This window comes from Alteripontixanthobacter maritimus (assembly GCF_003340475.1).
Taxonomy (GTDB): Bacteria; Pseudomonadota; Alphaproteobacteria; order Sphingomonadales; family Sphingomonadaceae; genus Alteripontixanthobacter; species Alteripontixanthobacter maritimus.
Genome location: NZ_QBKA01000002.1, coordinates 996,793 through 1,052,984, shown reverse-complemented (window position 1 = coordinate 1,052,984; position 56,192 = coordinate 996,793). Strand labels below are relative to the sequence as shown.

Sequence of the window (56,192 nt, the reverse complement as noted above, 5' to 3'; positions counted from 1 at the left end):
GGCCGGGCGATGGAAGATCCGGTCTATCGCGGCGTCCTGATGACCGCCTAATCGGGGAAGCTCGATGGCGTCCTCCCCTTCCAGTCATGCGGGCAGGCGCTCCGGCCATTCGCGCAGGGCGCAATTCGGCCAGTTCACGGGCTATGTGATTGCCGGTATCGGCGCGCTGATTGGCGCACTGCTGCTGGCCGTATCGCTGATCCGCCCGGCCACTTTCGGCCCGGTGCGCGGGGAAGCCATCGACATCGTCGAACCGGCAGCGGAAACCGTGGCGGTCGCTCGCTCCGAAAGCCAGGGCATGTTCGAGGCTATCGGCGCCTATTACCGGGCCGGCAGCAAGAACGCCGAATTGCGCCGTGAAGTCGAGCTTGCGCGTATCAAACTGGCCGAGGCCCAGGCTGTTGAGCGGCAGAACGAGCGGCTAAAGGGCCTCATGGGCCTTACCGAAAACGATGGCGAGGCAGTGGCCATCGCCCGTCTGATCGGATCGAGCGCGACAAGTTCGCGCCGGATTGCCTATCTGGGTGCCGGAACCGACGAAGGTGTGCGACCCGGTATGCCGGTGCGTTCCGAACGCGGTGTGCTTGGCCGCGTGCTCGAAGCCAGCAGCGACAGCGCGCGCGTGCTGCTTCTGACTGACAGCGACAGCTACCTGCCGGTACGCCGCGCTACGGACGACGTCGCTGCCATTGCACAAGGGCGCGGTGACGGCCTGCTACGGGTGCGGCTCATCAATCTGGGACTGAACCCGCTGAAGAAGGGCGACATCTTCGTAACCAGCGGTGCAGGCGGTTACTACCGGCCCGGAACTGCTGTCGCGATCGTCGTCGAAGTAACCGAAGACGGCGCGCTCGCCCGCATAATAAGCGATCCCGCCGCTACGGGGATCGTGCGTGTCGACCCTATCTACGAGCCTGAAGCGGCGGAGCTGATTGGCGAGGCGGCGGCACCATCGGTGCAATCCAACGAAACCGATAACTGATGGAGCGGTTGAACCCCCGCTCCCGCAGCGATGCCTACGGTCGGCGTATAAACCGCGATCATTCGCCGCTGCTCGGATACATCGTTCCGTGGCTGAGCATCCTTATCGCCATCGTCCTGCCGATCTTCGTCATGGCAACGCCCGGCCCGCTGATGCCACCTCTCGGTTTCCTGATGCTGGTCGCATGGCGGCTGCTGCGTCCCGGATTGTTTCCGGTTTGGGCAGGTTTCCCCCTCGGGTTGGTTGACGATCTGTTTAGCGGACAACCCTTCGGAAGCGGCATTCTTTTGTGGTCGCTGGCGATGCTGGCAATCGAGATCATTGAATCGCGGTTTCCGTGGCGATCCTTTTGGCAGGACTGGTTTGCTGCCGTGGTACTGGTGATCGCCTATCTGCTGGCAGCGTTCCTGCTTTCAGGCGCGCCGATCGGCCTTCCGGCCCTGATCGTGCTGGCACCGCAGCTCTTGCTGTCGGTCCTTGCATACCCCATTATTGCAAGGATGGTTGCCTTTCTCGACAGGTTGCGCCTGATGCGCGTGCGGACGATCGGGTGATGCTGGGCAGGCGCAAGAAACCTTCCGGCGGCCTGCGCAATTCGGCGAGCGACACTACCGCCGCGCTGAAGCATAGCTTCGACCGGCGCAGTTTCGTGGTTGGTGCGATCCAGGGCGGCGTCGGGCTGCTGCTGGCAGGGCGCATGGCGTATATCGCCATTGCCGAAAACGCGAAATACAAGACCGAGAGCGAGAGCAACCGCGTCAATCTGACGCTGATCCCGCCTCGTCGCGGCTGGTTGCTCGACCGGAATGGCGCACCGCTTGCCTCCAACCGGGCTGACTTCCGGGTCGACATCATTCCCGAACGGCTGGACGACCCTGCTGCCACCATCGACGTACTGGCGGGATTGCTCGATCTTAATGAAGGACGGGTGCGCGATATCAAGGCGGAGGTGGAGAAATCCAGCGGCTACCAGCCCGTCGAAGTCGCCACCGGCCTCAAATTCGATCAATATGCCGCCATCAGCGTGCGCCTGCCTGACCTGCCCGGGGTCGTTCCGCAGCGCGGTTTTTCGCGCTTTTATCCGACGGGGGCCGCAGTGGGCCACCTGATTGGTTACGTCGGCCCGGCCTCCGCCGAAGAATACGATCAGGACCGTAATCCGCTGCTGATCACGCCGGGTTACAAGATTGGCAAGGACGGGCTGGAAAAGCAGTTCGAAAGCAATTTGCGCGGGGTACCTGGTGCGCGGCGCGTAGAAGTCACCGCCGCCGGGCGGATCGTGCGCGATCTCGATACGCGGGACGATATTCAGGGCAAGCCGGTCAAGCTGACTATCGACGGGCCGCTGCAGGATTACGCAGCGCGCCGGATCGGGCTCGAATCCGGTTCCGTCGTGGTGATGGACTGCGATACCGGCGATCTGTTGTGCATGGCTTCCATGCCCAGCTACGATCCGAACAGCTTTTCAGATGGCATCGGCAGCGTCGAATATTCGATGCTGCGCGAGGACGAGCGCGTGCCGCTGCGCAACAAGGTGCTGAAGGGGCTTTACCCGCCCGGCTCCACGGTCAAGCCGATGCACTGCATGGCCTTCCTCGATGCCGGGGTAAAGCCGGAAGAAACGATTACTTGCGGCGGCGGACGCCGCATCGGCAACCGGTTCTTCAACTGCTGGAGCAATCACGGCCGGGTCGACATGGCAAAGGCCATTTACCAGAGCTGCGACAGCTATTTCTACCATTTCGCGCAGAAGGTCGGTTTCGATCAAGTCGCCAAATGGGCCCGCAAGATGGGACTGGGGCAGGAATTCGAACTGCCCGTCACCAGCCAGTTTTACGGCACCGTTCCCACCCCTGCATGGAAGCAGGAAAAATACGACAGTTCCTGGCAGCCATATGACACGGTAAACGCATCGATCGGTCAGGGGTACTACCTTACAAGCCCCCTGCAGCTGGCGGTGATGACTGCACGACTCGCCACGGGCGACCGGGTCATGCCGCGCATGGTTGCAAGCGATCGAAAGCCGAAATTCGAACATTTTGCATTCGAACCCGAAGAGATCGCCTACATCCGCAAGGCCATGAGCGATACGGTGAACGGTCCCGGCACCGCCGGCCGTGCCCGCCTGCCTATCGAAGATATCCTGATGGCCGGCAAGACCGGTACGGCGCAGGTCGTTTCGCTGTCGGTTTCGAACGGCAAGACCGGCCCTTGGAAGTACCGCGACCACGGCCTGTTCGTGTTCTTCGCTCCGTTCGACAAGCCGAAATACGCAGGCGCGGTGGTAATAGAGCATGGCGGCGGGTCGGGCTCGGCCTATCCCATCGCGCGCGACGTGATGACGTATCTGTTCGACCCGACGAAGGGGTTGGAAGCCCTGAGCGCGCTGGAAACGCAATGGGGCGGAACCGCGCAGCAACGGCTCGATCAGCGTTACGCCGCTTATGCCTCAGCCGCAGGGGAAACGGTGGCCGCGGCACCGCGGCGGGACGAGGAAGTGTTCGAGCGTGTGAATGCCGAGGCGCGGATCGCCGCGCAGCGCACCGAACGCCTTGCCCAGGGCGTTGTCGATCCACGCCGCGAAGCGACCCCGTCGGGCGAACCCGGCAGCGCGAATGCCGGCTCCCCGGTGCAGCAATGATCTGCGCCGAACGACCGCGCCGATGAATAGTATCGTCCCTACCCCCATCGCACGACAACCATGGCGGATGCTGTTTCCGCTGTTTATCCTGGTCGGCTTTGGGGCAGCCGTGCTGTTTTCGGCGGCTGGCGGCAGCATGAGCCCCTATGCGGATTCGCATTTGATACGGTTCGGCGTGTTCTTCGTGATGGCCACCATCATGACGCTCTTCAATCGCGATTTCGTGCGGCTAATGACCTACCCGGTGTACGCAATCGTGTTGATACTGTTGGTCGGTGTGGAAGCGATGGGAGCAATCGGCGGCGGGAGCCAGCGGTGGTTGGAAGTCGGCCCGATCCGCATTCAGCCTTCCGAATTGATGAAGCCCGTGCTGGTTCTTGCGCTGGCGAAATATTACGATCTGCTGCCGCCCGGCATGGTCCGCAACTGGCGGGCGCTGATACCGGCGGGGGTGCTGATTGGAATGCCGATGGCGCTCGTGCTGATGCAGCCCGACCTTGGAACTTCGCTGGCGCTGGCCTTCGGCGGGGTAGTCATCATGTTCCTCGCCGGTTTGCCGATGCTCTGGTTTGGCGGAGCCATAGCTGCAGCGGCGGTGGCCGTGCCGCTTGCCTACAATTTTGCCCTTCAACCGTACCAGCAACGGCGCATCGATACGCTGTTCGATCCCGAAAGCGATCCGCTGGGCGCGGGGTATCACATCACCCAATCCAAGATCGCCATCGGTTCCGGCGGGATCACCGGCAAGGGTTTTAACGACGGCACGCAAAGCCAACTCAACTACCTTCCCGAACCGCACACCGATTTCGTTTTCGCCACCATGGCCGAGGAATGGGGCCTGGTGGGTGGCATAGTCGTGATCGGAATATTCGCGATTATTATGCGGTGGGGCTGGAAAGTGGCGATGAAGGCGCAGGACCGGTTCTCACGACTGCTGGCGGCGGGCATGGTCGCCACGATCTTCTTCTACGTCGCGGTGAACCTGCTCATGGTGATGGGCTTCGCGCCGGTGGTGGGCATCCCACTCCCCTTCATGAGCCATGGGGGATCGTCGATGATGACCAATATGATCTGCATCGGCACGTTGATGATGGTGAACCGCTGGAACAGTCAAAAGCCCAGCAGCGGATTGTCTTGAGCAAGCAGGCCTAACGGGAAAAGCGCCGGCGCGAGGCACACAAGACTTTACACCGCGCCAATCATCGCTATTTGACCGCTTCCGATCGAACCCGCCCGGTTACGATCGGTGCCGCAATCCGGCAGTGGACGCATAGCTCAGTTGGTAGAGCAGCTGACTCTTAATCAGCGGGTCCTTGGTTCGAACCCAAGTGCGTCCACCATTTTCCCCTTTCCTCGGAGTACGTAGATGGCAAGTTTCCTGATCGTGGAAGCCCGCTTCTACGACGATCTGAATGACCAGCTGGTAGCCGGTGCGAAGGCTGCTCTGGAGCAGGCCGGGCACACTTTCGAAGTGCTGACCGTGCCGGGCGCGCTGGAAATTCCCGGTACTATCGCGCTAGCTTCCGAAAGCGGCCAGTACGACGGCTACGTCGCGATCGGCGTGGTCATTCGCGGCGAAACCTACCACTTCGAAATCGTCGCGGGTGAAAGCGCACGCGGGATCATGGCGCTGACGATAGATGGAATGGCCATCGGCAACGGCATACTTACGGTAGAGAACCACGATCAGGCCGAGGTTCGTGCAAACCCCGACAAAAAGAACAAGGGCGGCGAGGCTGCTGAGGCCGCTATCGCTCTTCACGATCTGCGGCAGCGTTTCATCGCTTAACATAAGGCGCGTTCCGGAACGTTGCGTGTGGCCGCTGCTTCAGGCCGCATGAATGGACCACTTGAATGGATCGCCGCCATCGGAACCGTGCTTGCCGCCACGTTGATCGCGTCCGATCTGGGGCGAAAGGTTAGTGGCTGGGGCTTCGTCCTTTTTTGCGCCGTGGCGTTCGCGTGGATTTATATCGGCTTCACGAGCGGCGCCATACCGATTGCCGCGATGAACGGGCTACTGCTTGCCATCAATGCCTATGGCGTTTGGCAATATCTGTTGAGCCCGAAAAACAGGCGCATCATGGAAAGAATGGACGAGGTCGCCGACGAGATCGAGACCGAGGTCGAAGAGGACATGGAAGACGAAGCTCGCATCTCCTCCTGACTCTCACCCAGTTGTTTCTAACCTACGCCTCAAGCGCCGATATGCCCGAAACATCCACGCCCGGCATAGCGGGCGCTGCTCCCCAGCTCTTCCTCGATACGGATAAGCTGGTTGTATTTCGCTAGCCGGTCCGACCGCGCAAGCGAGCCGGTCTTGATCTGTCCGCAATTGGTCGCGACCGCCAGATCCGCAATCGTGGCGTCCTCGGTTTCGCCCGAACGATGGCTCATGACGGCGGTGTAGCCCGCGCGGTGAGCCATATCGACTGCTTCCAAGGTTTCGGTCAGCGTTCCGATCTGGTTGACCTTCACCAGCAGCGAATTGGCAAGCCCATCCGCAATGCCTTGTTTCAGGCGCGCCGAATTGGTTACGAACAGATCGTCACCCACCAACTGAACCTTGTCGCCAACGCGGTCCGTCAGGGCCTTCCAGCCTTCGAAATCGTCTTCATCCATGCCGTCTTCGACCGACACGATCGGATAGGCATCGCATAACTCTGCCAGGTAATCCGCCATTTGCGCGGGGGTGAGCGATTTGCCCTCGCCTGAAATTTCGTACTTTCCGTCACGGAAAAATTCGGTTGCCGCGCAATCGAGCGCCAGCATTACGTCCTCGCCGGGCTTGAAGCCGGCGCGTTCGATGCTGCTCATGATGAAGTCCAGCGCGTCACGCGATCCGGCAAGTGCAGGCGCAAAACCGCCTTCATCTCCAACGGCGGTGGACATACCCTTTTCGGCCAGGCCCTTTTTCAGCGTATGGAATATCTCGGCACCCCAGCGCACCGCCTCGGTCAAGCTGTCGGCACCCACAGGCATGACCATGAATTCCTGGATGTCGATCGGGTTGTCGGCATGTTCGCCGCCATTTATGATGTTCATCATCGGGACCGGCAGGGTATGCGCACCTACCCCGCCGATATAACTGTATAGCGGCAGGCCGCGAGCGTTTGCCGCCGCCTTGGCTGCCGCCAGGCTGACCCCGAGGATGGCGTTGGCACCGATGCGCGCCTTGTTGTCGGTACCGTCCAGCTCGATCATAGCGAGGTCGAGGTCGCGCTGGTCCTCCGCATCGTGGCCAACGAGCAGATCCGCAATTTCACCATTCACTGCATCGACCGCCTTCAACACGCCCTTGCCCAGATACCGGTCCGCATCGCCGTCGCGTAATTCCACAGCCTCGTACGCGCCCGTCGATGCCCCCGAGGGAACCGCCGCGCGGCCGAAGCTGCCGTCCTCCAGCAACATATCAACCTCGACTGTGGGATTGCCCCGGCTATCAAGTATTTCGCGAGCGTGAATATCGAGAATGGCGGTCATGGGGATCGGGGCCTTTCGGGTCTTGTGCAACGCAACAAATACTAGTTCGGGAAACGCCCTATGCTCCGGAACAATGGGTGGCAAGCCGCGTTGAATTGGTGAAGCTGCGCGCATTCTGTCGCCAGCACCAGACCATACGAAATTATCGAGGGCAAAGGATACATCATGGCAAAAGCAACTACCGCAAAACCGAAAGCCAAGGTTCCAGCGAAAACCACTACCGCAGCCGAGGCGCAGGATACCGTGACGCACACGCATCGTGACGAAGCGAAATCGCGATTCACTGCCGCGTTGGACGAAGCAAAGGCCGGTGCGGCTGCACTGAAGGCCGAGGCGACCGATCGGACCAGCGAATATACTACCCGGGCACGCGGCAAGAGCGAAGACACGCTTACCGATGCCAAGACCAAGGCAGCCGACTTGGCAGTTGAAGGCAAGGCTAAGGCCAGCGACGTGCTGACCGGCCTTGGCAAAGTGGTTTCCGAAAATGCTGCGACATTGGATGAGAAGCTAGGCCCGAAATACGGTGACTACGCCCGCAGCGCATCGCGCAGCTTACAGGAAACCGCGACCAAGCTGGACACCAAGAGCGTGGATGAGCTGGGCGAAGATGCACGCGAGTTCGTGCGGAAGAGCCCGGGAATGGCCGTCGGCATTGCGGCTGTCGCCGGTTATATGATCTCGCGCCTGTTCCGCCGCTAATGTGCTGCAGCTGATCGAAGGGCTGAGATCTTGAATCAGGAGCTTCCCATCAGGGAACATGACGACGACATCGCAGGCGAGCCGGACACGTTCGGTTCGCCTGCGGAGCACTCTGTGGCGGATGAAACTGTCGGACACCCGGGCAGTTCGCTGACAGACGACGTCGTAGCCCTCATCGACGATGGAAAGACTTATGCCGAGGCGGAACTGGCATTCCAGAAAACCCGGCTGAAGTTTGCCGCATCGAAGGGTGGTAGCGGCGTTGGAATGGCGGTTGCAGCGCTGGCGTTCGTGCATCTGGCGCTAATCGCGCTGGTCGTCGGCCTTGTGATAGCGCTTTCGCCTATCCTGACCCCGTGGGGTGCGACGGCGCTTGTAGTCGTTATTCTGCTGGTGCTGGGAGTGGTTGCCGGTCTGGCTGCGAAGAAACGTTTCAGCCATCTTTCGGACGCATATAAGGACACGTCGCCATGACGGAGTCGATCGATCAGCAGCTGCGCGAGGACCGGGCACTGCGCAATTCCGCCCGCGCGTTGGTCAAGGCTGACATCGCCCATATCCGCAGCGATCTGACATCCAAGGGTTTCGGAAGCCGGATTGTCGATCGCGTGACGGAAGGCGCCACCGATGTGTTCGAGGAAGCGGTCGAAGTGGCCGACAACCACAAGGGCGTGCTCGGAGTGTTGCTTGCTGCGATACTGATCTGGTTCGCCCGCACACCACTAGCGTCGATCTTCAGCGACGAAGATGATGATACCGAGGATGACCGCGATACATTGCGTAACGACTGAGGAAACTCGTCTGCGCGAGAAACATTTTGCCAATTTTGAATTTTACGGAGAACACCCATGTCAGACCAGGAAACCATCGATCACGTCGACGACGCCACGGCCCAGACCCCGGAAGAAGTAAAACGCGAGAAGCGCGAAGTTCTCCGCAACAAGATCGAGAGCGGGGAACGTCGAAACGAAGAACGGACATTCGCCGACCGCGCTCGTGAAGCAGGCGATACCGCAACCGAGTTTGTGAAAGCCTATCCAATAGCGACAATCGCTGGTGTGGCCGTACTCGGTCTCGCTATTGGCGCCATGACGCGTCCAGGCCGCCGCGTCGGGGCGCAGGCTGGCCGCAAGGCAAGCGCTTTTGCCACTTACGCGACCGAAATGGGTCTCGCTTATGCTGGCGGTCTGTTCGACAGCGCGGGCGACGTGGCCCGTGCGGGCGGCGTGAAGGTCGAGAACCTCGGCGATACCGTGGCACACTCAGCGCGCAAGGCCAAACGCACGATCTCCACCGGGGCGGCCCAGCGCAATGACGACGCGAAGTTTGTCAGCCGTAAGGCCGCGCGCCGTGCAAGCCGCGCCTATCGCGACTTGCGCGCTCGTCTGCCCGGCTAAACGCGGCGGTTGATAACTTAAACGCCAGAAAAGCGGCGCAGCGGGGTTTGCCTGCTGCGTCGCTTTCTTTATGGGCGACCCAGGAAACCGACAACGCCGAAACAGGGAATTTTACCGTGGCCGAGAAAAAGACCGACCAGACCCTCTATCTTGTCATGGGTGGCCGAGTTGCGGACCCGCGGCGGATCAAGTTCCAGGACCCTGAAAGCATCCATGTCGCCGGCGTTTACAGTGATTATGACGGGGCCGAGAATGCTTGGCGTGCCAACGCCCAGCGCACCGTGGACGACGCAGAAATGAAGTATGTTATCGTGCCGCTGCACGAATTGCTCGATCCAGCAAACCCAACAGGTTAATCCCGCAAGCGACCGAGTGTCGGCGAAAAATGGAACTCAAGCCAGGTAACGCAAACCCAGCGCGTTAGCGTTCCGGGGCCGCGCCAAATCCTGCTCCATGATCAGATATAGTCGACCTGTTTCACCAGGTAGAACTTGTCGCCCGCCGGCACGGTCACTTCGACTTCATCACCCTTTGCCTTGCCGATCAATGCTCGGCCGAGCGGCGAGTTGTAGCTGATCCGACCCTTATTGGCATCCGCTTCGGTCTGGCCCACGATTTGGTACTTCACCGGCTTATCGTCGTCATCCAGCAGCGTCACGGTGGCGCCGAAAACGATCTTGTCGCCCGACAGGGTCGTCGGATCGATAATCTGTGCGCGGCTCACCTTGTCCTCGATATCGGCGATCGACATCTCGATATGGCCCTGGCGTTCCTTGGCCGCGTGATATTCCGCGTTTTCGGAAAGATCGCCATGCGCGCGCGCTTCCTCGATAGCGTCCACCACCTTTGGACGCTCGGCGCGGAAGGCCTTCAAATCGGCCGTCAGCTTTTCGTAGCCCTCGGCGAGCATCGGGACTTTTTCCATCGGTAAACCACTTTCTTCCCATCGCGCCCCCGGCCCCGTATCCGCGTCGAACGGCAACAATCCGGGAGCCGGTGCCGCATCTGTAGAAGCGGCATCAGAATTTCCGGAAAGAGAGGGGAAGCACTAGTTTCGGGAGCTATAATAGTCCTGAAGCGAGCGAACTTCAAGCTGTGCCAGTCCGGTATGCGCAATCGCGTTCGCCGCGGCGAGGCTGGCGGCGGCTGTCGTGTAGTATGGCACCTTCGCCTCCAGCGCCGAAGCGCGGATGGATTTGCTGTCCATCAGGCTCTGCCAGCCTTCGGTGGTGTTGAAGATAAGCGCGATTTCGCCGTCGATAATGGTATCGACGATGTGCGGGCGCCCCTCGGCAACCTTGTTCACCCGGCGCACCGGCAAGCCCTGTTCGGTGAGGTAGGTTTCGGTCCCTCCGGTGGCGCAAATGGTGAACCCCTTGTCGACCAGCATCTGGACCGCGGGCACAATCACCGGCTTGTCGCCATCCTTCACCGACACGAAAACCATGCCGTCTTCCGGCAACTTCACGCCTGCCCCAAGCTGCGACTTGAAGAACGCCGTGGCGAAATCGGCGTCGATGCCCATGACTTCGCCGGTAGATTTCATTTCCGGTGTCAGCACGGGGTCGCTGCCGGGGAAGCGGGCGAAGGGGAACACTGCTTCTTTCACTGCCATATAATCCAGTTCGCGGATAATCGGCGGAAATGCGTCGAGGCTCTCGCCCGCCATCAAACGTGCCGCGATCTTGGCGATGGGTTGGCCGATAGCTTTGGCGACGAACGGCACCGTGCGGCTGGCGCGCGGGTTGACCTCGATCAGGTAAACCTCGCCATCTTTAACAGCGAACTGCACGTTCATCAGGCCAACAACACCCAGCGCAAGCGCCAGCGCCTCTGCCTGCCGTTCCATCTCCGCGACGATTTCGGGCGGCAGGCTGTATGGCGGGATGGTGCAGGCGCTGTCACCCGAATGCACGCCCGCTTCCTCGATATGCTGCATGACGCCCGCGATCACGACGGTTTCGCCATCGCAAAGCGCGTCCACATCGCATTCCACCGCGTCGCGCAGATACTGGTCGACCAGCACCGGGCTCTGTCCCGAAACATTGACGGCAGTGGCGATGTAGTTGTCGAGCTGCGCTTCGCTGTCCACAATCTCCATCGCGCGGCCGCCAAGAACATAGGAAGGGCGCAGTAGGACGGGATAGCCAATGCGCGCGGCGGCGGCGGCGGCTTCATCCCGGCTTTTGGCGATACCGTTTTCCGGCTGCTTCAACTTGAGCTTGGCGACCAGTCTGGCGAAGCGTTCGCGGTCTTCGGCAAGGTCGATGGCGTCGGGCGAAGTACCGAGGATGGGAATGCCGGCATCTTCCAGCGCCTGCGCCAGCTTGAGCGGCGTCTGCCCGCCGAACTGGACGATAACGCCGACCAGCTCGCCGTTTTCCTGTTCGACGCGCAAGATTTCCAAGACGTCTTCGGCGGTCAGGGGTTCGAAATACAGCCGGTCGGACGTGTCGTAATCCGTGCTGACGGTTTCGGGGTTGCAGTTCACCATGATGGTTTCGAACCCGGCTTCTTCGAGGGCGAAGCAGGCATGGACGCAGCAATAGTCGAATTCGATACCCTGCCCGATGCGGTTGGGTCCACCACCCAGGATCACGATCTTGCGCCGGTCGGACGGCATGGCTTCGTTCTCGGACTCGCCGAAGGTCGGCGCATCGTAGGTCGAGTACATGTAGGGCGTGATCGCCTCGAACTCGGCGGCGCAGCTGTCGATGCGCTTGAATACGGGGTTCACGCCCAGCTTGCGGCGCAGATCGCGCACTTCCTCCTCGCTGGTGGCGCCCGCCATGGCGCGCATTGCGTCGTGCAGCAGGCCGGAACGGCGGGCCTGCGTTTCGCCCAGACCGCCCGCCACATGGACGGAGCGCGCGGCCAGCGTGGCGAGGCGCTTGTCGGAGAAGCCCATCGCTTTCAGCCGCCGCATGTTTACCGCATCGCGCGGCAGGCCGTCGCTGCCGATGCGCGCTTCCTCGGCGATGATCGCCTCGATCTGGCGCAGGAACCACTTGTCGTAGCCAGTGATCTGGTTGATTTCGTCCACCGTGAAGCCTTCGCGGAAGGCCTGCCCGACTTGCAGGATTCGGTCCGGCGTCCGCTTGGCGAGCGCGGCGGTGATGACCTCGCGGCTGACGCCTTCCAGTTCGGTCACGCGGTTGAATCCGTCGAGCCCGGTTTCCAGACCGCGCAACGCCTTTTGCATACTTTCGGCAAAGCTGCGGCCGATGGCCATCACCTCGCCAACGGATTTCATCGCGGTCGCAAGTTCGTTCTTCGCGCCCTTGAACTTCTCGAAGGCGAAGCGTGGGATCTTCGTGACGACATAGTCCAGCGTGGGTTCGAAACTGGCGGGCGTGGCGCCGGTGATCTCGTTCTCGATCTCGTCCAGCGTGTACCCCACCGCCAGCTTCGCCGCGACGCGCGCGATAGGGAAGCCGGTGGCCTTGGACGCCAGCGCGGAGCTGCGCGAAACGCGCGGGTTCATCTCGATCACGATCAGGCGCCCATCGGCGGGATTGACCGCAAACTGCACGTTCGATCCGCCGGTTTCCACGCCGATTTCGCGCAGCACCGCGATGCTGGCGTTCCGCATGATCTGGTATTCCTTGTCCGTCAGCGTCAACGCCGGGGCCACGGTGATGGAATCGCCGGTGTGCACGCCCATCGGATCGACGTTTTCGATGGCGCAGATGATGATGCAATTGTCGTTCCGGTCGCGGACGACTTCCATCTCGAATTCTTTCCAACCGAGCAGCGATTCCTCGATCAGCACCTCGTCGGTGGGGCTGGCGTCGATGCCTTCGCGCACGATGCGTTCGAATTCGGTGCGGTTGTAGGCGATGCCGCCGCCGGTGCCGCCAAGGGTAAAGCTGGGGCGGATGATGGCGGGCAGATGGGTGCGTTCCAGCACCTCATAAGCCTGCTCGACTGAATGCGCGATACCGCTGCGCGCGCTTTCGAGACCGATGGAATCCATCGCGTCGCGGAATTTCTCGCGGTCCTCGGCCTTGTCGATAGCTTCCGCATCCGCGCCGATCATCTGCACGCCGTATTTCTCGAACACGCCCATTTTGTCGAGCGACAGCGCGCAATTCAGCGCCGTCTGCCCACCCATCGTGGGCAGCACCGCCCAACCACCAGGAAACGCGGCGGTCTCCTTGGCGATGATCTTCTCGACGATTTCTGGCGTGATCGGTTCGATATAGGTGGCATCGGCAAATTCCGGATCGGTCATGATGGTGGCCGGGTTGGAATTGACGAGGACGACGCGGTAGCCCTCCTCCTTCAAAGCCTTGATCGCCTGCGTACCGGAGTAATCGAACTCGCACGCCTGCCCAATAATGATGGGACCAGCGCCAATGACGAGGATGGAGGAAATGTCAGTGCGTTTGGACATTTAAAGATCAATTCCAGTTGTATTGCGAAGCACCGTTTTTATGAAGTCAACTAAGAGGGGGCCTTTGACGGTACGAAACGTCGACTGCAGGATTTTCTGGGCATCCTCAATTGCAAAAATGATGCCAACTTTTATCTGAAAAACTGTGAGCTCTGCTGCCTTCCATAGCGCAGCGGCAGATTCTAAACTCGCGACAGCACGAGACTGTTGATCGCTGTTAAACGAGTTCGACTTTGTTGCACGAGCGATTTCGATTGCTCGGTCAATTTCTTCTGAGATTGCTTCAATTTCTGCTGAATTATGATTTAGCCCTACGGTGCGACCGGCAGCGGGTATTGCGGCAAACGCCACAGGCACTTCACTCGATGCGTCTAAAAGTTCTTCAACTCTATCGAACCCTTTTTGAGAAAGCGTGAAATATTCATCTTCGCCTTGATTCGACCCAATAACAAAATCTTGCTCGCTAAGCGCGTTGCATGCCCGGTTAACCATCGCCGTCCCAATAGATAGCGTAACGTTTGGAAATATTTGAGATGCTGTAAAGTATTCCTGTTTGTCACTGGAAAGGAGAGCCTTATACAGAGAAAGCAGGACATCGTCCTTAATCGTAGTAAATCTCAGCATTAGTTAATAATCACCCCAACATCCCCACAAACCGCTCGAACAGGTAAAAGCTATCCTGCGGCCCCGGACTTGCTTCCGGATGATACTGCACCCCGAAAGCGCGCTTGTCCTTCAAAGCAATCCCGCAATTGGAGCCGTCGAACAGCGACACATGGGTCGGCTCCACACTGTCCGGCAGGGTGTCGCTATCCACTGCGAAGCCGTGGTTCATGCTGGTGATCTCCACCACGCCGTCCTCCAGCCGTTTGACCGGATGGTTCGCGCCGCGGTGGCCCTGGTGCATCTTGATGGTGCTCGCCCCTGCTGCCAGCGCGAGGAGCTGGTGGCCCAGGCATATTCCAAAAATCGGCAGATCGCGTTCGAGCAGCGCGCGGATGGTCGGCACGGCATATTCGCCCGTCGCCGCCGGATCGCCGGGGCCGTTGGAAAGGAAAATTCCGTCCGGTTCCAGCGCGAGAATTTCGAACACGTCGGTCCGCGCGGGCACCACCGTCACCTTCGCGCCGGCCTTTACCAGATTGCGGAAGATATTGTCCTTCGACCCGTAATCGATGGCAACCACGTGTTTGGGCGCAACCTTGCTGGCGCGGCCATAGCCCTGGCCTAGCGTCCAGGGCCCGCCTTCCCACCATTCATGCTTCGAACGGCTGACGCGCTGGGCCAGATCCATCCCCTCCAGCCCGGGCCATTCCTGCGCCCGCTTCAGCAGTGATGGAATGTCGAACACGCCGTCCGCCGAATGCGCGATGACGGCATTGGGTGCGCCGCCGGTGCGGATGCGGCGGGTCAGCGCGCGGGTGTCCACGCCCGACAGGCCGATCTTGCCCTGCCCGGCCAGCCATTCGGCAAATTCGTGCTCGGCGCGAAAATTGCTGTGCGGGGTGACGGGTTCGCGCACGATGCAGCCGATGGCGGCGTCCACCTTGCCTTCCACATCCTCGTCATTCGCACCGACATTGCCGATATGCGGAAAAGTGAAGGTGACGATCTGCGCGGCATAGCTGGGATCCGTCAACACCTCCTGATAGCCGGTCATCGCGGTGTTGAAGCATACTTCGCCAACCGCATCGCCCTCTGCGCCGAAACCGACGCCCCAGATCACCGTACTATCGGCCAGAACGAGACATCCCGTCGCGCCTTCGGGCTGCGCAAGATTAGAGACGGGGTCGGCCATCAGGGGCGCTCCGGGTAAGGGGTTTTCCAGCAATGTCGCTAAGGCATGGCGGCTACGCCCCTTGCCCTCCATCGTCAATGGCGCGCATAGGCTTTGCCAACCTTATTCTTCGTCAATCCACAGGACGTTTCCCAATGCTGCGCGATACCATCAAAGCCGATACCATCACCGCCATGAAGGCGAAGGACAAGGAACGCACCGCCGCGCTCCGGCTGGTGCAGGCCAAGATCAAGGATCGCGATATCGAACTGCGAACCTCTGCCAAAGATACGCCGGACGACGAGCTGGTGGTGGACGTGCTGACCAAGATGGCGAAACAGCGCCGCGAATCGATCACCATGTATGACGACGGCGGGCGCACCGAACTGGCGGACAAGGAACGTTACGAACTGGGCGTGATCGAGACCTATCTGCCGACACGTATGGACGAGGCGGAAACCGCCGCCGCCATCGCTGCCGTGAAAGCCGATATCGGTGCGGACAGTATCAAGGACATGGGCAAGGTCATGGCGGAGCTGAAATCCCGCCATGGCGCGCAGCTCGACATGAGCAAAGCAAGCGGTCTGGTGAAGGCCAGCTTCGGTTGAACTCCTGCCAAATCCGGCGGTTCGCTTAACGATAACCGGCAGGACGGTTGCAAGCTTTGGCGGGTAGTGCGAGGCTAATGACCTGTTTCAAGGAGTTTTCCATGCGCCGTATCAAGCTTGCAGCCGCCCTTCCCGCCCTCGCCCTGCTGGCGGCCTGCGGCGGAGAGCCTGCGGATGAAGACGTGGCGGATCTCGATACTCCGGAAACCGCCAGCGAGCAGATGGCCGCGCATCAGGCGCTGGAAGCTGGCGCCTTTGCCGATCTGAAACTGGGCGCGAAGATCGTCGGCCCGCAGGGTCCTGAAGTCATGGGCACGCTGTCCAACGCGGAAGGCAACTTCGCCGATATCCGCAGCTTCGTCGCCTGCCCCGCCGGCATGGACCCGTGCGATCCCAAGACTGCGCCGGACGGTACTGTCTACACCTATGTCCACGTGGTCTATCCGGGCGAGGACAATGAAGGCGGAAGCGGTGCGGGCGAAGGCAACGATTCCAGCGACATCGAAAGCGCCAGTGCCTTCAAGATGACGCGGCCCGCTCACGGGTTCACCGGCGCGGTCGGCTACTCCAAACTGGAAGCCATCGCGGCAATCGGGCGCAAGGCTGACGTAATAGTCACATGCGACGATGGCGCGTTGGTCTGGTCGGTGGAGGCCGGTGCTGGCGGCAACCAGTGGGAACAGGCGGAACCGCTGACGTTCTACTGGCAAAGCACACTGCCGCCCGCCGGTCCGGCAGAGGCGTATGCGATCGACGCAAACTTCACGACCGCCAATGGCCCCGGACCCTATCCAGCGGCAAAGGCCGGCGTTGCGAATGCGTGCGACAAAACGCCCTGAATTGCTCTGACTGGGGCGGAGTAGCGTCTTGTAAAAATGGGCCTGCCGGCGCATTACCGCGCCCATGGCGCTGACCCCCCAATGGCTGGATGAGTTGCGGTCCCGGATCACGCTGTCGGCTGTGGTCGGGCGGGGTGTTCGGTTGCAAAAGGCGGGGCGGGAATATCGCGCTTGCTGCCCGTTCCATGACGAGAAAACGCCCAGCTTCTACGTCAATGACGAGAAGGGGTTTTACCACTGCTTCGGCTGCGAGGCGCATGGGGATGCGATTCGCTGGCTGACGGACCAGCAGGGTCTGCCGTTCATGGATGCGGTGAAGGAACTGGCGCTGGAAGCGGGCATGGAAGTCCCCGCTCCCGACCCGCGCGCTGCGAAACAGGCGGAAAAACGCGCCAGCCTGCACGATGTGACCCAGGCTGCGCAGGACTGGTTCGCGCGCAATCTGGCCAGCTGCGAGGGAGCGAACGCGCGAGCCTATCTGGCGCGGCGCGGCTTCTCGGACGAGATTTGCCGCCGGTTCGGCTTCGGTTTCGCGCCCTCCGAACGGCAGGCGATGAAGGGCGCTCTGGGCCAATTCGACGAGGACATGCTGGTCGAGGCTGGGATGCGGATCACGGTGGATGGGAAAGACCCTTATGACCGTTTCCGTGCGCGCCTGATGCTGCCGATCGAGGACCGGCGCGGGCGCGTCATCGCGTTCGGAGGGCGCATCCTTGAAGCCGATACGAATGCGCCAAAATATTTGAACAGTCCGGACACTCCGTTGTTCGACAAAGGCCGCACGCTCTACAACATTCACCGCGCCAGCGCCGCAAGCCGCAAGACCGGCCGCGTGGTCGTGGTCGAAGGCTACATGGACGTCATCGCACTGGCGGCGGCGGGGATCGAGGATGCGGTCGCCCCGCTCGGCACGGCGTTGACCGAACAGCAGATCGAATTGCTGTGGAGGATGACCGAGCGGCCTGTCGTCTGCTTCGATGGCGATGGCGCCGGCCAGCGCGCCGCCATGCGCGCCGTCACTCGCGCGCTACCCTTGCTGCGCCCTTCCCACTCGCTCGGCATCGTGCGCCTGCCGCAGGGGCTGGACCCCGATGACCTTGTCAAGGAACGCGGTAGTCAGGCGATGGAGGATTTGCTCGCGCAGCCGGAAACTTTGCTCGATATTGTGTGGAGCCATGAAAAGGACGCGGTGCCGCTCGAAACGCCAGAAGCAAAGGCGGGGCTGAAAAAACGCCTGCTGGACCATGTGGAAACTATCCAGGATCCGGACATTCGCGCGCTGTATAAACGCGAATTGCTCGAACGATTCTCCGCCTTCGCCTACCCGCCCCGACCGCAAAGGCAGTGGAAAAGTGGCGGCGCGCCGGGTGGCCGCCAGCGTGGTAACTGGAAAAGTGGTGCATTTGCGCCACGCCCCACATTATCTCCCCATACGGCGGCCCGCTTGCGTGCCATTATCGAGGGTGGTGCGCGCGATCGCCTAACTTCCGCCGTTTTTGCAGGGCTGGTGATGCGTCCGAACCTGATTGCTCGCCACGGTGAGGCACTGGAACAGCTAGCCGCCGCGGACCGTTCGTTGGCGCGGGTCATAGATTCTTTGCTGGATGCAGCAGAATTCCTTGAACCCAATGACACTACGCCCATATCCGGTATAATATCTTCACCTGCGCCGCCGGATAAACACCGTTTCGCCTTCCTCGATGAAGGCTCCGATCCGCAAGCCGCAGCCGAAGACTTGGCCGAAGCCATATCGATGCTGGTCGAACGACCTGCGCTTGATGCCGCGCTCGCAGCGGCAACCGCGCGGTTCGAAACCGACCCGGAAGGCGCTTATGCGGAACAGCAAAGGCTGCTCAAGCGTAAGCTGGCATTGACGGCGCGGTCCGGTGAAATGGGCAGCAGGCGGGCCGCAGGTCCGGCCGCAAATGAACAAGACGAGCCTTCGCCGGGCGAAACGGCGGATGGCACTGAAACGGGCTGACACAATTTTATGGCTACCAAAGATGGCGATGCGCCGGTGATCGATCTCAACGAAGCTTCGTTGAAGAAACTGATTACGGCTGCGAAGAAAAAGGGTCACGTCACCTATGATCAGCTGAACGAGGCCCTGCCGCAGGACAAGATGAGTTCCGAGCAGATCGAGGATGTCATGTCCGCGCTCAGCGAAATGGGCGTCAACATCGTCGACAGCGACGAGGAAGCCGAGGCCGAGAAAGAGGCCGAGGTGCAGGAATTGCAGGTCGGCACCAAAAAGGACGAAGAGAAGAAAGCCCCCGCCGGCCCCAAGAAGCTGGCCGTCGGTGAACGCACCGATGATCCGGTGCGGATGTATCTGCGCGAAATGGGCGCAGTTGAATTGCTCAGCCGCGAAGGCGAGATCGCCATCGCCAAGCGCATCGAGGCTGGCCGCGACACGATGATCATCGGGCTGTGCGAAAGCCCCATCACCTTCCACGCGATCATTCAGTGGTCGGAAGCGCTGAACAACGAAGAAGTCCAGCTGCGCGAGATTCTTGCGCTCGACGCAATGCTGTCGAAGGAACCTCCGGCCGACAAGATGGCCGAAGACGACGATGGCGACGATGACGGCGAGATCTCCGAAGAAACCGCCGGTCCCTCCATCCGCGACGATGACGATACGGACGACGATTCCGAAGACGAGGACGGCGAAGAAGGGTCCAAGAAGAAAGACGACGACGAGGAAGAGGACAACACCATGTCCCTGGCGCAAATGGAAGCTGCGCTGAAACCCGCCGCGATGGAAACCTTCGCGCGCATAACCAGCCTGTTTAAGAAATTCGGCAAGTTGCAGGCGGAGCGCGTGGATACGCTTGGCCGGGGCGAGGCGTTTGCGCCTGCCAAGGAACAGAAATACGAAGCTCTGCGCGAGGAGCTGACGGCAGAAGTCGAAAGCGTACAGTTCCACGCGACCAAGATCGAATTCCTGGTCGACAATCTGTATGCCTTTAATCGCCGCCTGACTGCTTTGGGCGGCCAGATGCTGCGCCTTGCCGAACGGCATAAGGTAAAGCGCCGCGATTTCCTCGACGCCTATATCGGCAACGAGCTTGACGATAATTGGCTGAAGGACCGGCTGAAGGACAAGAAGTGGAAAGCCTTCGCCGACAAGGAAGGCGAGTCCATCGACCGCATCCGCGCGGAAATCGGGGATATTGCCGCCAATACCGGCATGAGCCTGCCCGAATTCCGCCGCATCGTGAACATGGTGCAAAAGGCGGAGCGTGAGGCGCGCATCGCCAAGAAGGAAATGGTCGAGGCCAATCTGCGCCTGGTCATCTCCATTGCCAAGAAATATACCAATCGCGGGCTGCAATTTTTGGATCTGATCCAGGAAGGAAATATCGGCCTGATGAAGGCGGTCGACAAGTTCGAGTATCGCCGCGGGTACAAGTTCAGCACCTATGCCACATGGTGGATCAGGCAGGCGATCACGCGCAGCATCGCAGATCAGGCCCGCACGATCCGCATTCCGGTGCACATGATCGAAACGATCAACAAGCTGGTCCGGACGAGCCGCCAGTTCCTTCACGAACAGGGCCGCGAACCGACGCCGGAAGAAATGGCCGAGCGTCTGTCCATGCCGCTGGAGAAGGTTCGCAAGGTGATGAAAATCGCCAAGGAACCGATCAGCCTGGAAACCCCCATCGGCGATGAGGAGGATTCGCATCTCGGCGATTTCATCGAGGACAAGAACGCCATTATCCCTGTGGACGCGGCTATCCAGGCGAACCTCAAGGAAACCGTCACCCGTGTGCTCGCGTCACTAACACCGCGCGAAGAACGCGTTCTGCGCATGCGCTTCGGCATCGGCATGAATACCGATCACACGCTGGAAGAGGTTGGCCAGCAATTTTCGGTCACCCGCGAACGCATCCGGCAGATCGAGGCCAAGGCCCTGCGCAAGCTCAAGCATCCAAGCCGCAGCCGCAAGATGCGCAGCTTTCTGGATCAGTAATGAGACTGTATTTGGCCGGTCCCGCATGCGGCCGGCCAAATACGTTTTACTTGCTTTTGCTGTCCTCCGACACGGCATAGTTTGCCACGGTTTCAGCCGGCGCATCGAACCGTATCCAAAGCGCAATCGCTACTGCCGCCAGCAGCAAACCGCCCGCCATCAGCCAAGTTGTCCTACCAGGCAGCTTCGGCCAAAACTGAATGAGCAGCATTACTGCCATCAGAACCGGCAAGACAACGGCCATTGGCAGGTCCGGCCCTACGCCCTGCATGATTTGATGCGCGAGACTGATGTTGTAACCGACCACAACCGCGGCCAGTACCGCCGCAACAATTCTGCCCGCCGATCGGCCGAATTGTATCGCCGCAACTGCGATCCCGGCGAACATTATGGGAATAGTCACGACATAAGCGGCGGATGGGTACATCGCCTGTAATCCAAGACCCAAAGCGGCCGGTACCAGAGCAAAGCCGGCAAACCCGCTCGGCCCCTTATCTGCGTTCCGCAACACCATGACCACGGCAGCGAGCGAACCCATTAGCGCCATCCATTCCATGCGCGGGATTGCGGCGAGCCGGTCGTAATAGGCGAACTCTCCGCTACCCGGGCCGGTAAGCATGTTGAGCACCCACATCGTGAACACTAACAGCAGCAGCAAACCTGCTGCACGCCAAGCACCTGCGAAGAACTGGCGCACATCGAAGCTGGCACTGCTCGCGCTGGCAATTCCGGCGACACCGACCACGAGGAATAGCCAGCCCCACCATGGCGCGAACACCAACGTGAACAGTCCGAACACATCAAAAAACGCGACATCGGGTGCCTTGCCGGGCAATTCCGCTGTGTCGGCCAGCGCCGCCGTCAGCGCCAGCACCTGCGCCCCCATATCCTGCACCGAACCCTGATCCAGGTTTTCAGGCGTCGCCATGGGTGAATGATACAGGCCGGGCCGCCCGATAAACGCGAAATTATAAGCGGTATAATCGCCCGTCAGCGCAGGTGTAAGATCGGTGTTGTTCGGCAGCAGAAGATATACGAGCACCGATAGCGAAGTGCCCGCAGGACGCGATACGCTATCGGCGAAAAGCTGCACCGCCTCGCCATTTTGGGCCGATGTCTGGAACAGCGACGTGCGTCCGCCCGCGCCGCGAGCTTCCATGTTAATGATCGCGCCGATCCGGCTGCGCAGCGGGTCTTCCTCGAAGAAATAGCGTGCACCGTTCAGCCCCAGCTCCTCCGCGTCGGTCATCAGCACTACCACGTCGCGCCGCTGCGGCCCGGCCGCGCGCAAGGCGCGAACGACTTCCAGCGACACCGCCACGCCTGTCGTATCGTCGCTCGCCCCCGGGGAAGCCACGACGGTATCGTGATGGCTCATCAACATGATGGCGGGCAGCGAAGGATCGGTTCCGCGCAGAATGCCGGTGAGGTTGGTCATGGTCAGATCGCCAGTCGGTCGGGGCTCGCCAACCACGTCCAAATTCTGAAGCAGGCCGCCAGCGGCCCTGTCCGGCAAGGGTTGTTCCTGCGTCGAAACGTCCATACCCAGCGCCTCCATCCGGGCGGACAGGTAATCGAGCGCACGAGCATTGGCGGCGCTGCCCGTGGGACGCGGTGCGGCGGCCACCACGCGGATGTCCTCCATCGCACGGCCGGCGGAGAACTCGGTTTCGGGTGCATCGGACCCAATCGGAGCGGGCGGTGTGGTGGCAAATATCGCAAGCACCATTGCGGCGACCAAAATGCCCGCCAACCAGATAAAATTCCGCATGAAAATCCCCTCCCCGGCAGCAATGCTGACGTGATCTCTGATCGTCAAGGGACACGGGGTTTCGGCCACGCGTGTAGCCGTGGAATAGTGCGGGTTATCGGTAGCCTTTGGCGCGCGGGACCATTATATGCAGCTCCTTCGCAGTTCCCAACACCCGCCCACACCCAAGGCCCCGTCCCGATGCGCATTGCCATAGCTTCCGATCATGCTGCGACCGAATTAAAGGCCGATCTGCGCGATTGGCTGGTCGAAAATGGACACGAAGTTGCGGATCTCGGTCCTGAACCGGGCGAAAGCGTAGACTATCCCGATTACGGCGCGAAGCTGGCCAGCGTGGTTGCGGACGATACGGCGGAGCGCGGTATCGCGCTATGTGGGAGCGGGATCGGTATCTCGATTGCGGTCAACCGCAATGCAGCGGTACGTTGCGCCCTCGTATCGGAGCCTCTGTCCGCCAGTCTCGCCCGCGAACATAACGATGCGAACTGTATCGCTATGGGTGCGCGGCTAACCGGTAGCGACATGGCGAAAGCGTGCGTGACGGCTTTTCTCGAAACCAATTTCCTGGGCGGCCGCCACCAGCGCCGCGTCGATAAACTCTCGAACCTGAAAGATTCATGATGGCGACCCAAGCAGCATCCGACCGAAATCGCGAGCCGATGGACCGTTTCTGGCATGACAGCCTGTCCGATGCCGATCCGGACATTGCCGCCGCAATCGATGGCGAGCTGGAGCGGCAACGCGACCGGATCGAACTGATTGCTTCGGAAAATATCGCCAGCAGTGCCGTTCTGGAAGCCGCCGGCTCCGTCTTCACGAACAAGTACGCAGAGGGTTACCCAGGCAAACGCTATTATGGCGGATGCGAATATGCCGACGTGGTCGAAACCCTGGCAATAGATCGCGCCAAACAGTTGTTTGGATGTGATTTTGCCAATGTGCAGCCGAATTCCGGTAGCCAAATGAACCAAGCGGTTTTTCTTGCACTTTTGCAGCCGGGCGACACCTTTATGGGTCTTGACCTGAATTCAGGCGGTCACCTGACGCATGGCAGCCCCGTCAACATGTCCGGCAAATGGTTCAACCCGGTGGCGTACGGGGTGCGCAAGGAAGACGAGCTGATCGACATGGACGCCGTGATGGCGACCGCCAAGGAGCACAAGCCCAAGCTTATCATCGCCGGCGGTACGGCATATTCGCGCACATGGGACTGGGCGGCATTCCGCAAGGTCGCGGACGAGGTCGGTGCCTACCTGATGGTCGATATGAGCCACATCTCCGGCCTGGTCGCGGGCGGCGCGCATCCATCGCCCTTCCCCCATGCCGATATCGTGACCAGCACTACGCATAAAAGCCTGCGAGGCCCGCGGTCGGGCATCATGCTCTGGAACGATCCCGAACTTACGAAGCCGCTCAACATGGCAGTCTTCCCCGGCTTGCAGGGCGGCCCGCTGATGCACATCGTTGCGGCAAAGGCCGTGGCATTTTGCGAAGCATTGCGTCCCGACTTCGCCGAATATGCGGCAGCCGTGGTCGACAATGCCCGCGCGCTGGCCGCAAGCCTTGAAGAGAACGGCTTGCGGATCGTGTCGGGCGGGACGGATAACCACTCCATGTTGGTCGATCTGACTGCCAAGAACGTCACCGGCAAGGACGCCGAAAAGGGCCTCGATCGTGCCTGGCTGACCTGCAACAAGAACGGCATTCCTTACGATACGCGCAGTCCGTTCGTTACCAGCGGTATCCGCCTCGGCACACCTGCCGGCACCACGCGAGGCTTCGGCACCCAAGAATTCCGCACCATCGGCCAGTTGATTGCAGTAGTGGTGGACGGCCTTTCGAGACAGGGTGCGGACGGCGATCCGGATGTGGAACGTTCGGTGCAGCAGCGCGTCGCTTCACTGTGTGACGCATTCCCCGTCTATCCAGGAAGATAAGACCATGAACAATCCCAATGACAATCCGAACGACAACCTCCCCCCGATGACCGCAACCGAGGACGAGGTTAAGCCAACCAAGCAGGCCTATCGCAAAAGCGGCGATAGCGATGGACCATCGGGCGCGCGAAACAGCGGCGGTGCGGACTTCGTGGGCGCTGCCCAGCAAGAGGCGACCGGTATGTTGAAGGATGGCATGGCCCACCCTTCGACCAAACCTGTCCTGACCGGCGCCGCAATCGGCGCCGTCGCAGGGGCAATTTTGCCGGTTGTCTCGCTGCCTCTCGGTCTCGCTGCCGGTGCCGCATACGCTTTCTACAAGCGCGTCCGCCCGTAACCCATGCGCTGTCCTTTCTGCGCGCATGATGACAGCCAGGTAAAGGACAGCCGCCCGGCAGAAGATAACGCGGCCATCCGCCGCCGCCGCCAATGTTCGTCCTGCGGGGCGCGCTTTACCACCTTCGAACGCGTGCAATTGCGCGAGGTTACGGTGGTAAAGTCCGGGCGGGACGGCGGCGAAGCTCGGCGCGAGAATTTCGACCGCCACAAGCTGGAGCAATCCGTTTCGCTCGCCTGCCGGAAGCGCGGCGTATCACAGGACCGGATTGATCAGCTCGTCAGCGGGATCCAGCGGCAGGTTGAAACCGCGGGTGAGACGGAAGTGCCCTCCTCCGCTATCGGCGCAATGGTAATGGACGGCCTGCGGCAGATTGATTCCGTCGCCTATATCCGCTTCGCATCCGTCTATCGCGATTTTGGCGAAGCTCGGGACTTCGAGGAATTTGCCAGCGCCGTGCAGGAGGCCGGGGGCGAAGCAGGAACCGGTCCTGCCGAACATTCGGCCAAGCCTTCCAAACCTGCCAAAGCCTTGCGCGGGCCGGGAAAGAACGACCTGTTCGATGGCTGACAACATTGCTGACACAATGGCCGAAAAGCGGCCAGTCATGGTGCTCGTCCGCCCGCAATTGGGGGAGAACATTGGCAAGGCGGCCCGCGCCATGTTGAATTTCGGGCTGGTCGAAATGCGGCTGGTCACGCCGCGCGATGGCTGGCCCAATCCCAGCGCCGGCCCTGCCGCTGCCGGTGCAGACATTGTGCTGGAAAACGCGGCCGTTTTCGAGACAACGGCCGACGCAGTGGCCGATTGCGCCCATGTCTATGCCACCACAGTAAGGAAACGCGGGGTGACCAAACCCGTGGTCACCCCGCGAGAGGCGGCGGACACGATCGCAAAGGTCGAAGGCCGCAGCGCGATCCTGTTCGGTCCGGAACGTTCCGGGCTGGAAGCCAGCGATGTCGCGCTTGCCCGTGCAATCCTGACCGTACCGATCAACCCTGACTTCGGCTCGCTCAATCTTGCGCAGGCAGTCATTCTGTGCGCCTACGAATGGTCACAGCACGAACATCTTGCCCAGCCTACAGTAGAGGAAATCCTGCCGCCTGCCCCGCAGGAAGAACTGGAAGGGCTGGTGGCGCACTTCGAGACCCTGCTGGAGCCAAAGGGATATTTCTACCCGAAAGGCCGCAACGAAGTGACCCGCCGTAATCTCAGGACAGTGCTTACCAAACCGGGCTGGAACCATATGGAAGTGCGAACCCTACGCGGTGTGCTGACACATTTGTCGCGTGAGGATCGGTCACGGTCGGACAATTGAACGCTGGAAGAGTGAAAAGTTCGATTACAGCCAACCTGTAAACGTTGTGCAGAGTAATCTCGCCAATCCACTCGGATGAAGGGACGACGGATCAGCGTATGCGGTCCCACTCGGCGAATTCATAGGCGATCGACGCCTCGACCAGCTTTTCCCATATCTCGGCCAGTTCGCGCGCTGGCAATCCGGCCTGGACTGCATCTTCGCGAATGGCGGCGATAACGGCAGCCTTGCGCGCTTCGTCGCGGACTTCCCCGCGGTCCTGCTTGATCCGAGCGGCTGCCCGCATATATCCGAAACGCCGTTCCAGCAGGGCGAACAATTCGCGGTCGGTAGCGTCCACGCCGCGGCGCACTTCCGCCATCGTCATACATTCATCCGGCATTGTCGCGGCAGCTTCGCGCGTAAGTGCAGTCTCATTGTCTGGCATGGCGCGTCCGATGGCAATTTGCTTGGCCTTTGTCGAGAGCCAACCGCCTATCAGCCGCCGAACCACAAGGCTTGACCGTGCGAGCCATAGTGCTAGACGCGCGCCTTCGTTCGGTCATTCGTCTGGCAACAGGCGGCGTCCGATTGGCCCTGCATCCCGGTGAAGCAGTGGCCGCGTGGGTTTCCCCGCAAGGGTACCCATGGTGCGATCCCGGGTTGAAACGCTGCCATACGGGCCGCGATTAGCAAATTGAAAGATGCATTATGACGAAACGTACCAGCTCGAAGCATAAACTTGATCGCCGCATGGGCGAAAACATCTGGGGCCGGCCCAATTCGCCGGTCAACAAGCGTTCCTACGGCCCCGGCCAGCACGGCCAGCGTCGCAAGTCCAAGGTTTCCGACTTCGGCCTGCAGCTGCGTGCCAAGCAGAAGCTCAAGGGCTATTACGGCGACGTGACCGAGAAGCAGTTCAAGCGCACCTATACCGAAGCGTCCGCGATGAAGGGCGATACCGGCCAGAACCTGATCGGTCTGCTCGAACGCCGCCTCGACATGATTGTCTATCGCGCCAAGTTCGCGCCGACGATCTTCGCCGCCCGCCAGATCGTGAGCCACGGCCACATCCGCGTGAACGGTGTGAAGTGCAACGTGGCAAGCCGCCGCTGCCACGTCGGCGACGTTATCAGCCTTGGCTCCAAGGCGCAGGAAATGGCGCTCGTCATCGAAGCGCAGAGCCTGCCCGAGCGTGAAATTCCCGATTATGTCGCACCTGACGGCACCGACAAGGTTACCTACACCCGCGTCCCCAAGCTGGACGAAGTGCCTTACCCCGTCACGATGGAACCGAACCTGGTGGTCGAATTTTACTCGCGCTAAACTGCTGCGACGATTTGCGAATTACAGAAGGGCGGTCCTACGGGGCCGCCCTTTTTCGTTCAGCGTTTCGTTAGATAATCGCGTCGGAATTCGGCAGCAAAACCGGCAAATCGCCCTGCACCAATTGCGTCGCGCATGGCCTGCATCAGTTGCTGGTAGAACGATAGATTATGCTCAGTCACGAGCATCGCCCCCAGCATCTCCCCCGATTTAACGAGGTGATGGAGGTAGGCGCGAGAATAGGTCGCGCAGGTTGGGCAGGAACAGCGTTCATCCAGCGGGCCGGTATCTTCCGCGAACCGTGCATTGCGAAGGTTGAGCGGGCCATTCCAGGTAAACGCCTGTCCGTTGCGCCCGGATCGCGTGGGCAGCACGCAATCGAACATATCCACTCCGCGCTCGACCGCGCCCACCAGATCGTCTGGTTTGCCAACGCCCATCAGATATCGCGGTGCGTCTTCGGGCAATTGCCCAGGTGCGAAGTTGAGCGTGGCGAACATCGCCTCCTGCCCTTCTCCCACCGCGAGCCCGCCAATGGCGTATCCGTCAAAGCCGATTTCACGCAGCGCGGCGGCTGAGCGCCCGCGCAACTCCTCGTCCAGCGCCCCCTGCTGAATGCCAAACAGAGCCGCGTTTTTCGCATGGTCACCGCCGGCGTCGAAGGCATCACGGCTGCGCTTCGCCCAGCGCATCGATAGCTCCATACTAGCCGCAATCGCCTCGCGCGGCTGATCGGCGCGCGGGCATTCGTCGAACGCCATGACGATATCGCTGCCGAGCAAACGCTGTATTTCCATCGACCGTTCGGGCGTCAGCATGTGTTTCGATCCGTCCAGATGGCTGCGGAATTCCACGCCTTCCTCGGTCAACTTGCGAAGGTCGGACAGGCTCATCACCTGATAGCCGCCGCTATCGGTCAGAATCGGGCGCGGCCAATTCATGAAGCCATGCAGCCCGCCCAGCCTCGCCATGCGTTCCGCTCCGGGGCGCAGCATCAGGTGATAGGTGTTGCCAAGAATGATGTCCGCGCCGGTTCCGCGCACGGCTTCGGGCTTCATACCCTTGACCGTGGCAGCCGTGCCGACCGGCATGAAGGCGGGTGTGCGGATGTCGCCGCGCCGCATGCGGATCGTGCCGCGCCGCGCTGCGCCATCCTGCGCATCGATGGAGAATTGAAACCGCGGCCGGGGCGTTGTGGAAGCGGTGGGTGCGGCAGGATCGGGTGCGGCGGAGGTCATGGCCGCGCTGCTACCCGCCCGCGCCGCGCACCGCCACCTCAAACCGCACACATCCAGAACGCGATGGACAGCCAGCATGAAACCGCGCAGAGGCGCTGGCCATGCCCGACGTGTTTTTCGCTGCCGACTGGACGCCCGAACCGTGGATGTTTCTCGTGCTGGCGCTGGTAGCGATCGGCACGGGATTTATCGATTCCATTGCGGGCGGCGGCGGACTGGTCATGATGCCAGCCCTGCTCGCCAGCGGAATGCCGCCGCATCTGGCGCTGGGCACAAACAAGATCCAGTCCGTATTCGGCACCAGCATGGCCTGCCGCACTTACTGGAAAGGGGGTTTGGTCGATGTGCGCCGCAACCTGCCCTTGGTGGCGCTGGTGTTCGTCATGGCGGCAAGCGGTGCGTTTCTGGTGCAGCTGATCAGCGCCGAAGTGCTGACCTATATTGTGCCCGTTTTTCTCATATTACTGGCGCTATACGTGATTTTCTCCCCCGCCATGACCGACATGGAGAAGACCGAGCAATTGGGTCGCAAGGGCTACGCCCCGGTGGCGGGTGGGATAGGGTTCTACGACGGATTTTTCGGACCCGGCACCGGTCAGTTCTTTACTGCCAGCCTTGTTGGTCTGCGCGGACACGGGCTGACCCGCGCCGCCGCCAATGCCAAGCTTTTCAACGCCACCACCAACTGGGCGGCAGTGTTTGCCTTTGCGCTTGGCGGGAAAATCATCTGGGCGCTGGGGCTGACGATGGCGGCGGGCGCTATGTTCGGTGCCTATCTTGGATCGCATTTCGCAATGAAGCACGGTGCCCGTGTGATACGCCCGCTGATGATCGTCGCCTCGCTTGGCCTGACCGCAAGCCTGGTCTGGCGCTGGTTCGCCTGACGCGCCCTACCCTTAGCTTCTGAGCCGCCAACCGGTGTGAAAAATCCACGCGATGGTGGCGATGCACAAGGCGAGGAAGCCGAAGGTCAGCCCCGTTGCCAGCCCGATGCTGATGTCCGCCTGTCCATAGAACGTCCAGCGCAGCCCGCTGACCAGATAGAAGATCGGATTGAACAGCGCGACCGTCTGCCACGGGCCGGACAGCATATCGATGCTGTAGAACGTGCCCCCCAGGAATGTCAGCGGGGTCAGAACCAGCAACGGGATCATCTGCAATTTCTCGAACCCCTCTGCCCAGATGCCGAGTATGAAGCCCAGCATGGAGAAGCTGGCAGATACGAGGATGATGTATCCCAGCGCCAGCAGCGGATGCTCGATCCGGTAATCGACGAATAATGTCGCTGTCGCCAGGATGATGGCAGCCAGAATCAGGCTCTTGGTGGCAGCCGCACCGACAAATCCGATCAGCGTTTCGGTCACGCCAACGGGTGCGGACAACAGTTCATAGATCGCGCCGGTAAAGCGCGGCATGTAAATGCCGAAACTGGCGTTGGAAGTGCTTTCGGAAAGCAACGTCAGCATAAGCAGGCCGGGCACGATGAACGCGCCATATGGTACGCCCCCAACTTCTGCCATGCGCCCGCCAATAGCCGCGCCGAAGACGATGAAATAGAGGCTGGTGGTAAGGACCGGCGAAACGATGGTCCCGAACACGGCGCGCCACGCCCGAACGAGTTCGTTCTTGTAAATGGCGTAAGCGCCCCGCCAGTTGATACCGCCGGTCAATGGACTGCTCATACACCTGCCCCCTGGCCGTCCTTAACCAGCTGCACGAAGATATCCTCCAGACTGGATTCCTTTTGTTCGATGGCGGTGAAAATAATGCCCTCTTCCACCAGGATACGCGCGAGATCGGCTACTTCCTGCTTGCCCTGTCCACTGCCATCGCCGCCGCGATAGCATATCCACGTGCCGCCATTTTCCAGCGTGACCGGCATTTCGCCGATTGCGGTGGGTAGCGTGGTGAGAGGTTCGGCTAGCGTGAAATGTGCCTCTGTCCGGCCAAGCCGGCCCATAATCGCTTCCTTGCCGTCGACCAGCAGCACACGGCCCTTATCGATCACGCCGACCCGGTCGGCCATCTCCTCGGCCTCTTCGATGTAATGCGTGGTCAGGATGATAGTGACGCCCTGTTCGCGCAGCGTATCGATCTGCCGCCACATGTCGCGGCGCAATTCGACGTCGACCCCGGCGGTGGGCTCGTCCAGGAAAAGTAGGTCGGGATCGTGCGAGAGCGCCTTGGCGATCATTACCCGTCGCTTCATCCCGCCCGACAGCGTGCGAACTTCGGAAGAACGCTTGTCCCACAGGCTGAGGCTGCGCAGCACCTCCTCGATCCGGGACTTGTCCGGTGCGCATCCGAACATGCCGCGTGAATAGGCAACCTGCCGCTCTACCGTGTCGAACATATCAGTCCCGATTTCCTGCGGCACCAACCCAATCCGCCCGCGCGCGCGCCGCCAATCCTTCGCCATATCCAGACCGAAGGCGTGAACGCTGCCGGCGGTAGGCCGGACAAGCCCGCACACCGCGCCGATCAGTGTGGTCTTCCCGGCACCATTGGGACCGAGCAGAGCGAAGATCTCGCCCTTCCGGATATCGAGGTGTACATTGTCGAGCGCGGTCAGCCCGCTCGTATAGGTTTTTGTCAGGCCGCGAAGGCTGAGGATGGTGTCCATATCGCCGCGCTATCGCGAAACACGCGGTTATGGAAGCAGCAGGCTGGAATCGCCGTAGCTGTAGAAACGGTAGTCCTGCGCGATGGCATGAGCATATGCCGCCATGATCCGGTCGCGCCCGACCAGCGCACTGACCAGCATCATCAGAGTGGATTTGGGCAAATGGAAATTGGTCATCAGGCCGTCCACTGCGCGGAATGCGTAGCCCGGCGTGATGAAAATATCCGTGTCGCCGGCAAATGCTTCGATGGTGCCATCAGGTCGCGCCGCGCTTTCCAACAGGCGGAGGCTGGTGGTGCCCACGGCGATGATGCGACCGCCGCGTGCGCGCGCCTCGTTAAGGCGCCTTGCCACATCCGGCTCGATCCGGCCCCATTCGCTGTGCATGGCGTGGTCGTCGGTGTCTTCGGCCTTGACCGGAAGAAACGTCCCCGCGCCGACATGCAAGGTTAGTGTTTCGCGCCCAACCCCGCGTTCGTCCAATGCCGCGATCAGGTCCGGCGTAAAATGGAGCGCAGCGGTCGGAGCCGCCACCGCGCCATCTTCCGCCGCAAACATGGTCTGGTAGTCCTCGCGATCCTGTTCGTCGGTTCCACGTTTGCGGGCGATATAGGGTGGCAGGGGCATATTGCCGGCCCGTTCCAGCAGCACCTCGACCGGTTCGTCACCCGCGAAGGCCAGCGTCCAGCTTCCGTCATCGTGGCGATGTTCCGCGGTGGCCTGAACTTCTGCGGGAAAGTCGATCCGATCACCTGTGCTCAAACGTTTGGCATTGCGGATATAGGCCTGCCAGCGGCGCAGGTCGATCCGTTTATGCAGGGTTGCGCCAATGGCAGCATTGCCGCGCTTCCCTTCCAGTTGGGCGGGGATGACGCGGGTGTCGTTGAAAACCAGAACATCGCCCGGTTCCAGCAGCTGCGGCAACTCGCTCACGATGCTGTCGTCGAATGGTTCGGCTCCGCGCGCGACCAGCAGCCGGGCGGAATCGCGCGGGCGGGCCGGGCGCAGGGCGATGTTCTCGGTTGGCAGGTCGAAATCGAACAGGTCAACGCGCATGGGATGCCCCTATCCGAATTTTTCCGGTGTTGGTTGGTCGGGCGCAGAAATGCCCGAAATTCTTACTCGCCGATGGGAGCGCCCAGTTCCTCGATACTGACACCATCAAACTTCGGCGCTTCCTGCTCGCCCGTTGATGCCGACACCGGCGATGCTGCCGGAGCGAAAGCCTGCGGAGCCGGTACCGGCTTGTTATCGGATGCGATCGAAGCCTGCACGATCCGCGTCGGATCGACCGGCGGCTCGCCGCGCTTGATTGCATCCACAGCGCCCATGCCGGAGATCACGCGGCCGAAATTGGTGTACTTCTTGTCCAGCGAGAAGCGCGGATAGAACGTGATGAAAAACTGGCTGTTGGCGCTGTCATCTTCGTTCGCGCGAGCCATCGAAACGGTGCCACGCAAATGCGGCATGGGATTGAATTCCGCTTTGAGGTCGGGAAGCTGGCTGCCACCCTGCCCCGTGCCGGTAGGGTCGCCGGTCTGCGCCATGAAACCCTCGATCACACGGTGAAAGATCACGCCGTCGTAGAAGCCCTGCCGGGCCAAAGTCTTCACCCGGTCGACATGTCCGGGGGCCCAGGCATCCATTAAGCGGATCTGCACACGCTGCCCGTTGGACAGGTCGAGTACCAGGATATCATCGCGGTCCACGGCAGTGTCGAAATTGACTGCCTCGTAAGTAAAGCTGCTGGCCGGGCTTGCCTCGTCAGTATCCTGCGCGGATGCGGCTGGCCCGAAGGTAAGCGCGAGCGCAACGCCGGCAACGGAAAGAGCTTTCAACATGGTGTCAGTAATCCTTGGCATATCAGTATGCCGCGCCTCTTATCGAAGGCGCGCTGTCGGTTCAATGAATGGCGATGAATGGCAGTGTGGTCGGTGGTGGTGCGGTCAGTAGTGATGCGGTCAGTAATCGCCGCGGCGGCCGATCGATTCCACGCGCGCGATGACATCCTGGCATACGGGCTTACTCACGAATGGCGTAATGTCGCCCCCGAACAGGGCGATCTCCTTGACCAGCCGCGATGCGATGGGTTGCAGCGAAACGTCGGCCATCAGGAACACCGTTTCGATATCGTCGTCGAGCTGCTGGTTCATGCCCGCCATTTGGTATTCATATTCGAAATCGGCGACCGCGCGCAGCCCCCGCAAAATCACGGTCGCGCCTACTTTCCGTGCGAATTTTACGAGCAGCGCGTTGAAGCCTTGCACTTCCACATTGCCGATCCCCATGGCCGCCACTTCGCGCTTTACCATGGCCAGCCGTTCGTCGGTATCGAACATTGGATCCTTGGAAGGGTTAGTGGTCACTCCCAGGATCAGCGTATCGACCAGCTTCGCACCGCGCCGGATGATATCGGCATGGCCCAGCGTCATCGGATCGAATGTGCCGGGATAGATGCCGATCCGGCGGCCCTTTGCAGATGCGCTCATATTACCGGTCCCTCTCCACAATATAGCGCGCCAGCGCCGCCAGTGTCGCTGCATCGTCGCCATGGCTGGCCAGATGTCCGACCGCCTGTTCGACCAGAGCGCGCGCCTGGTCGCGGGCCCCGTCGACGCCCATCAAAGTCACAAAAGTCTGCTTGCCTTGCCCCTCATCCTTGCGAAGCGCCTTCCCAGCCAGCGTTTCATCGCCTTCCACATCCAGCAGATCGTCAGCTATCTGGAAGGCCAGTCCGATGTCCCGGGCGTAGGCCCGCAGATGGCTGCGACCTTCGGGCGGAACGCGGCCCAGAATGGCTCCCATTTCCACTGCCGCCCCAAGCAGCGCACCGGTCTTGAGCTGTTGCAGCCGCGTTATGGAATGCAGGTCGTAGCTTTCGCTCTCCGCCGCCATGTCCATGACCTGTCCGCCGGCCATGCCGTTCATGCCGCTCGCAGTCGCCAAAGTGGCAACCAGTTCGGCGCGGATGAACGGGTCGGGGATAGGATTGGCGTCAGCGAGTATCTCGAAGGCCAGCGCGTGAAGCGAGTCCCCCGCAAGCACGGCCAGCGCGTCGTCATATTGCCGGTGAAGCGTGGGCTTGCCGTGGCGAAGATCGTCATCGTCCATGCAGGGCAAATCGTCGTGGATCAGTGAATAGACATGAATCGCCTCGACTGCGCAGCCGACGCGGATCGCGGCTTCGCGCCCTACCCCGAACAAGGCGGCTGTTTCCACCAGCAACATCGGGCGAACCCGCTTGCCGCCACCGATGGCTGCGTAACGCATCGCCTCGAACAGCCGTGCGCGTGCATCGCCGGGAATGGGCAGCAACGCGTCGAAGCAACTATCGACCTCGCCCTGTACCGCGCCGAGAGCCGCTTTCAGCAGCGCCTCCCCTTCGGCAGCTCCTTCCCCGACGACGTGCATCTCAGCCCTGCTCGTCGAACGGCACGGTTCCGGTTGCCTTGCCATCGGGATTGGCCACGATCTTTTCGATGCGGGCCTGCGCCGCGTCGAGCCGTTTCTGGCAGACCGCGCGCAGTTTTTCGCCGCGCTCGTAAAGGTCGATGCTCTGGTCGAGCGCGACCTCGCCCCCTTCCAGCTGGCGTACCACCTGCTCCAGCTCCTGCAGGGCCTGTTCGAACGTCATCTTTGCGATATCGGTTTTTGCGTCATCCATCGCGCAGCAGCATTGACCACTGCCCTTCGCAGGGTCAAGCTGCGCGCTGAAGGGGGACGTATGATGCAGTGGATTATCGCCTATATTGTGGCCGCAATCGCTTTTGGAGTGCTGGATGCGCTGTGGCTGGGCTGGGCCGGCCCGAATTTCTACCGCCCGCGCATCGGCGAGATAATGGCTGAGAATTTCGACAAGACGGCAGCGGGCGTGTTCTACGTGCTGTATCTGTTTGGAATGTGCTGGTTCGCAATTAGGCCAGGATTGGCGGACGGGTCCGTGGCTACTGCCGCGCTGAACGGGGCGCTGCTGGGGGCGCTGTGCTATGCCACATACGATCTAACCAGTCAGGCCGTGTTGAAGACCTGGTCCACCACGATCAGCGTAGTCGACATCGCTTGGGGCGCGTTCGCAACCTGCGTTGCGGCAAGTATCGCCACTTGGGCAGCGCTTAAATTCGCGTAATCCGGCAGGGGGCGCGGACATGTTCATCGGCCATTGGGCACCCGCCCTCGCCGCAGCAGCTGTAACGCCGCGCGCGCCGAAGCTGGGCGTGCTGTTTATCGCAGCGCAACTGGTGGATTGGGCGTTTTTTATCTTCGTGATGCTGGGCGTGGAGGATATGCGGATCACGCCGGGCATCAGCGCGATGAACCCGATGGATCTTTATCATATGCCCTATACCCATAGTCTGCTGGGCACAGCGGCCTGGTCGATCGGGTTTGCGGCGCTGGTCTATATATGGCGGCGCGATCTGGTGAGCGCTGCGATTGCGGCGGCGGTGGTGCTGTCGCACTGGCTGCTCGATCTTTTGGTCCATGTGCCGGATATGACTATCGCAGGCGGCGGTGAGAAATTGGGTTTTGGCCTGTGGAACTATCCGGCGATCGCAATGCCGTTGGAGCTGGCGCTGACCTTCTGGCCGTTTGCGTTCTATATAAGCCGGACCACCGGACCCAGTATGCCAGCCCTCGTGCTGGCGGCGGTGTTGCTGGTCCTGCAGATGGTGAACTGGTTCGGCCCGCCACCCGAAGCGGTGGACGCCGCGTTTCTGCTGACCGGGCTGGCCGCATTCGGCGTGGCTGCCTTGCTCGCCTGGTGGGTAGGCCATACCCGTGTGCACAATGATGCAGCGGGACTGGCGAAGGCCGTGCGCGGACGCTAAGCGCAGGCGCATGACGCAGCACACAGACCCCATAACACCCGAAACCGTCGAACAGCACGGCTTCAGCCCCGAAGAATATGAACGTGTGCTTGCCGCACTGGGGCGCGAGCCGAACATGGTCGAACTCGGCATCTTTTCCGTGATGTGGTCGGAACATTGCAGCTACAAATCCAGTCGCTTCCATCTGAAGAAGCTGCCGACAGAGGCCGAGTGGGTCATTTGCGGGCCCGGCGAGAATGCGGGCGTCATCGATATCGGCGATGGTCAGGCGGCAATCTTCAAGATGGAGAGCCACAACCACCCGAGCTACATCGAACCCTATCAGGGCGCGGCGACCGGCGTGGGCGGCATTCTGCGCGACGTTTTCACCATGGGCGCCCGGCCCATCGCCAACCTCAACGCTCTGCGCTTCGGCCGGCCAGACCATCCCAAGATGAAGCATCTGGTCAAGGGCGTTGTCGCGGGCATCGGCGGTTACGGAAACTGCGTGGGCGTGCCGACTGTGGGCGGCGAGACGAATTTCGATGCGGCTTACGATGGCAACATTCTCGTCAATGCGATGACGGTCGGCGTCGCCGATCAGGACAAGATTTTCTACAGCGCTGCCACCGGGGTGGGAAATCCTATTGTCTATGTCGGGTCCAAGACCGGGCGTGACGGCATCCACGGCGCGACCATGGCCAGCGCAGATTTCGGGGACGATATCGAGGAAAAGCGCCCCACCGTGCAGGTCGGCGATCCGTTTGTCGAAAAACTGCTGATCGAGGCGTGTCTGGAACTGATGGCAACCGACGCCATCGTCGCCATTCAGGACATGGGCGCGGCCGGACTCACCTCCTCCAGCGTGGAAATGGCCACCAATGGCGAAACTGGTATCATCCTCCACATGGACCAGGTGCCCTGCCGCGAAGAGGGCATGACGCCCTACGAAATGATGCTGAGCGAATCGCAGGAACGCATGTTGATGGTTCTGAAGCCCGGCCGCGAGGCGGAGGCAGCGGCGATTTTCGAAAAGTGGGAACTGGATTTCGCGGTCATCGGCGAAGTGACCGATACCCGCCGCATGGAACTGACCTTCGGCGGCGAGACCGTGTGCGACATCCCGCTCGGCCCATTGGCGGACAGCGCGCCGGAATATGAACGCCCCTACGTTTCGAAAGAGGAATACAAGACCTGGGCCGCGGTCGAACCGCTCGGCGATGTTCCCGAAACCACCGATATCGGCGCCGACCTGCTCAAGATGATGGCCAGCCCGGCGCTCGCATCGCGGCGGTGGATCTGGGAGCAATACGATAGCCAGGTTGGCGCGGACACGCTGCAAACCGGCGGCGACGCCGCGGTGGTGCGCGTGCATGGTACGCAGAAAGCGCTCGCCATGACCACCGACTGCACGCCGCGCTATTGCTATGCAGACCCGTATGAAGGCGGCAAGCAGGCGGTGGCGGAGGCCTACCGCAATCTATGCGCCGTGGGCGCGCGGCCGCTCGCCATCACCAACTGCCTGAATTTCGGCAACCCGCAACGCCCTGAAATCATGGCGCAATTCGTGGGCTGCCTCGAAGGCATGGGCGAAGCCTGCCGCGCGCTCGACTTCCCCATCGTGAGCGGCAACGTCTCGCTCTACAACGAAAGCAAGGCCACCGGCGGCGGCAGCGCAATCCTGCCCACGCCCGCGATTGGTGGGGTGGGTGTGCTGGAAGATTCCGCGCAGATGATGACGATGGGATTCAAAGCAGAGGGCGAGTATATATTCGAGGTTGGTCCTGGAAGCGGTTTGCTTGGCCAATCGGTTTGGCTTCGCGAGATACATGGCCGAAAGGACGGCGAAGTGCCCTCGACCGACCTCGCCCAAGAACGCAAGACAGGCGAATTTGTGCGCGAGCTCATTGCGAATGGAACCGTGACTGCGGTGCACGATATATCCGATGGCGGCATGGCCGTGGCGCTTGCAGAAATGGCACTGGCATCGGGTATCGGCTTCCGTACTGACGGCATCGCGAACGCTGCACGCGAATTGTTCAGCGAAGAACAGGGTCGTTATATGGTGACAGTTACCGACCGCGCGGCATTCGAGGAGCTATGCGCCGAACACGGCGCTTATCAGAATTACCGGGGGCAAACTGGCGGTGATGCGATCAGCTTCGAGTATAATGGTGAGCTTGAAGGCCGCGGATCGTCAAGCGTTTCTCTGGCCGACTTACGCGAGGCAAGCGACAGCTTCTTCCGCGACTGGATGGAGGTATAATCCCACCGACGCCGAACCACCCATTCGTCATCCTGAACTCGTATCAGGATCTATGGTGGTGCCCAGTACCGTGCTGGCGGGCAGGTAGCGCTGCGATTTGCCAACCTGCAAATGTGTTGCGGAGTGAACCCTGAAACGAGTTCAGGGTGACGAGTTATTAGCTTAGTAGAGTTAGGTATGACTGAGAGCCATCATCCATACCCAGCGCCACCAGAACTCACCGATGCCGAGCGCATTACCCGCGCACGCGCCGCGTTCGAGCGATTGCAGACTCGCCGCTCTTGCCGCAATTTTGCGGACACTGCCGTTCCGCGCGAGGTCATAGAAAGCGCCATCCGCGCGGCCGGAACCGCGCCCAATGGCGCAAACCACCAGCCTTGGCACTTCGCGGCCATATCCTCCCCGCAAACCAAGCGCGCCATCCGCGAGGCAGCGGAGGCGGAGGAGCGCAAGTTCTATGGTGCGGATGGCGACACGCCCAGGGCGGGCGAGGAATGGCTCGATGCGCTCGCCCCAATCGGCACGGATGCAAGCAAGCCGTTCCTCGAAATTGCGCCGTGGCTGATAGTCTGCTTTGCCCAACGCAAGGGCGGCATCGCGGAAGACGGCGAAACGCAGAACTATTACGTCAACGAAAGCGTCGGTATGGCCTGCGGCTTGCTGGTCGCGACGCTGCACGAGGCAGGCTTGGCCACGTTGACGCATACTCCGTCACCCATGGGCTTTCTGCGCGAAATTTGCGGGCGGCCCGCGACCGAAAAACCGCTGATGATCGTCGTCGCTGGCCATGCCGCCAAAGGCGCAACCGTGCCCAATCATGCGATCCGCAAGAAGCCGCTAAATGTGATTTCAAGCTGGCTCTAGTACGTTACGGTCCGAAAAGGGCTACGCCGCGGCCCCGCCCAGCAAGTCATACGGATCGGTGCCCCGGCTCGCCCACACCCGGTGGCATTCACGATATTTGGCCGGATCACCCACTCCCATCATGGCGCGCGCTTCCGTCAGCGGCATCGCAAGCAGATCGCGGATCGGCATTTCGGCCACCGCCGGAGCGCCCGCACCCGAATTCTGTGCTTCACGGACTGCACTCAAAACAGGCGCGCCGCCTTTTACGGTACGTTTGATTTCAAGTGCGCCGAGATAGGCAATGAACAGATTGCCCAGCTCGCCATTCTGGCCGTAGGTAAAGGCAAGCACGCATTGTTCGCCCAGCGCATCGCGGCCATAGCCGGTCAGCACATGCAGCAAATCATGCGTATCGCGCCGACGATTGCCATACCATTCGACCAGATCATCATACCGCGGCCGTCCGGCAAAGCTTTTGTCCTGCTCCTCCACCAGACCTGCAGCGGTCAGTCCTTCGCTGGTCATGAAGTGCAGATACGCCTCGGCCACGCTACCCTTCGGCAATTCGCGCAGCGCTGCGTGGTCATCCAGAATGGCAGGAAGATAGGGCTCGGTCGCGCGCATAGCTTTCCCGGCGTCGCTGAAGACCAACGCTCGTGCGCGCAGCACAAAACCGCGTGATGGCAGCGATTCGAAGATACGGAAGACGTGGCTGGTGTCTTCCTTGTTTTTCAGCAATTCGCGAAAATGGTAATAGGCTTTACCCCAGCGTTTCTTCGGACGCGGGCGGTCCGGATGACAGAAGATCGTACCGTCTTCGGCAAACTCCGCCGGGCGCCCGGTTGCGGGCACATATTGGCTTGCGGGAAGGTCGGCAGGCTTGGCTGGCTGGTTCATCGGTGCTCTCTTACTGACATAAATGTCAATAGACGATGAACGGGTGTCTTCCAAGCGCTATTCCACGACCCAATTTTCTTGCGCGATGCCCAACAGTTTGAGCACCGATGTCAGGTCGCCATGGCCGATATGACCGTCGGCGGCGTCGCGTGCCTTTGGTTTGGCCTTGTAGGCGATGCCGAAATCGGCCGCGCGCAGCATCGGAATGTCGTTCGCGCCGTCGCCGGTCGCCAGGGACAGCGCGCCTTCGCCCAGACTTGCCATCTCTTCGCGCAGGATTCGTTCCTTCACCGAGCTGTCGACGATTGCGCCGGCAAGCTGGCCCGTAAGGTGGCCGTCCGCGACGCCCAACCGGTTGCCAACCGTCCGTTCGAAGCCGAGCTGCGCCGCGACCGGATCTGCGAAATGGTGGAAGCCGCCGGTGACCAGCACGGTCCGGCAACCACGCGCCTTCAGCGTTGCCACCAGCGTGCGCGCGCCCGGCATCGGGGTGATACGTTCGGCAAGGCAGCGACCGATCGCCTCCTCGCCAAGCCCCTCGAGCAGTCCCACCCGCTCCCGCAGTGCGCTTTCGAAATCCAGTTCACCCAGCATCGCGCGTTCGGTGATCGCGGAAACCTTATCCTTCAAACCTGCGAAATCCGCCAGTTCGTCGATACATTCCTGCTCGATCATGGTGGAATCCATATCGGACACGAAGACGCTTGGCACCGCGATCGCCCGTTCGCTTACGAGATAATCGACCGGGACGAAATGCGTTTCGACGATGTCCGCCAGGACCCGCGCATCGCCGCCGGGCAGAGAAAGTTCCAGCACATCGCCGCAGAAATCCAGCATGTCCGCCAAAGCCAGCTTCATGCCGGCGGCTTCGATCGCTTTACTCGCGGCGTCGAGCTGCGCGTCGAGATCGCCTGTATGTTGGCCGGCGTTACCTGCTATCAACCGCGCGATGAGCATCGCATTTTCTCCGTGGAAACCCGTATCCGATGGCGGTCCGAAGCCGCCGGTCGCGCTCATTGCAGGGCCTACGGCAAGCGGCAAGACCGATCTCGCCGTGCGGCTGGCGCTTCTGCTGAAAGCGCAAGGGCAGGACGCAGCGGTCATCAATGCCGACAGCGCGCAGGTCTATGCCGACTTACGCATTCTCAGCGCTCGCCCCACCGAAGAAGAGATGCGGGGCGTCGAGCATCTGCTGTTCGGTACCTGGGACGGCGCACAGGCATGCTCCGCCGCCGACTGGGCGAAAGCGGCACGGGCGGAGATCGACCGGCTGCATGGGGCGGGGTCGGTGCCGATCCTGTGCGGCGGCACGGGGATGTACCTGCGTGTCCTGCTGGACGGCATTGCGCCTGTCCCGGCAATCGACCCGCCAATCCGAGAGGCTGTACGCGCAATGGACGCTGCGGACGCTTACGCGGCGCTGACACAGGAAGACCCGGAGCGTGCGGCCGCGCTGAACCCGGGCGATACGCAGCGTGTTGCCCGCGCGCTCGAGGTGGTGCGCAGTACTGGCAAACCCCTCGGTTATTGGCAGGCGCGGCTCGAAGGCGGGATTGCTGATCGGGTTGCGTTGCACCCACTAGTCCTTACTCCGCCGCGCGAGGTTCTGCGCGAACGGGCGGCCATGCGGTTCGATGCAATGCTCCAGGCCGGCGCTGTCACGGAGGTCGAGAGTTTGCTCAATCGCAAGCTTTCAAGGAATCTGCCGGTGATGCGCGCGATCGGTGTCCCAGCATTGGCGGCGTATCTGGACGGGCGCGCCGATATCGCAGCGGCAACTACGCAAGCTGTTCTGGCAACGCGGCAATATGCAAAACGGCAAGCGACCTGGTTTAACCGTCAGTTGGCGCCAGACTGGATCGTTTGGTTAAAAACTACCATGCCCACAGACGACGATATTGAAAGATTATTTCTCTGAAGAATGTTGACGTGATAGATTCGTATAGGTAGCGGGCCTTGTTCTCGTTCAACATTGAAATAGCCATCACGAGCAGTCCCGACTGCTCGGAATATCGTAACCGATAAGGAAATTACCGTGGCGGAGCCCCTGAGCGGCGCGAAATTGCTGGTGCAGACGCTGGTCGAACAAGGGGTCGATACCATTTTCGGCTATCCCGGCGGTGCCGTGCTGCCAATCTACGACGAGTTGTTCGCCGACGACCGCATCCGGCATATCCTCGTCCGGCACGAGGCTGGCGCAGCACATGCTGCGGAAGGGTACGCGCGCAGCACCGGGCGGCCCGGCGTAGTGCTCGTCACCAGCGGCCCCGGCGCGACCAATGTGGTGACCGGAATTGCCGACGCCTATATGGATTCCATTCCGCTCGTGGTTATAACCGGGCAGGTGCCGACCGGCCTGATCGGTAGCGACGCCTTCCAGGAGGCGGATACGATTGGCCTGACGCGGCACTGCACGAAGCATAATTACCTCGTCAAAGACCCCGCCAATCTCAGGTGCACCATCGAGGAAGCGTTTCGCATCGCCACCACCGGCCGCCCCGGCCCTGTGGTGATCGACATCCCGAAGGACGTTCAGATCGCGGAAGCGTTGGCGGACGTTCAACAACCAACCGGCGATGGCAAGGTTGCGCCACCGCGCGGCTCACCCGCCGCATCCCGCTACCAACCGCAGACGGTCGCCCCGATGGATCAGATCGCCCAGGCGGTAGACATGCTCGCCTCGGCTGAGCGCCCCGTTCTATATACCGGTGGCGGCATCATCAACGCCGGACCCGAGGCGTCGCAACTGCTGCGCCGTTTGCAGGAATTGACCGGTGCGCCTGTTACATCCACTCTGATGGGCCTCGGCACGCTACCCGCCGACCATCCCGACTGGCTCGGCATGCTCGGGATGCACGGCACATATGAGGCAAACATGGCGATGAACCGCTGCGACCTGATGGTCTGCATCGGCGCGCGGTTCGACGACCGGGTGACCGGGCGACTGGACGCATTCAGTCCGGATTCGAAGAAAATTCACATCGATATCGACCGCGCTTCCATCAACAAGATCGTGCCCGTCGATCTTGGCATAGTGGGCGATTGCGCGGCGGTGCTGGACCAGATCGTCACCCACTGGGGCGACCGAAAACCCGCCGACATTTCCGAATGGAAAGCGCGCGTAGCCGGATGGAAGGCGACCGACTGCCTCGCCTTTCCCGACAGCGCCGAAACGATCATGCCGCAAAAGGCTGTCGAGCGGTTGTTTGCGGCGACCAGGGATCGCGAACCGATCATCACAACCGAGGTCGGCCAGCACCAGATGTGGGCGGCGCAGTATTTCGGATTTTTCTCGCCTAACAAATGGCTGACCAGCGGCGGTCTTGGTACCATGGGGTACGGTCTGCCGGCCGCCATCGGCGCACAACTTGGTAATCCGGACGAACTGGTGATCGACATCGCGGGCGAGGCCAGTATTCAGATGAACATCCAGGAACTGGGAACGGCGAGCCAGTACCGCCTGCCGGTCAAGGTGTTCATCCTCAACAATGAATATATGGGCATGGTCCGCCAGTGGCAGGAACTCACCTATGAAAGCCGCTACTCCAACAGCTACTCCGATAGCCTGCCCGATTTCGTGGCACTGGCGGAAGCCTATGGCTGGAAGGGCATTCGCATCACTCAGGAAAGCGAGCTGGACGCAGGGATCGCCGCGATGCTGGCGCATGATGGGCCGGTGATGGTGGATTGCCAGGTATCGAAGGATGCCAACTGCCTACCGATGATCCCGTCCGGCGCAGCGCATACCGAGATGCTGCTCTATGGCGACGCGGTCGGCGGTACGATGGACGACGAAGCGAAGGCCTTGGTGTAGGAGCGCGATCCAATGCAAATCACCAATCAACCTTCCGAACGGCATGTCCTCGCTGTGGTCGTAGATAACGAAGCAGGCATTCTCGCGCGTATCGCCGGCATGTTCACCGCGCGCGGCTATAATATCGACAGTTTAACTGTGGCGGATATCTCCGAAGACCATCAGGTCAGCCGGATCACTATCGTCACCAACGGCCCGCCGCCGGTGATCGACCAGATCCATGCGCAGCTGGAACGCCTCGTGCCGGTGCACAAGGTGACCGATCTCACCGAAGAGGGCCCGCACGTCGAACGCGAACTGGCGCTGATCAAGGTGGTAGGTACGGGGGACAAGCGCGTCGAGGCGCTGCGGCTAGCGGATATCTTCCGTGCCAAGCCAGTCGATACCACCACCGAAAGCTTCATCTTCGAGATCACCGGTGCACCCGAGAAAATCGACAGCTTCGTCCACCTGATGCGCGAATTGGGTCTGGTCGACGTTGGCCGGACCGGCATCGTGGGTATGATGCGGGGCGTGGTGGATTAGTATAAGCGCAATCCGACATACTCGTCATTCCCGCGAAGGCGGGAACCTAGGGCGAGCTTCCACTATGCCATCTGGCTTCCCACTTTCGCGGGAATGACTACCAAGGGAAATATTACAATCATGAAAGTCTATTACGACGCCGACGCAGATCTCGACCTGATCCAGAACAAGAAGGTCGCCGTGGTCGGCTATGGCAGTCAGGGCCATGCCCACGCGCAGAACCTGCGTGACAGCGGGGTCAAGGATATTGCCGTGGCACTGCGCGAAGGGTCTGCGACGCGCAAAAAGGCGGAGGATGCGGGCTTTACGGTAATGTCCAATTCGGAAGCCGCCGAATGGGCGGACCTCGTTATGGTGCTCGCCCCGGACGAACATCAGGCCGCCATCTGGGCGGATGATATGGCGGGCCGGATGAAACCCGGCAGCGCCCTCGCCTTCGCCCACGGCCTCAACATCCATTTCGGCCTGATCGAACCGCCTGCCGATATCGACGTCATCATGATCGCGCCCAAGGGTCCGGGCCACACCGTGCGCAGCGAATACCAGCGCGGCGGCGGCGTGCCCTGCCTGATCGCGGTGGACCAGGAAAGCGAAAGCAGCGGCGGCAACGGCTATGCCAAATCGCTGGCGCTATCCTATGCCAGCGCGATGGGCGGCGGGCGTTCCGGCATTATCGAAACGAACTTCAAGGAAGAATGCGAAACCGATCTGTTCGGCGAACAGGTGGTGCTGTGCGGCGGCATAACCCATCTGATCCAGGCCGGGTTCGAAACCCTGGTCGAGGCCGGTTACGCGCCCGAAATGGCCTATTTCGAATGCCTGCATGAAACCAAGCTGATCGTCGATCTGCTGTATGAGGGCGGCATTGCCAACATGCGCTATTCCATCAGTAACACGGCGGAATATGGTGACATCAAGACCGGCCCGCGCATCATCACGGACGAAACCAAGGCTGAAATGAAGCGCGTTCTGGCGGACATACAGTCGGGCCGCTTCGTAAAGGATTTCGTACTGGACAACCGCGCCGGACAGCCCGAACTGAAGGCGAGCCGCAAAGCTGCGGAGGCCCATCCGATCGAGAAAACCGGCGCGCAGCTCCGTGCGATGATGCCATGGATCTCGGCCAATCAACTGGTGGACAAGGCCAAGAACTGAGCCTTAGGATGCGGCGCGATGAAGCCCGAACAGCCAGCGCGCGGTAGCAATCCGGTAACCCCGGTACAGATTATTGTGCCGCTGGCATTCGGCGCGGTGGTCTACTTGCTGGCGAGCTTGGCCAACCGCGCGCCGGAACCCATGGACTGGACCAAAGTGCCCTCCATCGCTCAGCTGGAAGACGAAACCGCCCGCGTCGCGGCACAGACGCTGGCCGATCTGCAAGTCCGCTCGCACGCCAACAATCTGGAATATTGCGGCTACATCTATCGCTGGGATGGCAGTGTGAAGGCATCCAGTCCGGAAGTCGGCAACGCCTTCAGCTGCGAAAGCGACTTTGGCGCAAACAGCAACCGCGAGGTTCTGGCGACTTACCACACCCACGCTGGCTTCGACGCGGAAGCCGATAGCGAAGTGCCATCGGATATCGACCTGCGCAGCACCATCAGCTGGCAGGTGGACGACTATGTTTCCACGCCGGGCGGGCGGCTATGGCTGGTCAGCGGCGAGAACGAGCAGGCCGTGCTGTTGTGTGGCCCGGCCTGCCTGGCAGTGGACCCCGCATTTCGCGATTGCCCGGGGGACGCCAGTTCCGACCGGTACGATCTGGCCATGCTTCGGGCGCGCGCCAGGACAGGGCTCGAGCGATGCTGAACCATCTAAGCCCCACGCTTGCCAACCGCGCCCTGTTCAGCCATGTTCGCCGCAATGAACCGTAACGAAACCGCGCTGCTACGACTAACCCGCCCTTGGGCGTGAGCGGCTGCGTGCACGATGGACGCAGCACCCGCCCAAGGGTTGCTGCCTTCCACCATTCGCCAGACATTTCGTTACGAGACCCGCCATGCCCATGCTTTCCAATCCAGGCGTAAAATACGCAGCGTTCCCGCAAGTCGCCTTACCCGACCGCCAGTGGCCAACACGCACAATCACCGCCCCACCTCGCTGGCTCAGCACCGATCTGCGCGATGGCAACCAGGCCATCGTCGATCCAATGGATGCGGTAAAGAAGAACCGCTTTTTCGATCTGCTCGTCCAGATCGGCGTGAAGGAAATTGAGGTCGGATTCCCTAGCGCGGGCGCGACCGAGTTCGACTTCATTTCTAGCCTAGTCCAGTCGGGCCGCGTGCCGGACGACGTGTTGGTGCAGGTCCTCACCCAAAGCCGCGAAGACCTAATCCGCACCAGTTTCGATGCATTGCGCGGTTCGCGAGCAGCGATAGTCCACCTGTATAACGCCGTCAGCCCGGCATGGCGGGACATCGTTTTCCGGATGTCGCAGGACGAGGTGCGCGACATCGCCGTCACCGGCGCGAAAATCATGCGCGACGAGGCGGCGAAGCAGCCCGATACAAGGTGGCACTTCCAATACAGCCCCGAGACCTTCAGCACGGCCGAACTCGATTTCAGCCTGTCCGTTTGCGAAGCGGTAATGGACGTGTTGGCGCCCACACCCGAACATCCAGTGATCCTCAACCTGCCGGCCACGGTCGAAGCGTCCACGCCCAACATCTACGCCGACCAGATCGAGTATTTCTGCCGCAACCTGCCCAACCGCGACAGCGCAGTCATCAGCCTGCACACACACAACGACCGCGGCACGGGCGTCGCAGCGGCGGAACTGGGGCTTATGGCGGGTGCGGACCGGGTGGAAGGCTGCCTGTTCGGGAATGGCGAACGCACCGGCAATTGCTGCCTCGTTACGATGGCGCTCAACATGTATACCCAAGGGATCGATCCCTGCCTTGATTTCGGCGATATCGACCGCGTGATCGAGACGGTGGAATACTGCAATCAGCTGCCTGTCGACGCGCGCCATCCCTATGGCGGGGAACTGGTGTTCACGGCCTTTTCCGGCAGTCACCAGGATGCGATCAAGAAAGGGTTCGAGGCGCAAACCGCGCAAAATGACACTCGCTGGCGGGTACCGTACCTGCCCATCGATCCGGCCGATCTGGGCCGCGATTACGAAGCGGTCATTCGCGTTAACTCACAATCCGGTAAGGGCGGTTTCGCCTGGGTTCTGGAGCAGGATCAGGGCCTCAAACTGCCCAAGCGCCTCTCCGCCGATTTCAGCCGCCATGTGCAGCGCATGGCGGACCAGCTCGGCCGCGAACTGGACGCCGCGGATATCTGGGACGCCTTCCGCAAGGCTTATCATGTTCAAACCGATGGCAAGCATTTCCAGTTGGTCGATTACGAGGAAAGCCGCGGCGCGGACGGCACGCGCATTTTCGCCGGGACCATCGCGGTGGACGGCCAGGAACAGACCGTTTCGGGACGCGGAAACGGCCTGATCTCATCGGTCGTCTCCACGCTGGAAAACAGTTTCGGTCTTGCCATCGAAGTGCTGGACTACAGCGAACATGCTCTTGGCACGGGCCGCGACGCGCGTGCCGCCGCCTACCTCCACTGCCGCCTGCCCGACGGAACCGAAATCTGGGGCGTCGGCATCGACGAGGATGTGGCGACCGCCAGCGTACGCAGTGTCGTCAGCTCGGCAAACTCGGCTGTGGCAGCGCACCAAGCGCGCGAACCATGACTATCAGGCGGCCCGGCGATCCTGCGCCAACCACCGCCCTGTCTCACGAGTAAAGGTTTCGAAGGACAGCGGTTTGGCGAGATGCGCTTGCATTCCAGCGGCCAGACAAGCGTCGATGTCCTCCGGAAAGGCATTGGCGGTCAGCGCAACGATCGGCAGATCGCGGGCGTCATATCCGGTGTCGCGAAGGACGCGCGCAGCGTCGATACCGCAGAGCTTCGGCATCTGGAGATCCATCAGGATCAGGGCGTAGGGCCTACCCTCCGCCGCAGCCTTGCCAACCATCGCAACGGCTTCCGATCCGTCTCCCGCGATGTCGAGATCCAGGCCGCAATCTGCAGCCATCGCCGCCATCAGCATCTGGTTGATGTCGTAATCTTCGGCCAGCAAGACACGGTGACCGGCGAACCGCGCGCCTGATGCAACCGCCGCGACATTTCGGGACCCATCGGCATGTTCGACCTTACCGTACAATGCCGGCAGGGTGATAGTGACGGTGCTGCCTATGCCGGGTGTGCTTTCCAGCGCGATTTCCCCATCCATCATTTGGGTCAATTGCTGGCAGATGGCCAGCCCCAGGCCGGTCCCGCCATGTTCCGCCGCTGTCGTAACATCGGCCTGAGTGAAGGCGCTGAAAATCATTTCCTGCCGGTCGGGAGCGATGCCGATCCCGGTGTCGGTCACACGGATGATCACCTCGTCGTCGGTAGTCGTGATAGACAGGCCTACGCTGCCGGAACCGGTGAACTTGATCGCGTTGTTGAGAAGGTTGCACAGGATTTGCCGAATGCGCAGCGGATCGCCGAGGTAATTTTGCGGCACCGATGGATCGACAAACATTTCGACCGCCAGCCCCTTTTCCCGAGCTTGCGGCTCGATCAGGCGCATGCACTGTTTGACGAGATGCGGGAGATCGACAACGGTTTTGGCCACGGTCATCTCCCCGGCCTCGATCTTGGAAAGATCGAGAATATCGTTGAGCAGCTGCATCATGGTCTTGCCGGACTCCGCGATCAGCCCGGCATAACGATGCTGTTGTTCGGGCAGATCGCTGCGGAGCAACATATCCGCAAATCCGACGACCCCGTTCATCGGGGTACGTATTTCATGGCTCATATTGGCCAGGAACGCACTTTTGGAACGGCCCGCCGCATCGGCCGCGTCGCGGGCGGCGACCAGCTCGTTCCTAAGCTTCACCTCGTCGGTCCGATCGGCGAACACACCGAAGATTGCCGCCGGTTCGCCGTCCGGCCCATATTCCACCAATGCGATGCTTTCCGTGATCCGCAATTCTCCATCCGGCCTCACTAGCCGGGCCTGAAAATTGAATGGTTTGCCCGTGGCGCGGGCGGTTTCCACCGCAGTTCCCACCAGTTCGCGGTCTTCGGGGTGGAAGGCTGCGATGGCCGCTTCCAAGTCGGGTTCCTCCCCCGGCAGTAGCCCGTAGATGCGGAAGGTCTCGTCCGACCAGAACACGTCGTCGCTTCTGAAATCGACCCGCCAATGGCCGATATGCGCAGTGGCTTCGGTCATTAACAGGAGGCGGTTTTCCTCCTCCAACCGGATGAGCCGGACGCGATCATGATCGGCAGCGATCCCCCATCCCCGCAATGCGTAGACAACCGCCGCGATAACCGTAAGCAGGATCAGACCGTGCACACGCGGGTCGACCATCGGTGACCCTGTCAGAAGCATGAGCATACTCGCCACACTTACCACCAGTACCAAACCCGTCAGGATTTTCTGGGGTGTGTTCCAGCGCGGCAATAGTCTTGGCATATCCATGCTGCCGTCATGCGACACGAAGGTAAATCTGGTCCCAGCACCCCTCTAGGCATCAATACGCATCACACCGGACATGGCGGGCGGCACGTCGCCGTAAGTTTACGGGGCAGTGCGCTTGCCACGATATGCGCGCCCGTGACACAAGCCGCAGGCGGAGGGCGACATCATGACCGAAACCATTCTCGAACCCGATCTGCCGATTATCGATCCGCACCATCATTTGTGGGATTTGCGCCCGATGCTGCCCGCCTATCCGCAGCCGCATCATCCCTTCATCGCTGCCATCGCTGGCGCCACGCATTACACGTTCGATCAGCTGCAAACAGACCTGGCCTCAGGCCACAACATCGTCGGTACCGTCTTCATGGAATGCGGTGCATTCTACGACGCGGGGAGGGACGAAGCACTCAAGCCCGTAGGCGAAGTCGAATATGTGAATGGTGTTGCGGCGCAGGGCGCGAGCGGGCTGTATGGCGCCACCCGGCCTTGTGCGGGCATCGTCGGACACGCCAATTTGCTGCTGGGGAGCGAGGTGGGCAAAGTTCTCGACGCGCTGACGGCCGCAGCGCCGGGCAGGTTTCGCGGCATTCGCCATTCTGCCGCTTGGGACGCAGACCCGGAGGTGCTCGGCCCGCCCTTCCACGCTCCCGAAGGGCTTTTACGCGACCCCGCATTCCGCAAGGGTTTCGCCGAACTGGGCAAGCGGGGCCTGACCTTCGATGCCTGGGTGCTGGAACCCCAGCTGCCCGACGTGATCGACTTGGCGCGCGCCTTTCCCGACCAGCCGATCATCCTCGATCACTGCGGAACACCGCTGAACATTGCCTCCTATCGCGGTACCCTGCCCGACCGGTTCGATATATGGCGCGATAACATTCGGACCCTGGCCGAATGCGAGAATGTATCGGTCAAGATCGGCGGTCTGGCCATGGCGTTTTGCGGAATGCCGGAGGATGGACCGGCGGCGGGTCATTCGTCCGAATCGCTGGCCGCATTATGGAAACCCCATGTCGAAACCTGCATCGAAGCGTTCGGCGCGGATCGTGCCATGTTCGAAAGCAATTACCCGGTCGACCGCTGGGGCGCGACCTATGCGAACCTGTGGAATGCCTTCAAGCGCCTCTCTGCCGTAGCGTCGGCCGATGAAAAGCACGCTTTGTTCGCAGGAACCGCGGGGCGCATCTACGGGCTGGAGCACCTGTTGGAAGGCCGCTGACCCGCTCGACAGCGCTACCAGCCTTGCATAGGACCCATCCATCGACGCCATTATTGCAAGGAACCTGCATGCCCCTTCCCGCACCGTTCGACCGTCTGCGCCTGCCCGTCATCGGCTCTCCATTGTTTATCGTATCAGGGCCGGAGCTGGTTATCGCACAGTGCAAGGCCGGCATCGTCGGCAGCTTTCCCGCACTGAATGCCCGCCCTTCCGGCGTGCTGGACGAATGGCTGCACCGGATTACGGAAGAACTCGCGGCGCACAACCGGGACAATCCGGACCGCCCGGCAGCGCCGTTTGCGGTCAATCAGATCGTTCACAAATCGAACCAGCGCCTCGAAGAAGATATGCAGGTTTGCGAAAAATGGCAGGTACCGCTTGTCATCACCTCGCTCGGCGCGCGGGAAGATATCTTTGCTGCGGTCAAGAACTGGGGCGGCATCACCATGCATGATGTCATCAACAATCGCTTCGCCAACAAGGCTATCGATAAGGGCGCGACTGGCCTTATTCCCGTGGCGGCGGGCGCAGGCGGCCATGCTGGTACACAGTCCCCCTTCGCACTGATGCAGGAAATTCGCGACTGGTTCGACGGCCTGATCGCGCTGTCGGGCTCTATCGCGCACGGCCGCTCGGTACTGGCGGCGCAGGCGCTGGGCGCGGATTTCGGCTATATCGGCAGCGCCTTCATCGCGACCGAAGAGGCGAATGCGGACGCTGCCTACAAGCAGGGCATCGTCGACGGGGATGCGGACGGTATCGTCTACACCAACCTTTTCACTGGCGTGCACGGTAATTACCTGCGCAGCTCCATCGAAAAGGCCGGGCTTAACCCCGACGACTTGCCGACCAGCGATCCCAGCAAGATGAATTTCGGTAGCGGCGGCAATTCCAAGGCCAAGGCGTGGAAGGACATCTGGGGTTCCGGTCAAGGCGTCGGAGCGGTCAAAGCGGTAGAAACCGTGGCCGATCGGGTCGACCGGCTGGAAGCGGAGTACAACTCGGCTAAGGACGATCTTATGGCCAAACTTGGCTAAATTGTTCGGTCCGATTTGCCCGTGAACCAGTCAGACTGCGGTTTCGCTCGCAGTCCATAAATTGTCTGCCAGCGAATCGAGATTGGTAAAGTCTTGAGCCGCGCCGATCGGATCGTAGCTGTTCAAGGTGATCGGCGAGCGACCTTGTTCCGACAACCGGCGGCGTAATGCGCGTGCAAGCAGCTGCAATCGCATCAGTGCACTGTCGCCGGCGATATTGGGAAACCGCCGGCGGGTGCGCTGAAACCCGGAGTCGATTTGTCCGACACGTTGCATGACCATTTCGTTGTAGTGGCGGTGCGGGCCGCGGTGCATGGGCAGTCCTGTGCGCCGCGCGGCGCTTTCCTGGGCGGGAAGCAGTAGCCCGTTCAGGCGAAAATCGTCGAATTTGCAGCGGGTTATCTGCAATTTTTCGAACAAGTCTTTAAAATGAATGTGCCGCATCACTTGTAACGGAACGAGATGATGGCGTTGCATCGCTGGATCGTACCCATCGCTGCCACGCATGTTGACGGAGCGGAAGCGAATGCAGGTTCGGTTCGCGCCACGCTCGCGTCCGGTGGTACCAGCCGATAGCGCTGGAAGTATTGGAAGGTTTATTATGGAAGCTGCCGAAATAATGCTGCTTAATCCGTGTGGCCCGTCACCATAATACGCTTGCCATCGACAGACGGTTCCATCCAGATCGTACGCCCGTCAGTGCCGGTCGCCTTGAGACTGCTGGACAATGGGGCGTGACCCACCAGTTCGTTCACCAACCGGGTGCCAATCCGCATGGCCGATCCCTGATCCGCAACCAGGTCGGCCGACAGATGCAGTTCCTGACCAGTAAAATAGGACAAGCCTTCGGACTCCATCTCCCCGGCAGAGTTTCGCGAAAACGCTATCAGGCCAGGTGCCGGAAATGGCCCACCGTCCAGCCAGCCGGAAACGATGTGCCGAAAAACGCCGGTTGCAATCTGCGCGCTCGCGGGAGGCCACCCAATCGCGACCGGGGCAAATTTTTCTGCCAAATGCAACCCAACCGCAGCCAATCCGCGCATGACCGGAAGACTGCTGGCACCTGCCGCCAGATGTTCGCTCGCGGCCAACTGGATCGCCTCGAAAGGCCCTTCGTCCGGTTTGCTGAGCGCCACGATATTTCGGAAATACGGGGCAGCAGCCCCCTTACCAGGTGAAAGACCTGTGCAATCGAAGGTCATCCCGTCGATTAACAGCTCCAGCCAATTTTCGCCGTCAGGGCGGTGACTGATCGAAACCGGCGATGCTTCGGAAAGGGCGGATTGAAAGGCTTCGACGTTCGGGCGGGTGCCCGACGCGAACAGCAGCAACAGCCCGGTGGCAGGCTTCGTTCGTGCAGTCATACCCCGCGTGACGATCGTTCGGTTCCTTCGACAAACTGATGATGCGCGGAGTTTTGCCTGGTTTGGCTCATGACCCGTCAGTTTGGCGGACCGCATGTTGCTGGCCGAATATGTGCCGCGAATTGGCCTGCGCGTCGAGTCCTACAAATGGTAACTGCTCCAATTCGGACCAGTCTTTTAGAATACACCCAGCGCAATTCCTTCAGCGATGGCTTGCCCCAAATTATAGGCTTGCCGCTTCTCGCTTTCCTTCAGCGTTTTCACGCGCATTATATCTTCCTGCGTCTGCGCGTTGGTGCATATGATAATGGGGTCAGCCACACGTTTCAGACGCAAGCCTTTTGCAATTCGGTCGATCTGGCGCTGTGCGCCCTCTCCGTCCGATCCGGCCGCAATTATCGTTGCATAGGCGCACCCTTCGATCTTGCCGAGGACGGGGTAGTAACACCTGTCGAACATCTCTTTCATCAAGCCGCTCATCGTGGCGAGATTTTCCGGGCAGACAAACAGGCAGGCCGACGCCGTCAGCAGGTCCGGCGGAGCAACATCATCGCAGCGCAACAACCGCGCGCTGGAGCCAGCCCCCTTTGCGGCCGCAGTGGCAAGCTGTTCGCTGGCGCCCGTCCGGCTATGCCACGCGATCAATAGGTTGGATTCCAGAGGAGGCTGCGCACTTTCCATTACCAGGGATTGTCTGCTCACACTGTCGAAAGTCAACTGCTCCGGGCTTTCCGACAGGCGGTGGCTCGGTTAGGCAAGGGTATGACCACCACCAGGCAGCCATCCGGAACCGACACGTCCGCTCGTACATCGGCACGCGCTTGCGTATTCGGGGTCGACAACTCGCTGTCCGGCAAGGCTTGGCATTGGCGCGGCGGCAATATGGATTTACGCGGCGGACAGACCGAAGGGCAACTCGACGATATCGTGACCCAGCTTCTCGTCTCGCGCGGCGTGGAGCGGGATGATGTGGAGCGGCATCGCGATCCAACCCTGCGCGGATTCCTGCCCAATCCATCTGTGTTTCAGGACATGGATGTGGCGGCGGACCGCATCGCGCAGGCGATCATCGGCGGCGAGAGTATTACGGTCTACGGCGATTACGACGTGGACGGCGCAACCAGCGCGGCGCTGGTCATCCGGCTGCTGCGGATGCTCGGGCATGATGCACAATACTACATTCCCGACCGTTTGCTGGAGGGTTACGGCCCCAGCGGCGAGGCACTGGTCAAGCTGGCCGGCGAAGGCTCCAGCCTGATCGTCACCGTGGATTGCGGTGCCATGGCGCATCAGGCCCTGGGGATGGCGCATGATGCCGGGGTCGATGTGATCGTGGTGGACCACCATAAATGTTCGGCCGAACTACCCCGCGCCGCCGCGATGGTGAACCCCAACCGGCTGGACGAAAGCGACGAAGGTGCGGCGCATGGGCATCTGGCCGCGGTGGGCGTGGCGTTCATCCTCGCCGTTGCGCTGGTTCGGACGCTGCGCACGCGCAATTTCTTCAAGGATCGCAAGGAGCCCGACCTGTTCGGGCTGCTCGACCTCGTGGCACTGGGCACGGTTGCCGATGTAGCCGCCTTGCACGGGCTGAACCGTGCGCTGGTTGCGCAAGGTCTGAAGGTGATGGCGAAGCGGGACAACACCGGGATGAGCGCATTGATCGATGCCAGTCGGTTGAAACGCGCGCCGATCTGCAGCGACCTCGGCTTTGCGCTTGGCCCACGTATCAATGCCGGCGGACGGGTTGGCGAATCGACCTTGGGTGTCCGGCTTCTGACCACTCTCGATCAGGAAGAAGCGCAGGCCATTTCGGCCCAGCTTTCGCAACTGAACGAAGAACGCCGGGCCATCGAGGCGGCAGTGCAGGAGCAGGCCGAGGCGCAGTTGGCGGCGCAGCACAACCGCGCGGTCATCGTTCTGTCCGGGCGCGGTTGGCATCCCGGTGTGATCGGTATTGTCGCGGGCCGAATCAAGGAAAAGACCGGGAAACCGTCGCTGGTCATCGCGATCGATCCGGACACAGGTACAGGCAAGGGTTCGGGCCGATCCATCACCGGCGTGGACCTCGGCGCAGCTATTATCGCTGCGCGCGAGGCTGGCTTCCTGATGGCGGGTGGCGGTCACGCAATGGCCGCCGGAATGACCGTGAAGGCAGGCGAGTTGGACGCACTGGCCGATTGGCTCGACGAGCGATTGGGCAGTGCGGTGGCGAAGGCAAATGCCTCTCAGCAATTTACGCTCGACCTTGCGCTGGCGCCGGGCGGGCTGACGTCGGATCTTGTCACTTCGATGGACGGTGCCGGACCTTTCGGGGTCGGGTGGCCCGCCCCGCGCATCGCCGTCGGGCCGGTGCGGCTGGTCAAGGCGGATACTGTCGGGACCGACCATGTGCGTATTATCGCCAGCGGAGAGGACGGGCGTAGTTTCAAAGCGATCGCTTTCCGCGCTGCCGAAAGTCCGATGGGCCAGGCCCTGCTGCACGGATCGCGTGGACGCCGGTTCTGGCTGGCCGGCCGCGCCAAGATCGACGACTGGGCCAGCACACCGCAGGCGGAATTGCATCTTGAAGACGCGGCTTTTGCGGATTGATGGACCGGGTTGTAGCGA

56 protein-coding genes, 1 tRNA gene and 1 pseudogene (1 of these 58 running past the window's edge) are annotated in these 56,192 nt (G+C 61.1%); 37 read left to right on the top strand and 21 right to left on the bottom strand.

The window, feature by feature from the left end; translation table 11 throughout:
* The 8 genes from HME9302_RS05330 to HME9302_RS05295 all read left to right on the top strand — a co-directional run.
* Positions 1-51: the final stretch of a rod shape-determining protein gene (locus tag HME9302_RS05330; RefSeq protein ID WP_115367497.1), read on the top strand. It extends 996 nt beyond the left edge of the window; only the last 51 of its 1,047 coding nucleotides appear in the window; the start codon falls outside the window, past its left edge; it ends in the stop codon at positions 49-51.
* A gap of 13 nt (positions 52-64) precedes the next feature.
* A complete protein-coding gene (gene mreC / locus HME9302_RS05325; RefSeq protein WP_115366155.1) occupies positions 65-982 on the top strand; it encodes a rod shape-determining protein MreC in 918 nt (305 codons plus the stop codon).
* Positions 982-1,536: a rod shape-determining protein MreD gene (mreD, locus tag HME9302_RS05320; RefSeq protein ID WP_115366154.1), complete on the top strand. Its 555-nt coding sequence runs from the start codon at positions 982-984 to the stop codon at positions 1,534-1,536. The genes mreC and mreD overlap by 1 nt, the downstream gene beginning before the upstream one ends.
* The gene (gene mrdA, locus HME9302_RS05315) at positions 1,536-3,623 is read left to right on the top strand and encodes a penicillin-binding protein 2 (RefSeq protein ID WP_115366153.1); all 2,088 of its coding nucleotides are present in this window, start codon (positions 1,536-1,538) and stop codon (positions 3,621-3,623) included. The genes mreD and mrdA overlap by 1 nt, the downstream gene beginning before the upstream one ends.
* Positions 3,624-3,645: 22 nt before the next feature.
* On the top strand, positions 3,646-4,761 hold the full coding sequence (gene rodA, locus HME9302_RS05310) for a rod shape-determining protein RodA (protein WP_115366152.1): 1,116 nt from the start codon (positions 3,646-3,648) through the stop codon (positions 4,759-4,761).
* A 126-nt stretch (positions 4,762-4,887) separates the two neighbouring features.
* A tRNA-Lys gene (locus HME9302_RS05305) sits at positions 4,888-4,963 on the top strand.
* A gap of 26 nt (positions 4,964-4,989) precedes the next feature.
* Positions 4,990-5,412 (top strand): 6,7-dimethyl-8-ribityllumazine synthase, encoded by a 423-nt coding sequence (gene ribH, locus HME9302_RS05300; RefSeq protein ID WP_115366151.1) that lies wholly within the window; start codon positions 4,990-4,992, stop codon positions 5,410-5,412.
* A gap of 48 nt (positions 5,413-5,460) precedes the next feature.
* On the top strand, positions 5,461-5,790 hold the full coding sequence (locus HME9302_RS05295) for a hypothetical protein (protein ID WP_115366150.1): 330 nt from the start codon (positions 5,461-5,463) through the stop codon (positions 5,788-5,790).
* 29 nt (positions 5,791-5,819) lie between these two features.
* On the opposite strand, the gene eno is transcribed toward HME9302_RS05295, so the two are convergent.
* Positions 5,820-7,106: a phosphopyruvate hydratase gene (gene eno, locus HME9302_RS05290; protein ID WP_115366149.1), complete on the bottom strand. Its 1,287-nt coding sequence runs from the start codon at positions 7,104-7,106 to the stop codon at positions 5,820-5,822.
* Between the two features lie 165 nt (positions 7,107-7,271).
* Between eno and HME9302_RS05285 the strand changes: the two genes are divergently transcribed.
* From HME9302_RS05285 to HME9302_RS05265, 5 genes are all read left to right on the top strand, one after another.
* Positions 7,272-7,808, top strand: coding sequence for a hypothetical protein (locus tag HME9302_RS05285; protein WP_181815693.1), 537 nt, complete (start codon positions 7,272-7,274; stop codon positions 7,806-7,808).
* Between the two features lie 30 nt (positions 7,809-7,838).
* A complete protein-coding gene (locus HME9302_RS05280; protein ID WP_181815692.1) occupies positions 7,839-8,282 on the top strand; it encodes a phage holin family protein in 444 nt (147 codons plus the stop codon).
* Positions 8,279-8,599 (top strand): hypothetical protein, encoded by a 321-nt coding sequence (locus tag HME9302_RS05275; protein WP_115366147.1) that lies wholly within the window; start codon positions 8,279-8,281, stop codon positions 8,597-8,599. Before HME9302_RS05280 ends, HME9302_RS05275 begins: the two co-directional genes overlap by 4 nt.
* A 57-nt stretch (positions 8,600-8,656) precedes the next feature.
* Complete coding sequence (locus tag HME9302_RS05270; protein WP_115366146.1) at positions 8,657-9,205, top strand: hypothetical protein; 549 nt, start codon at positions 8,657-8,659, stop codon at positions 9,203-9,205.
* 155 nt (positions 9,206-9,360) lie between these two features.
* The gene (locus tag HME9302_RS05265; RefSeq protein WP_230080035.1) at positions 9,361-9,561 is read left to right on the top strand and encodes a DUF4170 domain-containing protein; all 201 of its coding nucleotides are present in this window, start codon (positions 9,361-9,363) and stop codon (positions 9,559-9,561) included.
* Positions 9,562-9,662: 101 nt separating this feature from the next.
* Here HME9302_RS05265 and greA read toward each other — a convergent pair whose 3' ends face one another.
* The 4 genes from greA to carA all read right to left on the bottom strand — a co-directional run bounded on the left by greA (position 9,663) and on the right by carA (position 15,399).
* Complete coding sequence (greA, locus tag HME9302_RS05260) at positions 9,663-10,130, bottom strand: transcription elongation factor GreA (RefSeq protein WP_115366145.1); 468 nt, start codon at positions 10,128-10,130, stop codon at positions 9,663-9,665.
* A gap of 123 nt (positions 10,131-10,253) precedes the next feature.
* Positions 10,254-13,601 carry a carbamoyl-phosphate synthase large subunit gene (gene carB, locus HME9302_RS05255; protein ID WP_115366144.1) on the bottom strand — a complete coding sequence of 1,116 codons (3,348 nt, stop codon included), beginning with the start codon at positions 13,599-13,601 and terminating at the stop codon, positions 10,254-10,256.
* Complete coding sequence (locus tag HME9302_RS05250; protein WP_115366143.1) at positions 13,602-14,225, bottom strand: hypothetical protein; 624 nt, start codon at positions 14,223-14,225, stop codon at positions 13,602-13,604.
* A gap of 10 nt (positions 14,226-14,235) precedes the next feature.
* A complete protein-coding gene (gene carA, locus HME9302_RS05245) occupies positions 14,236-15,399 on the bottom strand; it encodes a glutamine-hydrolyzing carbamoyl-phosphate synthase small subunit (protein WP_115366142.1) in 1,164 nt (387 codons plus the stop codon).
* Between the two features lie 134 nt (positions 15,400-15,533).
* Here carA and HME9302_RS05240 point away from each other — a divergent pair, with 134 nt between their 5' ends.
* From HME9302_RS05240 to rpoD, 4 genes are all read left to right on the top strand, one after another.
* Positions 15,534-15,986 (top strand): GatB/YqeY domain-containing protein, encoded by a 453-nt coding sequence (locus HME9302_RS05240; RefSeq protein WP_115366141.1) that lies wholly within the window; start codon positions 15,534-15,536, stop codon positions 15,984-15,986.
* A 101-nt stretch (positions 15,987-16,087) separates the two neighbouring features.
* Positions 16,088-16,825, top strand: coding sequence for a hypothetical protein (locus HME9302_RS05235; protein WP_115367494.1), 738 nt, complete (start codon positions 16,088-16,090; stop codon positions 16,823-16,825).
* Between the two features lie 64 nt (positions 16,826-16,889).
* Complete coding sequence (gene dnaG / locus HME9302_RS05230; protein WP_115366140.1) at positions 16,890-18,806, top strand: DNA primase; 1,917 nt, start codon at positions 16,890-16,892, stop codon at positions 18,804-18,806.
* A 9-nt stretch (positions 18,807-18,815) separates the two neighbouring features.
* Positions 18,816-20,801: an RNA polymerase sigma factor RpoD gene (rpoD, locus tag HME9302_RS05225; protein WP_115366139.1), complete on the top strand. Its 1,986-nt coding sequence runs from the start codon at positions 18,816-18,818 to the stop codon at positions 20,799-20,801.
* 46 nt (positions 20,802-20,847) lie between these two features.
* On the opposite strand, the gene HME9302_RS05220 is transcribed toward rpoD, so the two are convergent.
* Positions 20,848-22,572, bottom strand: coding sequence for a M20/M25/M40 family metallo-hydrolase (locus HME9302_RS05220; protein WP_115366138.1), 1,725 nt, complete (start codon positions 22,570-22,572; stop codon positions 20,848-20,850).
* Between the two features lie 180 nt (positions 22,573-22,752).
* Here HME9302_RS05220 and rpiB point away from each other — a divergent pair, with 180 nt between their 5' ends.
* From rpiB to HME9302_RS05195, 5 genes and pseudogenes are all read left to right on the top strand, one after another.
* Complete coding sequence (gene rpiB / locus HME9302_RS05215; RefSeq protein WP_115366137.1) at positions 22,753-23,193, top strand: ribose 5-phosphate isomerase B; 441 nt, start codon at positions 22,753-22,755, stop codon at positions 23,191-23,193.
* Complete coding sequence (gene glyA, locus HME9302_RS05210) at positions 23,193-24,509, top strand: serine hydroxymethyltransferase (RefSeq protein ID WP_115366136.1); 1,317 nt, start codon at positions 23,193-23,195, stop codon at positions 24,507-24,509. The genes rpiB and glyA overlap by 1 nt, the downstream gene beginning before the upstream one ends.
* Positions 24,510-24,513: 4 nt before the next feature.
* On the top strand, positions 24,514-24,846 hold the full coding sequence (locus HME9302_RS13420) for a hypothetical protein (protein ID WP_230080064.1): 333 nt from the start codon (positions 24,514-24,516) through the stop codon (positions 24,844-24,846).
* A 3-nt stretch (positions 24,847-24,849) separates the two neighbouring features.
* Positions 24,850-25,317: pseudogene (gene nrdR / locus HME9302_RS05200) on the top strand (transcriptional regulator NrdR); the annotation flags it as partial.
* A gap of 91 nt (positions 25,318-25,408) precedes the next feature.
* Positions 25,409-26,164 carry an RNA methyltransferase gene (locus HME9302_RS05195; protein ID WP_230079879.1) on the top strand — a complete coding sequence of 252 codons (756 nt, stop codon included), beginning with the start codon at positions 25,409-25,411 and terminating at the stop codon, positions 26,162-26,164.
* A gap of 91 nt (positions 26,165-26,255) precedes the next feature.
* Here HME9302_RS05195 and HME9302_RS05190 read toward each other — a convergent pair whose 3' ends face one another.
* The gene (locus HME9302_RS05190; protein ID WP_230079878.1) at positions 26,256-26,591 is read right to left on the bottom strand and encodes a chorismate mutase; all 336 of its coding nucleotides are present in this window, start codon (positions 26,589-26,591) and stop codon (positions 26,256-26,258) included.
* Positions 26,592-26,854: 263 nt separating this feature from the next.
* Between HME9302_RS05190 and rpsD the strand changes: the two genes are divergently transcribed.
* Positions 26,855-27,469, top strand: a complete 615-nt coding sequence (gene rpsD / locus HME9302_RS05185; protein ID WP_115366134.1) for a 30S ribosomal protein S4 — start codon at positions 26,855-26,857, stop codon at positions 27,467-27,469.
* A 59-nt stretch (positions 27,470-27,528) separates the two neighbouring features.
* Here the strand turns inward: rpsD and tgt are convergent, their stop codons facing one another.
* On the bottom strand, positions 27,529-28,707 hold the full coding sequence (gene tgt, locus HME9302_RS05180; protein WP_115367490.1) for a tRNA guanosine(34) transglycosylase Tgt: 1,179 nt from the start codon (positions 28,705-28,707) through the stop codon (positions 27,529-27,531).
* A gap of 101 nt (positions 28,708-28,808) precedes the next feature.
* Here tgt and HME9302_RS05175 point away from each other — a divergent pair, with 101 nt between their 5' ends.
* A complete protein-coding gene (locus HME9302_RS05175) occupies positions 28,809-29,591 on the top strand; it encodes a TSUP family transporter (RefSeq protein ID WP_115366133.1) in 783 nt (260 codons plus the stop codon).
* 12 nt (positions 29,592-29,603) lie between these two features.
* Here the strand turns inward: HME9302_RS05175 and HME9302_RS05170 are convergent, their stop codons facing one another.
* The 7 genes from HME9302_RS05170 to HME9302_RS05140 all read right to left on the bottom strand — a co-directional run bounded on the left by HME9302_RS05170 (position 29,604) and on the right by HME9302_RS05140 (position 34,994).
* The gene (locus HME9302_RS05170) at positions 29,604-30,389 is read right to left on the bottom strand and encodes an ABC transporter permease (RefSeq protein ID WP_115366132.1); all 786 of its coding nucleotides are present in this window, start codon (positions 30,387-30,389) and stop codon (positions 29,604-29,606) included.
* Complete coding sequence (locus HME9302_RS05165; protein WP_115366131.1) at positions 30,386-31,330, bottom strand: ABC transporter ATP-binding protein; 945 nt, start codon at positions 31,328-31,330, stop codon at positions 30,386-30,388. Before HME9302_RS05165 ends, HME9302_RS05170 begins: the two co-directional genes overlap by 4 nt.
* 27 nt (positions 31,331-31,357) lie before the next feature.
* The gene (queA, locus tag HME9302_RS05160; protein ID WP_115366130.1) at positions 31,358-32,386 is read right to left on the bottom strand and encodes a tRNA preQ1(34) S-adenosylmethionine ribosyltransferase-isomerase QueA; all 1,029 of its coding nucleotides are present in this window, start codon (positions 32,384-32,386) and stop codon (positions 31,358-31,360) included.
* Positions 32,387-32,448: 62 nt separating this feature from the next.
* Entirely contained in the window at positions 32,449-33,192 is a 744-nt protein-coding gene (locus tag HME9302_RS05155; protein WP_407641314.1) for a peptidylprolyl isomerase, read from the bottom strand.
* Between the two features lie 99 nt (positions 33,193-33,291).
* A complete protein-coding gene (coaD, locus tag HME9302_RS05150) occupies positions 33,292-33,819 on the bottom strand; it encodes a pantetheine-phosphate adenylyltransferase (RefSeq protein WP_115366128.1) in 528 nt (175 codons plus the stop codon).
* A 1-nt stretch (position 33,820) separates the two neighbouring features.
* Positions 33,821-34,741 (bottom strand): polyprenyl synthetase family protein, encoded by a 921-nt coding sequence (locus HME9302_RS05145; protein WP_115366127.1) that lies wholly within the window; start codon positions 34,739-34,741, stop codon positions 33,821-33,823.
* Between the two features lies 1 nt (position 34,742).
* On the bottom strand, positions 34,743-34,994 hold the full coding sequence (locus tag HME9302_RS05140) for an exodeoxyribonuclease VII small subunit (RefSeq protein ID WP_115366126.1): 252 nt from the start codon (positions 34,992-34,994) through the stop codon (positions 34,743-34,745).
* 60 nt (positions 34,995-35,054) lie between these two features.
* Here HME9302_RS05140 and HME9302_RS05135 point away from each other — a divergent pair, with 60 nt between their 5' ends.
* The 4 genes from HME9302_RS05135 to HME9302_RS05120 all read left to right on the top strand — a co-directional run bounded on the left by HME9302_RS05135 (position 35,055) and on the right by HME9302_RS05120 (position 39,265).
* On the top strand, positions 35,055-35,456 hold the full coding sequence (locus HME9302_RS05135; RefSeq protein ID WP_230079877.1) for a DUF2177 family protein: 402 nt from the start codon (positions 35,055-35,057) through the stop codon (positions 35,454-35,456).
* A 19-nt stretch (positions 35,457-35,475) separates the two neighbouring features.
* On the top strand, positions 35,476-36,156 hold the full coding sequence (locus HME9302_RS05130) for a hypothetical protein (RefSeq protein WP_115366125.1): 681 nt from the start codon (positions 35,476-35,478) through the stop codon (positions 36,154-36,156).
* Between the two features lie 10 nt (positions 36,157-36,166).
* Positions 36,167-38,401: a phosphoribosylformylglycinamidine synthase subunit PurL gene (purL, locus tag HME9302_RS05125; protein WP_115366124.1), complete on the top strand. Its 2,235-nt coding sequence runs from the start codon at positions 36,167-36,169 to the stop codon at positions 38,399-38,401.
* A gap of 177 nt (positions 38,402-38,578) precedes the next feature.
* Positions 38,579-39,265: a nitroreductase family protein gene (locus HME9302_RS05120; protein WP_115366123.1), complete on the top strand. Its 687-nt coding sequence runs from the start codon at positions 38,579-38,581 to the stop codon at positions 39,263-39,265.
* Positions 39,266-39,286: 21 nt separating this feature from the next.
* On the opposite strand, the gene HME9302_RS05115 is transcribed toward HME9302_RS05120, so the two are convergent.
* Both HME9302_RS05115 and serB read right to left on the bottom strand, forming a co-directional pair.
* Positions 39,287-40,144, bottom strand: coding sequence for a Coq4 family protein (locus tag HME9302_RS05115; RefSeq protein ID WP_115366122.1), 858 nt, complete (start codon positions 40,142-40,144; stop codon positions 39,287-39,289).
* A gap of 57 nt (positions 40,145-40,201) precedes the next feature.
* Positions 40,202-41,101, bottom strand: coding sequence for a phosphoserine phosphatase SerB (serB, locus tag HME9302_RS05110; protein ID WP_115367488.1), 900 nt, complete (start codon positions 41,099-41,101; stop codon positions 40,202-40,204).
* Between serB and miaA the strand changes: the two genes are divergently transcribed.
* The 6 genes from miaA (at position 41,094) to leuA (ending at position 48,180) form a co-directional block, all read left to right on the top strand.
* Positions 41,094-42,062: a tRNA (adenosine(37)-N6)-dimethylallyltransferase MiaA gene (miaA, locus tag HME9302_RS05105; RefSeq protein WP_115367487.1), complete on the top strand. Its 969-nt coding sequence runs from the start codon at positions 41,094-41,096 to the stop codon at positions 42,060-42,062. The genes serB and miaA overlap by 8 nt on opposite strands.
* Positions 42,063-42,179: 117 nt before the next feature.
* Positions 42,180-43,958 (top strand): biosynthetic-type acetolactate synthase large subunit, encoded by a 1,779-nt coding sequence (gene ilvB, locus HME9302_RS05100; protein WP_115366121.1) that lies wholly within the window; start codon positions 42,180-42,182, stop codon positions 43,956-43,958.
* A 12-nt stretch (positions 43,959-43,970) separates the two neighbouring features.
* A complete protein-coding gene (gene ilvN / locus HME9302_RS05095; protein WP_115366120.1) occupies positions 43,971-44,483 on the top strand; it encodes an acetolactate synthase small subunit in 513 nt (170 codons plus the stop codon).
* A 120-nt stretch (positions 44,484-44,603) separates the two neighbouring features.
* On the top strand, positions 44,604-45,638 hold the full coding sequence (gene ilvC / locus HME9302_RS05090; RefSeq protein ID WP_115367486.1) for a ketol-acid reductoisomerase: 1,035 nt from the start codon (positions 44,604-44,606) through the stop codon (positions 45,636-45,638).
* A gap of 18 nt (positions 45,639-45,656) precedes the next feature.
* Positions 45,657-46,292: a DUF4329 domain-containing protein gene (locus tag HME9302_RS05085; RefSeq protein ID WP_115366119.1), complete on the top strand. Its 636-nt coding sequence runs from the start codon at positions 45,657-45,659 to the stop codon at positions 46,290-46,292.
* Positions 46,293-46,482: 190 nt separating this feature from the next.
* Positions 46,483-48,180 carry a 2-isopropylmalate synthase gene (gene leuA / locus HME9302_RS05080; RefSeq protein ID WP_115366118.1) on the top strand — a complete coding sequence of 566 codons (1,698 nt, stop codon included), beginning with the start codon at positions 46,483-46,485 and terminating at the stop codon, positions 48,178-48,180.
* 3 nt (positions 48,181-48,183) lie between these two features.
* Here the strand turns inward: leuA and HME9302_RS05075 are convergent, their stop codons facing one another.
* Positions 48,184-49,959: an ATP-binding protein gene (locus tag HME9302_RS05075; protein WP_181815691.1), complete on the bottom strand. Its 1,776-nt coding sequence runs from the start codon at positions 49,957-49,959 to the stop codon at positions 48,184-48,186.
* Between the two features lie 172 nt (positions 49,960-50,131).
* On the opposite strand from HME9302_RS05075, the gene HME9302_RS05070 reads away from it, so the two are divergent.
* Together HME9302_RS05070 and HME9302_RS05065 are read left to right on the top strand one after the other, a co-directional pair.
* Entirely contained in the window at positions 50,132-51,181 is a 1,050-nt protein-coding gene (locus HME9302_RS05070) for an amidohydrolase family protein (protein WP_115366116.1), read from the top strand.
* Between the two features lie 68 nt (positions 51,182-51,249).
* Entirely contained in the window at positions 51,250-52,218 is a 969-nt protein-coding gene (locus tag HME9302_RS05065) for an NAD(P)H-dependent flavin oxidoreductase (protein ID WP_115366115.1), read from the top strand.
* A gap of 30 nt (positions 52,219-52,248) precedes the next feature.
* Here the strand turns inward: HME9302_RS05065 and HME9302_RS05060 are convergent, their stop codons facing one another.
* The 3 genes from HME9302_RS05060 to HME9302_RS05050 form a co-directional block, all read right to left on the bottom strand.
* Positions 52,249-52,725 (bottom strand): AHH domain-containing protein, encoded by a 477-nt coding sequence (locus tag HME9302_RS05060; protein ID WP_115366114.1) that lies wholly within the window; start codon positions 52,723-52,725, stop codon positions 52,249-52,251.
* A gap of 119 nt (positions 52,726-52,844) precedes the next feature.
* Positions 52,845-53,582 (bottom strand): hypothetical protein, encoded by a 738-nt coding sequence (locus HME9302_RS05055; RefSeq protein WP_115366113.1) that lies wholly within the window; start codon positions 53,580-53,582, stop codon positions 52,845-52,847.
* 177 nt (positions 53,583-53,759) lie between these two features.
* Positions 53,760-54,263 carry a flavodoxin family protein gene (locus HME9302_RS05050; RefSeq protein WP_115366112.1) on the bottom strand — a complete coding sequence of 168 codons (504 nt, stop codon included), beginning with the start codon at positions 54,261-54,263 and terminating at the stop codon, positions 53,760-53,762.
* Between the two features lie 81 nt (positions 54,264-54,344).
* Here HME9302_RS05050 and recJ point away from each other — a divergent pair, with 81 nt between their 5' ends.
* The gene (gene recJ, locus HME9302_RS05045; protein ID WP_115366111.1) at positions 54,345-56,174 is read left to right on the top strand and encodes a single-stranded-DNA-specific exonuclease RecJ; all 1,830 of its coding nucleotides are present in this window, start codon (positions 54,345-54,347) and stop codon (positions 56,172-56,174) included.
* Positions 56,175-56,192 lie beyond the last annotated feature (18 nt).

Bases quoted from the DNA above. Each gene is read 5' to 3' on its own strand.
- mreC (WP_115366155.1), top strand. From the start codon at position 65: ATGGCGTCCTCCCCTTCCAGTCATGCGGGCAGGCGCTCCGGCCATTCG.
- mreD (WP_115366154.1), top strand. From the start codon at position 982: ATGGAGCGGTTGAACCCCCGCTCCCGCAGCGATGCCTACGGTCGGCGT.
- mrdA (WP_115366153.1), top strand. From the start codon at position 1,536: ATGCTGGGCAGGCGCAAGAAACCTTCCGGCGGCCTGCGCAATTCGGCG.
- rodA (WP_115366152.1), top strand. From the start codon at position 3,646: ATGAATAGTATCGTCCCTACCCCCATCGCACGACAACCATGGCGGATG.
- ribH (WP_115366151.1), top strand. From the start codon at position 4,990: ATGGCAAGTTTCCTGATCGTGGAAGCCCGCTTCTACGACGATCTGAAT.
- HME9302_RS05295 (WP_115366150.1), top strand. From the start codon at position 5,461: ATGAATGGACCACTTGAATGGATCGCCGCCATCGGAACCGTGCTTGCC.
- eno (WP_115366149.1), bottom strand. From the start codon at position 7,106: ATGACCGCCATTCTCGATATTCACGCTCGCGAAATACTTGATAGCCGG.
- HME9302_RS05285 (WP_181815693.1), top strand. From the start codon at position 7,272: ATGGCAAAAGCAACTACCGCAAAACCGAAAGCCAAGGTTCCAGCGAAA.
- HME9302_RS05275 (WP_115366147.1), top strand. From the start codon at position 8,279: ATGACGGAGTCGATCGATCAGCAGCTGCGCGAGGACCGGGCACTGCGC.
- HME9302_RS05270 (WP_115366146.1), top strand. From the start codon at position 8,657: ATGTCAGACCAGGAAACCATCGATCACGTCGACGACGCCACGGCCCAG.
- HME9302_RS05265 (WP_230080035.1), top strand. From the start codon at position 9,361: ATGGGTGGCCGAGTTGCGGACCCGCGGCGGATCAAGTTCCAGGACCCT.
- greA (WP_115366145.1), bottom strand. From the start codon at position 10,130: ATGGAAAAAGTCCCGATGCTCGCCGAGGGCTACGAAAAGCTGACGGCC.
- carB (WP_115366144.1), bottom strand. From the start codon at position 13,601: ATGTCCAAACGCACTGACATTTCCTCCATCCTCGTCATTGGCGCTGGT.
- HME9302_RS05250 (WP_115366143.1), bottom strand. From the start codon at position 14,225: ATGCTGAGATTTACTACGATTAAGGACGATGTCCTGCTTTCTCTGTAT.
- carA (WP_115366142.1), bottom strand. From the start codon at position 15,399: ATGGCCGACCCCGTCTCTAATCTTGCGCAGCCCGAAGGCGCGACGGGA.
- HME9302_RS05240 (WP_115366141.1), top strand. From the start codon at position 15,534: ATGCTGCGCGATACCATCAAAGCCGATACCATCACCGCCATGAAGGCG.
- HME9302_RS05235 (WP_115367494.1), top strand. From the start codon at position 16,088: ATGCGCCGTATCAAGCTTGCAGCCGCCCTTCCCGCCCTCGCCCTGCTG.
- dnaG (WP_115366140.1), top strand. From the start codon at position 16,890: ATGGCGCTGACCCCCCAATGGCTGGATGAGTTGCGGTCCCGGATCACG.
- rpoD (WP_115366139.1), top strand. From the start codon at position 18,816: ATGGCTACCAAAGATGGCGATGCGCCGGTGATCGATCTCAACGAAGCT.
- HME9302_RS05220 (WP_115366138.1), bottom strand. From the start codon at position 22,572: ATGCGGAATTTTATCTGGTTGGCGGGCATTTTGGTCGCCGCAATGGTG.
- rpiB (WP_115366137.1), top strand. From the start codon at position 22,753: ATGCGCATTGCCATAGCTTCCGATCATGCTGCGACCGAATTAAAGGCC.
- glyA (WP_115366136.1), top strand. From the start codon at position 23,193: ATGGCGACCCAAGCAGCATCCGACCGAAATCGCGAGCCGATGGACCGT.
- HME9302_RS13420 (WP_230080064.1), top strand. From the start codon at position 24,514: ATGAACAATCCCAATGACAATCCGAACGACAACCTCCCCCCGATGACC.
- HME9302_RS05195 (WP_230079879.1), top strand. From the start codon at position 25,409: ATGGCTGACAACATTGCTGACACAATGGCCGAAAAGCGGCCAGTCATG.
- HME9302_RS05190 (WP_230079878.1), bottom strand. From the start codon at position 26,591: ATGCCAGACAATGAGACTGCACTTACGCGCGAAGCTGCCGCGACAATG.
- rpsD (WP_115366134.1), top strand. From the start codon at position 26,855: ATGACGAAACGTACCAGCTCGAAGCATAAACTTGATCGCCGCATGGGC.
- tgt (WP_115367490.1), bottom strand. From the start codon at position 28,707: ATGACCTCCGCCGCACCCGATCCTGCCGCACCCACCGCTTCCACAACG.
- HME9302_RS05175 (WP_115366133.1), top strand. From the start codon at position 28,809: ATGCCCGACGTGTTTTTCGCTGCCGACTGGACGCCCGAACCGTGGATG.
- HME9302_RS05170 (WP_115366132.1), bottom strand. From the start codon at position 30,389: ATGAGCAGTCCATTGACCGGCGGTATCAACTGGCGGGGCGCTTACGCC.
- HME9302_RS05165 (WP_115366131.1), bottom strand. From the start codon at position 31,330: ATGGACACCATCCTCAGCCTTCGCGGCCTGACAAAAACCTATACGAGC.
- queA (WP_115366130.1), bottom strand. From the start codon at position 32,386: ATGCGCGTTGACCTGTTCGATTTCGACCTGCCAACCGAGAACATCGCC.
- HME9302_RS05155 (WP_407641314.1), bottom strand. From the start codon at position 33,192: ATGCCAAGGATTACTGACACCATGTTGAAAGCTCTTTCCGTTGCCGGC.
- coaD (WP_115366128.1), bottom strand. From the start codon at position 33,819: ATGAGCGCATCTGCAAAGGGCCGCCGGATCGGCATCTATCCCGGCACA.
- HME9302_RS05145 (WP_115366127.1), bottom strand. From the start codon at position 34,741: ATGCACGTCGTCGGGGAAGGAGCTGCCGAAGGGGAGGCGCTGCTGAAA.
- HME9302_RS05140 (WP_115366126.1), bottom strand. From the start codon at position 34,994: ATGGATGACGCAAAAACCGATATCGCAAAGATGACGTTCGAACAGGCC.
- HME9302_RS05135 (WP_230079877.1), top strand. From the start codon at position 35,055: ATGATGCAGTGGATTATCGCCTATATTGTGGCCGCAATCGCTTTTGGA.
- HME9302_RS05130 (WP_115366125.1), top strand. From the start codon at position 35,476: ATGTTCATCGGCCATTGGGCACCCGCCCTCGCCGCAGCAGCTGTAACG.
- purL (WP_115366124.1), top strand. From the start codon at position 36,167: ATGACGCAGCACACAGACCCCATAACACCCGAAACCGTCGAACAGCAC.
- HME9302_RS05120 (WP_115366123.1), top strand. From the start codon at position 38,579: ATGACTGAGAGCCATCATCCATACCCAGCGCCACCAGAACTCACCGAT.
- HME9302_RS05115 (WP_115366122.1), bottom strand. From the start codon at position 40,144: ATGAACCAGCCAGCCAAGCCTGCCGACCTTCCCGCAAGCCAATATGTG.
- miaA (WP_115367487.1), top strand. From the start codon at position 41,094: ATGAGCATCGCATTTTCTCCGTGGAAACCCGTATCCGATGGCGGTCCG.
- serB (WP_115367488.1), bottom strand. From the start codon at position 41,101: ATGCTCATCGCGCGGTTGATAGCAGGTAACGCCGGCCAACATACAGGC.
- ilvN (WP_115366120.1), top strand. From the start codon at position 43,971: ATGCAAATCACCAATCAACCTTCCGAACGGCATGTCCTCGCTGTGGTC.
- ilvC (WP_115367486.1), top strand. From the start codon at position 44,604: ATGAAAGTCTATTACGACGCCGACGCAGATCTCGACCTGATCCAGAAC.
- HME9302_RS05085 (WP_115366119.1), top strand. From the start codon at position 45,657: ATGAAGCCCGAACAGCCAGCGCGCGGTAGCAATCCGGTAACCCCGGTA.
- leuA (WP_115366118.1), top strand. From the start codon at position 46,483: ATGCCCATGCTTTCCAATCCAGGCGTAAAATACGCAGCGTTCCCGCAA.
- HME9302_RS05075 (WP_181815691.1), bottom strand. From the start codon at position 49,959: ATGCCAAGACTATTGCCGCGCTGGAACACACCCCAGAAAATCCTGACG.
- HME9302_RS05070 (WP_115366116.1), top strand. From the start codon at position 50,132: ATGACCGAAACCATTCTCGAACCCGATCTGCCGATTATCGATCCGCAC.
- HME9302_RS05065 (WP_115366115.1), top strand. From the start codon at position 51,250: ATGCCCCTTCCCGCACCGTTCGACCGTCTGCGCCTGCCCGTCATCGGC.
- HME9302_RS05060 (WP_115366114.1), bottom strand. From the start codon at position 52,725: ATGCGTGGCAGCGATGGGTACGATCCAGCGATGCAACGCCATCATCTC.
- HME9302_RS05055 (WP_115366113.1), bottom strand. From the start codon at position 53,582: ATGACTGCACGAACGAAGCCTGCCACCGGGCTGTTGCTGCTGTTCGCG.
- HME9302_RS05050 (WP_115366112.1), bottom strand. From the start codon at position 54,263: ATGGAAAGTGCGCAGCCTCCTCTGGAATCCAACCTATTGATCGCGTGG.
- recJ (WP_115366111.1), top strand. From the start codon at position 54,345: ATGACCACCACCAGGCAGCCATCCGGAACCGACACGTCCGCTCGTACA.